Below are 57,671 nucleotides of genomic sequence, written 5' to 3' on the forward strand. Positions count from 1 at the left end.
ACGCAAACACCACCCAGCAGATCAGCGGCGTAATCATGTCGCTGGGTGCAGTAATCGCGTACATAGTAGGCGAGGGGCTTGTGGATTCCGCAGCAGCCGGAGCAAGCAATACGCCGGATGAAGTAACAAAGCAGGAATAACGAAGAAATCCCCGCTTTCTTTTCGGAGGGCGGGATTTTTTTTGTTTACTGGATTAATTTCTGTGTGATTTTGATTTAATTATTTTTGGTTGTTTTATCAAGTTGTTCTGATGCCGCTTTTGGTTTTGCTTGTTTCTCTTCTTTTATTTTTTCTTTTATAAATTCAATTATATTAATCATTGGCAAAAGAAGTTTACCAGATTCGTAAATATTAGCTGATATATTGCAAATAAATGATCGAGCTATAGAATATAAAGCACTACCGCCATTTATATATAGCATAGCTTTGAATTTATCTTCCGATAACTCTGGATTTGCTGAGGAAAAGCATCCTTGTATTAATATATCGATTTTTGTTTTTTTATTATTTTTTTTATCTTTTACATTTACAATAATACCTAAATTAACTATTCCAATCAATGCAAGACTTTCGTTTCGTTCTATTTCGGGAACATCGATGTCTATACCAAATTCTCGTACAGCATCATCATCAAGGCGAATAATATTATTTGAAATTTTAGTTCTTTGAATGCAACTTCCAATAAATTGAATGTCTGCAGTTATTTGATTATTAATTTTCATTAAGCAATCGCGCTCTCTTTTTCTAGAAATTCTTCTGATAGAATATTTCTAACATCTTCTGATGGTATTGTTTTTGTTTTCTGTGGCATTGTAAATCTAAATGGAGAAATACTATTTTGCATATATTGGTTTTGCGGATTAAAGACTATATCAATATCAATACCTAGTTTATTAAATATTTTGATTACTTGCAAAAAAGTGAAGTTATTGTCGCCACTTTCCCATTTGGATATTAAAGACTGTTTAACGCCAAGTTTTTTTGCCAAATCTTCTTGTGATAAATGATTTTTAGTACGCTCTAAAATTATTTTGCCTGCTATTTTTCCCATTAATTTTCCATAAGCGATATCTACTTCTGATAGCTCACTAAAAAAATTATTTTCAACAGGGACTTTAGCTAATTTTTCTTCCAAAGTCATAAATCAAATTCCTCCCTAATCATGACTATTCTGTTTCTGGAGATACGTTTAGGAGAATCATAATCTGAAGAATTTTGTTCTAAAAACGCGGTTAATAATATTACATTTTGTTCACCTAAACAAAATGTAAAGATTACTCGTGGATTGTGCTTACTTTCAGGAAGACGTATAGAATAAATGTCTTGATCAATATACTCAAAAGATTGCCCATTAATGCAAGCAGTTCCTTTTGATTCCAACATGCCTAATCGTCGGGTTAGCCATTTTTGATACCTTTTTAAAGAGGCTTTGTCGTTTTTGAAAAGTCGACAGAATTCATCACTAAAAGACTTGTAAGCATATATGTGGTTATATCCTGGTACTCTATGTATTATATCCATATTTGTGCTTCCTAATCATATAATATAACTTATAGGTTATATTTGCAATGATTTTTTTAAAAATATTTTATTATTAATTTTGAAATTACCTATATAAATTTTATACCTATTATATAATATATTTCGATAAATTCAAATATAAAGCAATAAAATTTTCAAAGAACAAAACCATCCCCCGTTGGCTGATTGGCTGACGGGGGATTTTTTATTTGGATTGATTACTGTTCAACATATACACCCCTACTGATCTTGACCGGTTGGCAGGTGATTTTGTTTCGCTCCTTACTGCAGCCACAGAACACTATGCAAGTCAGATGCAAGTCAGGCGCTTAAAAAAATCCAGTATTTATGCGAGTTTACAGCGTTTCTGATGTAGCTTCCCAAGCTGATGACGGGGGTTCGATTCCCCTCTCCCGCTCCAATCAAAAATCCGCACCAGGTAGCCATTTTTCGGCTGTTTGGTGCGGTTTTATTTTTTTCTCTTTAAAATACGATTTTACCCGTTTAACCCGCCGACCGCTCGGCGGGCTTTTATCTTGCAGATTTAGTGCTTACCGATTCTGTTGCCGGAAACAAACGCTGGTTGTGATTTTCGTTATTCCGGATCGAAGCGGAAATAGGGATTTTCAAAATTACCCATTATCCGCATACTTTGCAGAGCCTGCTATGTCCGGCACGGTTTGCCTGCTTTATGGTTCCGTTATGTATTGCTTTTGATTTTCTTAGCGTTCTACAGTTCTTTGAGGAATGATATATATTTGTATGATCTACCCAATAAACCGTTTGGGACTGAGCAGGCGCGCTTGCTTTTTGCGCAACCGTTTTATTTTTAACAGCGGGCCTTTTGACAGTTTTTGTAGCGTTTTTTTTACCGGTAGACTTTTTGGTGACCTTTTTGACGGAAGCTTTTTTCGTTGTTTTAACTGGTTTCTTTATGGCTTTTTTAACGGTTGCCGAGGATGTGGTTTTTGGATGATAAGTAGCGCGTTTTGCCGCATAGCCCGTATTGGGCACGAAAGAAAAGCACATGATGAGACATAGAAGCAGACTAACCAATCTTGTTTTCATTTTCTTTTCCTCCAAGTAATTGATATATCGGAACAATATACTACAATGTATTTGAGGAATTCTCTGACAGAATTTCTCTTATTGCCGCCTTTCCCTATCGCAAGTAGGGAAGGGCGACTTTTCTATTTCAAATCGGTTATGACTTGCTTTGCAATGCCGATAATCTCAGCATATCCGTTCTCAAAATCAGAGCATTTTACGACGATCGGCTGAAAATCAGGATTCTCCGGCATGAGTACGACGGTATCTCCAATTTTTTAAAACGCTTAAGCGTTGCTCCATCGCCATTAATCCGGCAAGCGACAATTTGCCCATTTTCAGCGCATGGCTGTTGATGAATCAGCGCAAGCGACCCGTCCGGGATACCTGCGTTTATCATGCTTTTTCCATGGACGCGCAAAGCAAAATATTCTTCTGGGTTTTTAACCAAGGGAGGCATATAACCTCAATATTTTCTGTAGCTAGAACAGGGGTCCCGGCAGGAATAGTGCCTACGATTGGACCATTCCAGTAATGGGGAGGATGTTATGATCATTTTCTTTATCCCAACCCATCAGGTCGGACGGAGAACATCCGAGAGCGCTGGCCATTTTTTCAATTTTATCGGACGGAATATTGCTGATAACTCCGCTTTCGTATCGCTGTATGGTTTGCCGGTTTACGCCAACTTGCTTTCCCAGGTCATCGAGAGTCAATCCTTTTTCTTTTCTTTTTCTACGGATATTGTCCCCTATCGTTCTTATCACCTGCTCTTGTTTTCTATAATAGCAAAAATCACTTATTTTGCAATATGTTTTTCAGATTAAAAAGTTACTTGACAAGGGAAGTTACGCGCACTATTGTTTGTTACGCGATAAGTTACAAAATTGGAGGCGAGAGATTGATAGCGGTTAATGAGAGTTAAACTCGGTGGGAAGGGCATCATTTCCTTATACTGGCGAAATCGCCTGCGGCGGACCTTTCCGGTATCCCCATTCATAGGTTATCAGAATCACGAAATCGGCGATTCGGCCGTGCGCTGGATAATCGTGGGCTTCGTACAAAAGCCCCGACTGCTCCGGTTCGATTTCCGGTGCAACGGCGGTGGGAAGGAAATAACCGTTGGCGTGCATCCACGTCGCAGCTTGCTTCAAAAAGCGATTATAGGCCATACGGTCATTCGGAAGTACGTTTTCAAAATCGATGTTCAGGCCTTTATACCCTTTTTGCCGCATGATATCGATGATATTGTCCAAAAGCTGTCCGGTTTTTTCAGGGTTGTTCAATAGAATCGACGCCAGATTCTCGCCTCTTGAGGTTGCGGTAAAGTTTGTGACGGCCATCATCGGAACGCCCATCTGCGATACCGCAGCTTGAAGGGCCGGGCCGTTGTCAATGACCTGCAGGCTTGCGTCCTCCTTTATTAAATGGGTAAACGGGCTAAGGTAAGTCAGATAACCGCCGTCCTTACGGACATCGGAACGGCAGCCCGCCCGAGCATGTAGATGTGCCCGTTCACGCGGATGACCGGCCTCGTCTTACTCGGAATGACGAGCAGCATGCCGGGGGCTATCCTGTTCGGGTCGTCGATTCGGTTTACCTGTATCAGGTTCTGCAGGGGGATATTATAACGCTGCCCAATCAGCCACAGCGTTTCCCCCGGCTGCACGATGTAAACGACACCTTCCAACGGGATGACCAGCGTTTCGCCCACGACCAGCACATCCGGATTATAAATCCCGTTGGCGGATATGATGGACTCCCATCGGGACGTTGTAGCTATTCGCAATCTGCCATAATAGCATAAAAAAACCAGAATATTCCTTGCAATTTATGCCCGCAGCCCCAATATGCCTACGGAAATAAAATTCCTGTGGTCTTCTTTCTTTAGGGCAGCAGGAATCAGGCGATTTAGAAGCGTACGCCAAGGGTGGTTCATGATTCTGATTTTCCGGGAAAGCATCCGCATACAGTTTGCTCTTCTTAATTTAATTTACGGGCGGCATATAATGGTATACTCAGTATATTTGTCTGTTTCCGTAAATGCAGTTGTCAAGCTGCTCATCCGTACAGCGGCGTGCAGCCTCGCGGTCGCGGGCAATAACGCATTCCGCAAGGGCACGCGTGCTGTCGGAAAGCGAATCCGCACCATAGCGGCGGCAGTACCGCAGCCAGAGCTGGGAAACAACGGGCTTAAAGGATATATAAATCAGCGGCAGGATACTGTTGCTGCCTACCACGGCCAGCTCGTGGTGGAAAGCAAAGGCCGCCTCAATCGTCTGGTTGATTGAACCGGTGGCTTCCACATTCGCGGCAAGGCGTTCAAGGCAATCCATATCCTCTGCGCTGGCGTTTTCGATTGCGGCATCCGTCGCCAGATGTTCCAGCGCGCGGCGAACCTCCAGTATGGAACGAATCTCGGCCCGGCCGAGCGTTTCGCTGTGGTATTCCATAATGGCGTTCAGCGTGCTGATATTGCCGTTCCTGCCGTAATCCGCCACGAACACGCCCTGGCGCGGGCGTATTTCAAGAAATCCCTGATGTTCAAGCTCCGTAAGGCCGCTGTTTACCACCGCGCGGCTGACCTGCATCTGCAGCGCGAGCTCCCGCTCCGGCGGCAGCCGCGTGCCGACCGAAACCTGCCCGGACAAAATGCTTTCTCGGATTTGGCGGATAAACAATTCCTTAAGGCTTGGCGCACTAAGTTTTTGAAATTCCATGGAAAAGCCTCCTTTGTGGGCAGTGGTATGACCAAGACCAAGGCGATTTTACCATACAATACAACTGGATTCAAGGAATTATAATTGTATAAAATGTTGAAATTATAACAAAATTATTGTGATTTTTTTATATTTATTATACTATCTACATATGCATAAATGGTTAGATGATTATCTGGTAAAGCCACAGCTTAGCTTTACGTCAGATCGTATTCATTCAAAAGGAGCGTGAAAGAATGAACGGATTTAAAGTTCTGCAGGTCAGGCAGAGTGTTTTTGCGGACAATGATCGTCGGGCCGAGGAGCTGAGGCAGGAGTTAAAAAAACAAAAGGTCTTTCTACTGAACCTGATGTCAAGCCCCGGCGCGGGAAAAACCACCCTTCTGTCCCGAACCATTGAAGCATTGGACGGAAAGCTGAAGGTGGGTGTGATGGAAGCGGATATTGATTCGGATGTGGACGCCAAAACCATCGAAAGCTTCGGCGCGAAAGTGATTCAGCTGCATACGGGCGGTATGTGCCACCTTGACGCAGACATGACCCGGCAGGGGCTTGAAGCACTTGGGACCGACGACGTGGAACTTGCGATTTTGGAAAATGTGGGGAATCTCGTCTGTCCGGCGGAGTTCGATACCGGCGCGGTGAAAAACGCAATGATCCTCTCCGTGCCGGAAGGGGACGACAAACCGCTGAAATACCCCTTGATTTTTTCTGTGTGCGATGTCGTAATCATCAATAAAACAGACGTCCTTCCATACTTTGATTTTGATATGGAAAAATGCAGCGCGAATATCCGGATGCGCAACCCGAAGGCAAAAATCATCCCGGTATGCGCGCGTACGGGAGAGGGAATAGACAAGTGGATCGACTGGCTGTGCAATGAGGTAACGGCATGGAGGAGCCCGTAAACGATACCGGTAACATTCTGAATGGAGGGAAGCAACAATGGCAGAATTAAGACCGAAGATTGTAAAGCTTGCGAAAATGGTGGGCGGCATTGCAGGGGCGATGAATAAGATAGACGAAAACACCCCCGAATATTATTCACTCAATGCTGTGGTAACGGATGACATGGCTGATGTGGCGCTGGCAATCGGGCTGCGTAAGCCGCGTACGTTCGAGTATGTCGTTGAAAAATGCGGCAAGTCCCGCGAAGAGACACAGAAGCTGCTGGATAAACTGGCGGAAACCGGTGTTTGTAAGGTTTGGACGGAGAAGGACGGCAAGGACCGTTACTTTGTGAATATTTTCGCGCCCGGCATGCTTGAGATGATGGTAAATAACCGCGAGCAGCTCGCAGCTCATCCGGAAATCGGCAAGGCGTTTGAGGAATACACCCGCAGGCGGCTCGCGCCGATGGCACCGCTCTTTCCGGAAGGACTTGCCATGATGCGCGTAATCCCCGTTGAAAGCGCAATCAAGGACATTCCCGATACGGAGCCGTGGGAACACCTTTCCTATTACCTTGACAAATATGATACATATAGTGTTTCGGACTGCTCTTGCCGGCAGTCCCGCCGGGTGCTGAACGAAGGTTGCGGTCATCTCGAAAAAGAAATCTGCATCCAGATGGGGACCGGCGCGGAGTATTATATTCGTACCGGGCGCGGGCGGCAGGTCAGCCGTAAAGAAGTCGAAGAAATCCTCAAATTTGCCGAGGACAACGGTTTGATGCACGAGATGCCTCATACGGACGGACTCGGCGAATCTGCGGCAATCTGCAACTGCTGCGGCTGCGCCTGCTTTTCCATGCGCTTAGCAACGCTCTTTAATACGCCGGATGGGATCCGCTCCAACTTCACCGCCGTATCCGACCCGGAAAAGTGCGTTGCCTGCGGCCAGTGCGTGGAAAACTGTCCCACCAATGCGCTCCGGCTAGGGCAGCGTTTATGTGCGAAAAATCCCGCGCCTGAACATAAGGTTCATACGGCGCGGAACCATGTCTGGCGCGAAACGAACTGGAACAAGGACTACCGCGAAAACCGCAAGGATGTTGCGGAGGAGGGAACAGCTCCCTGTAAAACAGCCTGCCCTGCCCATATTGCCGTTCAGGGATATATTAAGCTGGCGGCGCAGGGCCGTTATAGAGAAGCCCTGGAACTGATCAAGAAAGAAAATCCTTTCCCGGCTGTTTGCGGCCGTATCTGCCCGCACGCTTGTGAAAGCGAATGCACCCGTGGCAACATAGATGAGCCGATCGCCATCGATGAAATCAAGAAGTTCATTGCGGATAAGGAGCTTGAGAGCTCCTCGCGTTACATACCGCCCATGCGCTATCATCTGGGCAATAAAGTTGCAATTGTAGGCGCCGGCCCGGCGGGCCTTTCCTGCGCCTATTACCTTGCAATTGACGGTTACCGCGTTACCGTCTTTGAAAAGCAGGAAAAACTGGGCGGTATGCTCGCACTAGGAATCCCCTCTTTCCGTCTGGAAAAAGATGTGCTGAACGCGGAGATCAGCGTTTTGCGTGACATGGGTGTAGAGTTTAAAACGGGCGTCGAGGTCGGCCGCGACATCACGCTTGACGAGCTTCGACGCGAAGGCTACGAAGCGTTTTACCTCGCCATCGGCGCGCAGGGAGGAAGAAAGCTCGGTGTTGAGGGCGAAGACGCACAGGGCGTGATTTCCGGCGTCGATTTCCTGCGCGAAGTCAACCTTGGGCACGAAGCAAAGCTTTCGGGCAAGGTTGTGGTCATCGGCGGCGGCAACGTGGCGGTTGACGTGGCGCGCACCGCTGTGCGCGAAGGGGCGGACTCCGTGTCCATGTACTGCTTGGAAAGCCGCGAGGAAATGCCCGCGCTTGACGACGAAAAAGAGGAAGCGGAACGTGACGGCGTTGTGTTTCACAATAGCTGGGGGCCGAAACGTATCCTTACAAAAGACGGGAAAGTAACCGGTGTGGAATTCAAGCGCTGTGTTTCTGTTTTTGACAAAGATCACCGTTTTGCCCCGCAGTACGACGAAAAAGACACAATTACTGTCGAGGCGGATACGGTGCTACTTTCCATCGGCCAGTCCATTCAGTGGGGCGGCCTGTTGGAAGGCAGCAAGGTGAAGCTTGGAAGGGGAAACACCGCGCAGGCGGACGGCCTTACCTTCCAGACGGACGAACCGGATATTTTTGTGGGCGGAGATTGCTACACGGGGCCGAAATTCGCGATTCACGCGATTGCGGCCGGAAAAGAGGGCGCGATTTCCATTCACCGCTTTGTGCAGCCCGGGCAGACGCTGACGCTTGGGCGTGACAGGAAAGAGTACCATGCCTTTGATAAATCGAATATTGACCTGTCGAATATCAGCTATGACATGACGCCGCGCCAGCGTGCCGGACATTCCCCTGTAAAAAAAGATAAATTTGCAGATGACAGGCTGACCTTTACAGAGGAACAGCTGAAAAAGGAAACGGAGCGCTGCCTTGGCTGCGGCGCGGTGCAGGTGGATAGCTATATGTGCGTTGGATGCGGCATGTGCACGACAAAATGCAAATTCGACGCCATCCACCTTGAAAAAACCCGCCATACCGTGCCCGGCTTTTACGAAAAGCTGCCCGTTAAAATTGCGGGCAACGCCATTCGCCGCAGCGGAAAAATCGTTGCCACAGCGGTAAAGGAAAGGCTCGGAAAGGACTGATTTCATGCATGAACTCGGGATCATCAGTGCGCTTGTCCATACTGTGGAGGGAATTGTGCGGGAAGAAGGGCTGACCGAAGTCGAAAAGATCGTGATCGAGGTCGGAGAGCTTTCCGGTATTGTCCCTAGCTATTTGGAGCAGTGCTATCCCGCCGCCGTTTACAAAACCTTTATGGAGAATACGAAACTGGAGCTTGTTGTTGTGCCGGGCATTGTTAAATGCCGCGGGTGCGGACGGATTTTCAACGCCGCGGCGAATGATCTGCAATGCCCCGGATGCGGCGGCCAGGATCTGGAGATTCTTGAGGGCAATGACATGATCGTCAGAGAAATCGTCTGCCGCTAAAAACAGATGGTATATTTTATTTTATAAAGGAGGAGTTTGCTATGTTTGTGTTTTATGAAGGTGTTCCGACCATATTGGTGCTTTTAGTCTGGCTTTGTGTTTTCGTAAGCCTCTTTGCGCTCAATGAGGTGACCCGCCGATACAAATGGGTCGGTTTCAGTTTCTTTGTGATACTGCCAATTGTGCTTACGGTAATGTGGCTGACAGTTTTCCGCGACAGCGCATATATGGACTGGTTCCATCTGGCGAAAGTCTATTCCGCAACGGCCGGCAGCATCGGTTTCTGGTGTATCCGCCATGTGAAAGGGCTTTCTCAAAACAAGGCTGCCCTTTGCTTCCCTCCGCTCATTCTCGCGATCAATATCTGCGAAGCGGTAACGCGCGACTTTCAGGTCGGCCGTTACACTACCCCTGTTGTTGAATATGCCAACAATCAGATTCAGTATTACATCGGCGGTTCATGGAACTATATGAACGGAATCGCCGGAATTCTGAATATCATTACCATTACCGGCTGGTTTGGAATCTGCATCCGTCAGGAGACTGAAAAAGATAAGAGCCGCGATATGCTTTGGCCCGATATGCTCTGGTTCTGGATTATCGCCTATGACGTATGGAACTTTGCCTATACGTACAACTGCCTGCCGACACATGCATGGTACTGCGGCTTTGCGTTGCTTCTTGCGCCGACGCTTTGCGCATTCACAGTCGGAAAAGGCGCATGGCTCCAACATCGCGCGCAGACGCTGGCCCTTTGGTGTATGTTTGCCCAGACCTTCCCTTCTTTCCAGGACGCCAGCAAGTGGATGGTGCAGTCTACTGCAAGCCATGACATCGCGCAGGCCGCTATGCAAGAGGGGCTCCTTGCGGCGGACGGCTACACAATGCAGGCGGCGCCCGGCATCTACACGGTTGCTTCAGCTTCGCCGGACACGACGGCACTCTTTATCTGGAGCCTGATGGCGTTGCTCATCAATGTGGCGGTCTTTGTTTACATGATAGCCCATGTAATCAAGACAAAACGCAATCCGTATACCTCGGAGCTTTACACAGACCTTACGGCATACAGCAATATTAAAGACCTTGCCGCTTAAATGCTAACCGTAAAAAGCGCGGGAAGTCCGGATTTCCGGGCTTCCCGCGCTGCAATGAAAACCGGGAGAATTTTGGATTGACATTGCTGCCTCTTGATGATAGAGTTAATTTCAATGGAATTTTGTTGTGGAAATCATTTGGAGGGTAAAGGTTATATGCTTAAAAAGCTGACAGAAAGGATATACTTTCTTCCGGGGGAAAAAAGGACGGACAGGCCTTATTTGTATTATATAAACGGGGATACGATGAGTCTGGCGGTTGATGCGGGAAATTCAAAATGGCATGTGGAAAAATTCTATCATGAATTAAAGGAGCATGGTTTTCGGAAACCGGCGTATACCGTTCTTACACATTGGCATTGGGACCATACGTTTGGAATGCATGCAGTCACCGGGAAAACAATCGCATCTGTTTTAACAAACCAAAAGCTCAGGGAAGTCCAAAATTGGGAATGGACGGAACAGAAAATGCGGGAGCGGGAAGAACGCGGCGAAGACATTGCTTTTTGTAATCAATGTATTTTGTGCGAATATGAAAATCTGGGGGACATCACCGTTATTCCGGCGGACATTGAATTAAAAGAAAAAGTGGAGATTAACCTCGGGGGGATACATTGCGTGCTGGAACCGCATGATTCCACACATTCCAGGGATTCGCTCTTTCTTTATATCCCGGAAGAAAAAGTTCTTGTTGTCGGCGATTCGGACTGTGAGGATTATTATGGCGACGGCAAGTATGACCGGGATCGATTACTGGATTTGATCGCCTATATTAAATCATTCGATTTTACAACCTATTTAATCGGACATGATGTGCCCCGGAGCCGGAAAGAAGCGATGGACTTTTTGCATTCACAGCTTGAAATGGTGTCGGTATAGAACGGGCGCATCCGGAAAGACCAGCATATGCGCGAAAAGAAGATGATAGTTGACAATTTCCTATTCTATGCTATTATAAATAATGACAAAAGAATAGATGGAAAAACATTGACAGAGACAGTAGGCTTTCATTAAAAATCACAGCGAACCGGGGGGAGTGCAAGCCCGGCATGAGTAGATGAATTCGGAAAATCCCTCTGGAGTTGCAAGCTGAAAGGCACAGCCGAGTAAGTGAAGCCGGCTTTCCGCCGTTATCGGGAAAACATATGGTGGTATGTAAATAGGTGGTATAACAAAGTTTCGTCTTTGTCCTGTGAATACGGGGCAAAGACTTTTTTCTTTTTTAGGCAGCAAAGAATGCCAAACCAATACGAAGGATCGGAGATTGCAGTATGTACAAAAAAGTATCAACAGACTTGAATTTTGTTGAACGCGAAAAAGCGGTAGAAGCCTTTTGGGAAGAGCATCATATTTTTGAAAAAAGCCTTTCCCTGCGGAAGGACGGTAAGTCCTATATCTTTTTCGAAGGCCCGCCGACGGCCAATGGAAAGCCGCATATCGGCCATGTTTTAACCCGCGTGATTAAGGACCTTATCCCGCGCTACCGCACCATGAAGGGGTATGAAGTGCCGCGCAAGGCTGGCTGGGATACCCATGGCCTTCCGGTGGAGCTGGAGGTTGAAAAGCTTCTGCATATAAACGGCAAGGAACAGATTGAGCAGTACGGGCTGGAGCCGTTTATCAAACAGTGCAAAGAGAGCGTGTGGAAATATAAGGGTATGTGGGAGGATTTTTCCCGCACCGTTGGTTATTGGGTCGATATGGACCATCCGTATGTTACGTACGATAATGATTATATTGAGTCGGAGTGGTGGGCGCTTAAGCAGATTTGGGAAAAGGGCCTGCTCTATAAAGGCTTTAAAATCGTGCCGTACTGCCCGCGCTGCGGAACGCCCCTTTCCAGCCATGAGGTAGCGCAGGGCTATAAAAACGTAAAGGAAAAATCTGCGATTGCAAAATTTAAGGTGAAAGACGAGGATGCGTATATCCTTGCCTGGACGACCACGCCGTGGACGCTGCCTTCTAATGTGGCGCTCTGCGTCAATCCCGATGAGGCGTATGTGAAGGTAAGCTGCAACGGGGAAACCTATTATTTGGCGAAGGAGCTCGCACCCACCGTCCTTGGCGAAGAATTTACCGTATTGGAAACCTATACGGGAAAAGAACTGGAGTACAAGGAATACGAGCCGCTTTATCGCTTTGTGAATCCGGATAAAAAGTGCTGGTATGTCACCTGTGACCGTTACGTAACCTTGACGGACGGTACCGGCGTGGTTCATATTGCGCCCGCCTTTGGTGAGGACGACGCAAACGTCGGCAGAATTTATGATCTACCGTTTGTGCAGCTTGTGGACGGCAGGGGGCAGATGACGGAAGAAACCCTTTGGCCCGGCGTTTTCTGCAAGGACGCTGACCCGAAAGTTTTAAAGGATCTGAAAGAGCGGGGCCTTTTATTCTCCGCTCCAGCTTTTGAGCATAGCTACCCGTTCTGTTGGCGATGCGACACGCCCCTCATTTACTATGCCAGAGAATCATGGTTTATTAAAATGACAGCGGTCAAAGAGGATTTGATCCGCAATAACCATACGGTAAACTGGATTCCGGAAAGCATCGGCAAGGGTCGTTTTGGCGATTGGCTGGAGAATGTGCAGGATTGGGGCATCAGCCGCAACCGCTACTGGGGTACGCCGCTGAATATCTGGGAATGCTCCTGCGGGCACCGTCATGCTGTCGGCAGCATTGAGGAACTGAAGGAAATGTCCACGAACTGCCCGGAAGACATTGAGCTCCACCGTCCGTATATTGACGCGGTTACCATTACCTGCCCGAAATGCGGCAAGCCGATGAAACGTGTTCCGGAGGTAATCGACTGTTGGTTTGATTCCGGCTCCATGCCGTTTGCGCAGCATCACTATCCGTTTGAAAATAAGGAATTGTTCCACCAGCAGTTTCCCGCGGATTTCATCTCCGAAGCGGTGGACCAGACAAGAGGCTGGTTCTATTCCCTTATGGCGATTTCCACGCTTCTGTTTAATAAGGCTCCGTTTAAAAATGTCATCGTGCTGGGGCATGTGCAGGATGAGAACGGGCAGAAAATGTCCAAGTCCAAAGGGAACGCGGTTGATCCGTTCGACGCGCTGAAAACCTATGGCGCGGATTCGATTCGGTGGTATTTTTACAGTAATTCCGCTCCATGGCTTCCGAACCGGTTCTACGCGAAGGCGGTGACGGAGGGACAGCGCAAATTCCTGTCCACCCTGTGGAACACCTATGCGTTCTGGGTTTTGTATGCCGATATCGACAAGTTCGACGCAACCAAGTACAAGCTGAACCTGGAGAAGCTGACCGTAATGGATAAATGGCTTCTCTCGAAGCTCAATACGCTGGTTCTGGATGTCGACCGCTACCTTGGGAATTATCAGATTCCGGAAACGGCTAGAGCTTTGCAGAGCTTTGTGGAAGAAATGAGCAACTGGTATGTACGCAGAAACAGGGAACGCTTTTGGGTGCAGGAAATGACGGAAGATAAAATCAACGCCTATCTTACCCTGTACAAGGCGCTGGTTACGGTTGCCAAAGTCGCGGCGCCAATGATTCCATTTATGTGCGAGGATATTTATCAGAATTTGGTGCGCACGGTGGATCCCGATGCACCGGAGAGCGTCCACCTCTGCGATTATCCGGTTGCCGACGAAAGCCTTATCGATAAAAAGCTAGAAGAGGACATGGAAGAGGCCGTGCAGGTGGTAACCCTTGGCCGTACGGCCAGAAACGCGGCCAGTCTCAAGAACCGCCAGCCGCTTGCAAACCTGTATATCTGCGCAGCGCATGATGTTGGCCCGCTTTACCATGAAATTATCCGGGAAGAGCTGAATATTAAGAAAGTGCATTTTGAAGAAGACGCTTCCCGTTTTACCGCATACCTTTTTAAACCCCAACTTCGGACTTTGGGACAGAAATACGGGAAAAAGGTTAATGCGATCCGCACCGCCCTGCTGGAGCTGGACGGCAGCAAAGCGAAGAAAGAGCTTGACGCCAACGGCTATTTGGCCCTGCAGATTGAAGGGGAAGAAATCCGCCTGAGTCCGGATGACTTACTCATTGAAACGGCCAAGAAGGAAGGCTTTGAATCCGCGTCCGACAATGGAATCACCGTTGTGCTGGATACGGTGCTGACGGATGAATTGGTGGAAGAAGGCTTTGTGCGCGAAATCATCAGCAAAATTCAGTCCATGCGCAAGGAAGCGAAATTCAATCTGACCGACCATATCATCGTCTATGCAACCGGAAGCCAAAAAGTGGCGGATGTTATGGCGAAAAACCGGGAAGCGATTCAGCACGATGTCTTGGCGGATGAAATCCGCCTGAATGAAATGGACGGTTTCCGCATGGAGTGGAATATCAACGGCGAGGAAGCTGTTTTCGGGGTAAAAAATAAAAATGAAGTGCTTTGATTTTGAAAGCTGCGGTTTTCTTTTCGGCCCCATTCCACCTCTTGCTTTTTGAAGATTTAACCCGCACAATATAGTGATTTATTTCATGCTGTCAGCCTGCTGGTAGGAACCGCCCTTTCCGGATTTTACCCGGAGGGGCGGTCAGCTTTTTATGGAGAGAATTGTGTGTAGGCTATAGATTTATTTCAATAACAAAGCCCCCGTCAGGATGGTATCTGACGGGGGCTTGTGTTTTCCCACTTGGAAAAAATATCAAATTCTTCCCTTGCTGGCACACTATTATTATAGATATTTTTCTTGTTATTATACGTATCTTTTTTTTGCGGACAGCAGAGAATTTTAGGAAAATAGGATCCGTTCATTTTTTATGGTTCTTTTTTCTTTATTTTGCGGCTTTATGCGCAAAATAATAAAATCGAATTGCTCCCGCAAGGCCGATTACGGTAATTCCTGCGAGTATGTAATAGGCTGTGCCAAAATTGAATTTTCCTGTGATTGTTCCGGTAATCACAGGGAAGGCAGTCATCCCAATCGCATAAACCGCCTGATAAAAACCCATTGCTGTCGAGCTCTTTCCTTTCGGGATTTCCTTCATGGCTTCACTTGTACAGAAGGAGAATAGAATTCCGGTGGAAAGCCCGGATAAAATCTGCACCGCATAAATCCATTCCACCGTCGGAAGATTCGGGGTGAGGACGCAATACGCCGCAAGGCAAAGCATAATGGCAGGTATCCAGATACGGGCTCCCGTTTTCTGCGCTGCTTTTGAAGCGGTGAAATACGAGCTGATTACAGCGGTCAGAATATAAATTATGCAGCAGATGCCGATCTGAACGCTGTTAGCTCCCCGGGACTGCGCAATTTTGGTGGTAAAGGACATGGAAGTGGAAAGCTGTACGCCTTGCTGAATGAGGGCAAGCAAGGAAAATAGAATCAGCCGCTTGTTGAAGTAGACCTCTACCAGTTCCTTTACGGGAAGCGCTTCTTCGTCCGTGTCCGCTTCCTGAATAAAGAAAGACAGGAAAAATGCGGGGATTGCAAGGAGGAAGCTTAAAGTGCAGAGCAGGTGCATTCCGTATTTTTCATGAAGCAGAGTACCGGTCAGAAAGCCAATAAGAATCCCAAAATTGTTTGCACCAACCGCTAATCCGGAGGCCTTTTGAAGCTCCTCCTTATCATAATATGTAAAAAACAGGAGCATGAATGAAATCCATGTGGCGGATGCGCAGCCCGAAAGGATGCTGCCAATCAGGTAGCCCCATTCATTCGGAAGGAGAATCCGGAACAAAGAGGCGGTGCCGGCCAGCAAAACGCCGAGCAAAATAAAGGGCTTATGCCTGGCTTTCCGGTCAGCCATCAATCCGGCTGGCATTCGCAAAGCGAGCTGGGAAAATCCGTAAGCACCTACAATTAAGCCGATCAGCGACGGGGCAGCCCCAATGGATGACAGGTATGTTGCCTGATAGGGAATATAAACATATTGCGAAAACCAGAATACAGCGATCACGGTCAGTAATAGCAATTTTTGCCGCTTATTTGATTGAAGCATGAGAACATCCCTTCCATACGGTTCATTTAAAGAGAGAAATGAGGAAAAGGGAGACTATTCCATTGGCGAATAGTCTCCCTTTCCTTTATAATTAGGGGATTGGAAAAAGAATAGGCTTATTGGTTCGTTATTGCATGGGAAATCAGATGGTTCCGTCCCATGTGCTTACATTTGTGGATTTGCTCTCTTCTTCGTCAAACCAGCGGGTAGTAACAACCTTGCTTTCCGTAAAGAAGCGGAAGCCGTCTTTTCCAAGGCAGTGCAAGTCGCCGAAGAAAGACTTCTTATGGCCTGCAAACGGGAAGTACCCTACCGGTACCGGGATACCAACGTTTACGCCGACCATGCCGCCGTCCGTATGGCGTGCGAATTCTCTGGCATAGTGGCCGTTTTGTGTGAAGATAACGGAACCGTTTGCGAACGGATTGGCGTTCATGATCTTAAGGCCTTCTTCAAAGGTCTTTACCCTTTTTACGCAGAGAACCGGCCCGAAGATTTCGCGGTCGCCGATTGTCATGCCGGGCTTTACGTTATCGAAAATGGTCGGCCCAAGGTAGAAGCCGTTTTCATAGCCTTCAACTGTCACATTTCTGCCGTCAAGAACCAAGTCTGCGCCTTCGTCAATACCCTTCTGAATCCATTTCAGGATGGACTGGCGGTGCGCTTCGTTGACCACAGGACCGAGTTTCGTGGATTTATCATAGGCCGGACCGACTTTAATTTGCTTGGCTTGTTTTACAATTTCGGCAACCAGTTTGTCAGCAATGCCTTCCTGTACAACAATAACAGGGAGAGCCATGCAGCGTTCGCCGGCGCAGCCGTAAGAAGCATTGATAATGCCGGCCGCCGTTCTCTCAATCGGAGCGTCGTTCAGAACAAGTGCGTGGTTTTTCGCTTCGCACAGGGCCTGTACACGTTTGCCGGCAGCAGCAGCGGTTGAATAAATGTGGAGACCGACTTCTGTGGAGCCAACGAAAGTGACGGCTTTAATATCCGGGTGCGTCAGAAGGATTTCCGCTTCATGGCGGGAGCAGGTAACAATGTTAATAACGCCGTCCGGCAAGCCGGCTTCTTTGTACAGTTCGGCAAAACGGAGCGCGGACTGCGGGGTAAAGGTAGCCGCTTTCAGAACGATGGTGTTTCCGCAGGCGATGCAGATCGGGGTCATCCAGCCCATCGGAATCATGGACGGGAAGTTAAACGGAATGATTCCGGCGCATACGCCGAGAGGCTCGCGGTACAATACGGTGTCGTATCCCTTGGAAGTGTCCATCAGGCTTTCGCCCATCATCAGGGAAGTTGCTGAAATAGCCTGTTCCGTGCCTTCTTTTGCCTTCAGAACGTCGCCCTGTGCTTCCGCCCAGTTCTTTCCGTTTTCCTTTGCCACCAGATAGGTAAGCTCATCCATGTGCTCTACAATCAGCTCGCGCATTTTAAATAAGATTTGTACGCGTTTTGCAACCGGGGTTGACGACCAGCCCGGGAATGCCGCTTTTGCGCTTGCAACAGCCTGTTCTACTTCATCCGGTGTGCAGCAGGGAACCTGGGCAATCACTTCGCCTGTGCTCGGGTCATAAGCATCGCTGTATTTGGAAGTTTTGGACTCCACAAATTCACCGTTAATATAAGGCTTTAGTTTTTTAACTTCGCTCATTACATAGCTCCTCCTTCAGAATGATCAAGTTTTGAGTATGTTGACAACTTTTAGGTTCATTATATCCTGCCTCGAACCAAAAGTCAAGAATTATTCAAAACTTATTCACTTTTTTTGAGAGCCTTGTTGAAAAAGCAGAAATATGACAATTGATTATGATATCAGAAAATCGAAAGCTACTTTGCAATGAGGATTCTTCCCCCGTGGTCCTCAATATAGTCGCAGATATCTTCCGGCGGATATTCGTCGGTGATCAGCGTATTTATTTTGCTGAGATTACAGTACGTAATCAGGGACACCACCCCGCACTTGCTGCGGTCCGCCAACAGGAATACCTGCTGGCTGCGCTGCACGGCCATGCGCTTGATATCCGATTCCAGAGGTGAGGAATTCGTGCAGCCGCTGGCGATGGAAAATCCGGTGGCCGCCATGAACGCCTTGCTGATATTGTAGTTTTGCAGAACCTGGGCGGCGCTGGATCCGGTAAAGGACAGCGTTTTCCGGTTCAGCGTGCCGGAAAGTGAGATAATGTTCAGATTGTTGTAGGGGATTGCGTGAATGATGATTTCGACATTATTCGTCAGAATGGTAACTTCCTTCTTGGTTCCGATATGTTCGATGATCGGGAGGGTTGTTGTGCCGGAGTCAATAAAGATGATGTCCTTGTCTTCCACCAGTTCTGCCGCGGCCGCCGCAATGCGCTCTTTTACTTGCTGATTGGATATGTTCCTTTCTTCGAAAGGCGTCAGCTCTTTTTCCGGAAGCACCGTAACGCCTCCGTAAATCTTCTTGATGTCGCCGTTTGCGAGGATTTCGCTCAGATCTCTCCGAATTGTGCTCTTCGAAATCTTGAAATTATTGCAGATTTGATCTAGTGTAACGGTTTTGTTTTCGTAAATGTACTCCTTGATTTCTTCTATCCTTTTTGATCTCATAATATAGCTCCTTATGAAATGATGAAAAACAAAAGGCATTACAGCGATAATTCGGGTATTACACGCACAGATTTCATTCCTGTGAAATGAATATATCGTTGTTTGTATTATAGTAAAGTTATTCAAAATTTGCAACAGTTTTTCAATTTAATATTCTGACGATATTCCGCTATCGAATAATAGAAAATTTATAAATCCTGTGCCCGAAGATAAAATTTGAATATTTTGATAAAGTGTAATTAGAAACAAGCACTAAATATTAGACTATTGTCAGTTTTTGGAGCGAAATTATTCTTTGATGTGCTTTTTGCACAAAAAAATAAAATATTTTAAAAATAACTATTGAAAAATTTAAAAGCATATGATAACATATAGTCAAAAATTGACCAAAACGTTACAGAGAGAAGGACGAACATGTCTATCTGCTATATGAAAGAGCTTTTAAAAGAAGCTGAGAAACAGGGCAGGGCGGTCGGGGCCTTCAGCGTGGGAAACATGGAAATGATCCTCGGCGCGGTAAAAGCTGCGGAAGAGCTTAACACGCCGATCATTCTGCAGATTGCCGAAGTGCGGTTGCCGCACTCCCCGCTGCACCTGATGGGGCCGATGATGGTGAAAGCGGCAAAGGAAGCAAAAGTGGATGTTGCGGTTCACCTTGACCATGGGTTGAAAATAAGTACTGTAAAGCAGGCGCTTGATCTTGGCTTTACTTCCGTCATGTTTGACGGTTCACGGTATGACCTTGCGGAAAATATCCGGCTTACGGCGGAAGTTGCGGCAATGGCTTCCCGCAGCGGGGCGACAACGGAAGCGGAACTCGGAGTGGTGGGCGGCAGCGAAGACGGCAGCGAGAATCATGAAATTGTCTGTACGGATCCGTTGGTTGCGAAACGCTTTGTAGGCGAAACCGGTGTGGACGCGCTTGCGGTTGCAATCGGCAACGCGCATGGGCATTACGTGGCGGCACCGAAGCTGCGGTTTGATATCCTGAAACAGATAGCGGATGCGGTCGGGATCCCGCTGGTGCTGCATGGCGGCACCGGTATTAGCCCTGAGGATTTCCGCAGATGCATTACCTTGGGAATACGGAAAATCAATATTGCGACAGCAAACTTTGACGCACTTACGGAAGAGGCCGGATTTTATTTTCAGGAACCGGGTTCACACAATTACTTTAAATTAAACGAAGCAATGGTGCGCGGCGTTTATAAAAATGTAAAACGGCACATTCAAATCTTTAATAATCAGATGCCGCTTGATCAAATAGAAAATGCTTGAAAGGAACGGAGTTAAAGATGAAATACATAGAATTTGACGCGAACCGCAAGTTTGACATGACTCTTTTAGGAAGAATTACGATTGATTTTAACCCGGTGGATTACTACATGACGCTGGCGGAAAGCACAACCTTTAAAAAATATCTTGGCGGATCGCCCGCGAATATTGCGGTGGGACTTTCCCGCCTGGGTAAAAAATGCGGTTTCTTCGCTCGCGTTTCCGATGACCGGTTCGGCGATTTTGTAACCGAGTATTTCGAAAAAGAGGGAATTGACACCTCAAGAATCCGCCGTTGCGAACACGGGGAGAAGCTGGGGCTTACCTTTACGGAAATCCTGAGCGAAACCAGCAGCAATATATTAATGTATCGCAACCAGATCGCGGACTTGCAGCTTCGCGTAGACGATATTGATGAGGAATACATAAAACAGAGCAAAGCCCTTTTAATTTCCGGAACGGCATTAGCGGCAAGCCCGTCCCGCGAAGCGGCACTAAAAGCGCTGTTCCTTGCAAAGAAAACCAATACCCCAATCATTTTCGATATTGACTACCGTCCTTACAACTGGGTATCGAAAGAGGATATGGGCATATACTATGCATTTGTTGCTAAGCATGCGGATGTGATTCTGGGTTCCCGGGAAGAATATGATTTGACTGAGCAGTTGATTGAACCCGGCCGTACCGATCCTCAGACAGCGGATTACTGGCATAAGCAAGGCGCCAAGATCGTTGTGATCAAGCACGGAAAAGAAGGCTCCACCGCCTATACCTGCGATGGCCAGAACTTTACGATCAAACCATTCCCCATTAAGATGCTGAAGGGCTTTGGCGGCGGCGACGGCTATGCTTCCGCTTTTCTGTACGGGCTGCTGGAAGGTTGGGAGGTTATCGACAGCCTCGAATTCGGCAGCGCTTCGGCTTCTCTGCTGGTGGCAAGCCATTCCTGCGCCGACGATATGCCCAGCGTGGATAAAGTAAAGAATTATATTGCGGACTGCAAACAAAAATACGGCGAAATGATAGCACGAGCTTAACGGAATTCAGGAAGGAGCGTTATTATGGGCACGATCAGAATGACAATGGCACAAGCGCTTGTGCGTTTTCTGGACAACCAATACATCTGTGTAGACGGGAAGGAAATAAAATTTGTCGAGGGCGTTGCGACGATTTTCGGCCACGGCAATGTTTGCGGGCTTGGTCAGGCGCTTGACCAGAACCGCGGAGCCCTGAAATATTTCCAGGGCAAGAACGAACAGGGCATGGCCCACTTAGCTACTGCATTCGCAAGGCAGAACAATCGGAGAAAAATCATTGCATGCTCTTCCTCCATCGGTCCCGGTGCGGCCAATATGGTGACGGCCGCCGGCTGTGCGACCGTAAACAATATCCCGCTTCTTCTGCTTCCTGGCGACACGTTTGCTACCCGGCAGCCGGATCCGGTATTGCAGCAGGTGGAGCAGCCGAGCAGCCTGACGGTAACGACCAACGACGCGTTTAAGGCCGTCTGCAAATATTGGGACAGAGTGCAAAGGCCGGAGCAGCTGATGACGGCAATGATCAACGCGATGCGCGTTCTGACGGATCCGGCGGAAACCGGTGCGGTCTGCATTGCCCTGCCCCAGGATGTTCAGGGTGAAAGCTACGACTATCCCGATTATTTCTTTAAGAAAAGAGTACACCGCATAACCCGCTCCATTCCATCAAGCGAGGAATTACAGGATGTTGTGGAAGCAGTTGTAACCAGCAAAAAGCCTCTGGTTATCTGCGGTGGCGGCGTAAAATATTCGGAAGCCGGAAAAGCACTTCTTGATTTCTGTGAAAACTTCAACATTCCGTTTGGCGAGACGCAAGCCGGCAAGAGCGCCTGCCCGTCCGGTTCGGAATATAACCTTGGCGGAATCGGCGTGACCGGCAATCTGGCGGCTAATCAGATCGCGGACAAAGCAGATTTGGTTATCGCGGTCGGTTCCCGTCTTTCCGACTTTACAACCTCTTCCAAATGGCTTTTCAAGAATCCGGATGTCAAGTTCGTTACCATCAACGCTTCCAGATTCCACGCATACAAGATGGACGCGATCAAAGCGGTCGGCGACGCGAAGGCTACGCTGGAAGTGCTTACCGAGTTGCTGCGGGAAAGAAATTACCGTTCGGCTTATAAAAATGAAATTCGGGACGCAAAAGCGGCATGGGATAAAGAAATGGAACGTCTGGCTGCGTGCTCCTATGGCGAAAACTTTAAGCCGGAGATTGAAGCCCGCAATCCTGGCAGCATCGAGGAATTTGCAGAGATGACGGGAAGCAGCCTGACACAGACGGCGGCCATCTGTGAAATCCGAAGGACGATCGCCGATGACGCAATCGTGATTGGCGCTTCCGGAAGCCTTCCGGGCGACCTGCAGAGAATGTGGACAACGGATGTGCGCGATTCCTATCATATGGAATACGGCTATTCCTGCATGGGCTATGAAATATCCGGTGCGCTCGGTGTGAAAATTGCGGAGCCGGAGCGCGAGGTTTACGCGATGTGCGGCGACGGAAGCTTCCTAATGCTGCATTCCGAATTCTTCACATCCATTCAGGAGCACCAGAAGATCAATGTCCTTCTGTTTGACAATGCCTCCTTTGGATGCATCAATAACCTTGAAATGGGCAACGGCATTGGGAATCTGGGAACCGAGTTCCGTTACCGCGAAGCTTCGGGTGATTTGACAGGCAGCTTTGTGCCGATTGATTTTGCAAAGATTGCTGAGGGCTACGGCGCGAAAAGCTATACGGTACGCAATCTGGCGGAACTGAAAGCGGCGCTGGAAGACAGCAAAAAGCAGAACGTTTCCACCCTCATTGATATTAAAATTCTGCCGAAAACGATGACACACGATTATCTGTCATGGTGGCATGTCGGAATTGCAAGCACTTCGGAGAAACCTTCCGTTTGCACTGCCTGCGAAAAGAAGAATCAACACCTCGCGCAAGCACGGAAGTATTGATAAACAGGAGGATTTAAAATGTTCGACAAAGAAAAGGTATTTTTAGGGATTGCCCCAATTGCATGGACGAACGACGATATGCCTGATTTAGGGAAGGAAAATTCTTTTGAACAGTGCATCAGCGAAGCCGCTTTGGCCGGCTTTCAGGGAACGGAAGTCGGAAACAAATATCCGCGCGACCCCGATACGCTGAAGGGCTATCTGGAAGTCAGGGGCCTTCGCATTGCGAGCGCATGGTTTAGCTCCTTCCTTACGACAAAGCCGTACGAGGAAACGGAAAAGGAATTCCTTAAGCATCGTGATTTCCTGCACGCAATGGGTGCAAAGGTCATTGTTGTTTCCGAACAGGGGCACAGCATTCAGGGCCAGATGGACACCCCGGTTTTCGACGGCAAATATGTCATGAACGACGAGGAGTGGAAGCTTTTGACCACCGGGCTTGATAAGCTTGGAAAGCTGGCCGCCGAAAAGGATATGAAAGTGGTTTATCACCATCACATGGGTACCGTTGTCCAGACAACAGCGGAAATCGACCGCCTGATGGAAAATACGGATCCGAATCTTGTATACCTTCTGTTTGATTCCGGCCATCTCGTTTATTCCGGTGAAGACGAGCTTGCCATTTTAAAGAAATATATCCATCGCATTAAGCATGTTCATTTGAAGGACATCCGTCCGGAAATTGTGAAACGCGTCAAGGAAGAGAAACTTAGCTTCCTGAAAGCGGTTCGGTTGGGTGCCTTCACAGTACCGGGCGATGGCTGCATTAATTTCAAACCGATATTCGACGTTTTGGAAGAGAACCATTACGAGGGCTGGCTTCTTGTGGAAGCCGAGCAGGATCCTGCAGTAGCAAACCCGTTTGTTTACGCAAAGATGGCGCGTGAATACATCCGGAAGACCGCCGGAATCTGATCTGTATTGTTAATTGGTGTGTTTCAATATAGTATCCGGATTTGAAGGGATCAAAGCGGAGAAAGAGAGATCGAAATATGGATAAAGTAAGGATAGGATCAATCGGATTGGGCCGCTTGGGCGCCCAGCACGCGGAAAACATTGCAACAAAAATTCCAAACGCAGAGCTGGTTGCTCTGTGCGACATGGATACCGTGAAGCTGAAGGAAACAGCGGAACGTTTGCATGTTTCCAAGACGTTTACAGACTTTGATGAAATGATTGCCTGTGACGATATTGACGCAGTCGTCATTGTGTCGCCCTCCGGCCTGCATACGGAGCAAATCGAAAAGGCACTGGCAAAAGGAAAGCATGTTTTTTCGGAAAAGCCCCTTGGCACCACGGTGGAACAATGCATACAGGCGGAAAAAGCAGTTGAGAAATACTCCGGCAAAGTGTTTATGCTTGGCTTTATGCGCCGGTTCGACGATTCCTACCGCTACGCGAAAGCAAAGGTAGACGCGGGTGAGATCGGAAATCCGATTTTATTCCGCGCTTACAGCCAGGATCCGGAGAAATTTATCGAAAGCTCCATTGCTTTTGCGGCGCATAGCGGTGGTGCATTTCTGGATATGGCCGTGCATGACATTGACCTTGCCCGCTGGTTTGTAAAGAGCGAGCCGGAAAGTGTTTATGCAATCGGCGGGTGCTATGCCCATCCGGAATTTGGGAAGTATAACGACGGGGACAATGTTTCCTGCCTGATGAAATTCCAAAACGGAGCAATGGGATTCCTGCTCGCGGGTCGTACCGCTCCGCACGGTTATAATATTGAAACCGAAATCATCGGCACAAAGGGAACCTTACGGATCGGTTCCGTGCCCCAGAAAAATCTGGTCGAGATCATGGATTCCTATGGTGTGCGCAAGGAATGCAGCGAAAATTTCCTTGAGCGTTTCCAACAGTCCTATGTGGAGGAAATGAAGGAATTCGTCGATTGTATTTTAAAGAACCGCAAACCCGACGTAACGGTGTATGACGGCAGACGTGTTTTGGAAATCGCGAATGCATGCAAGAAGTCCTTTGAAACAGGAGAACTGGTGAAAATCTGATTTGGTTTAAATGAATGGTACAAAGTTTCCTTTCGTCGCTTATTCAGACCGTAAATAATCACAAAGTTTCGGCCGGACGGCCGATTCCAACGGGTAGGAGCTTATTTCATGTAAATTGGACACAAGGGTCCTATTACATATTTAAAAAGTATTGAAAGGAGATCACTATGAAAACCAAGAGAATTTTAGCAGCACTAATGGGAGGAATCATGGTCCTAAGCATGGCCGCCTGCAGCGGCTCAAGCGGTTCCAGCACCGCGGCAAGCACAGCGGGCGAGAGTACTGCGGCCAAAGAAACCGCTAGTGCGGGTAAAGACAATTCAAACATCACAATAGGCGTCATTTTAAAGACATTGTCCAGTGAATACTGGGGCTATGTTGCCGCTGGTGTAAAGCAGGCGGAAAAAGACCTGGGTGTTAAAGTCGAATTGCAGGGACCGCCTTCCGAGACTTCTTACAATGAGCAGAGCAACATGATTGAAACCACAATTTCCGCGGGCAAAGTGAACGCGCTTGTTATCGCGCCGCTTCAGCCGGACATGGTGGTAACAAAGTTGCAGGATGCGACAATGCCGATCCTTTTTGTTGACACAGACGCAAACTATGACAAAAAAGTTGCCTTTATTGGAACCAGCAATGAAGCTGCTGCAAAAACAGGCGGCGAATATATTGCAAAGTTAATCGGCAAAGGCAAGAAAGCGGTTCTGATTGGCGGTGTACAGGGCGACACAACCTGCGAAGCCCGTATGAAGGGCTACAGGGAAGGCCTTGAAGCCAACGGCGTTGAGATTCTCGGCATACAGTATGCAAATGCAACGGCGGACAAGGCTGTGCAGGTTATGGAAAACTTCATGCAGACATACCCGCAGATTGATGCCGTCCTCTGCAACAACGACGATATGGCAATGGGCGCACAAAGAGCTGCCGCGCAGGCGGGTCGTGCGGATAAAATGAAGTTCATGGGCTTCGACGGCAATGCAACCAGCGTCCAGAGCATCATCGACGGTAAGGAAACCGCATCGGTTGCTCAGTCCCCGTATGACATGGGTTATCAAGCAGTTGTCAACGCAGTGAAGGCAGCGAAGGGCGAAACAGTTGAAAAGAACATCATTATCGAAACAAAGCTGATCGATTCCTCCAATGCGAAGGAGTACCTGGACAAACTGAACAAAATGTTAGGCAAATAAATATCTCCTCATTGCCTTGGGAAAGTTCCCTGCTGCAAAGCAGGGAACGGATTCCCGGGGAAAAGCAATAGTGATTTCATAATGTGGTAGTGGGATTCGGAAATTTCGATTTCATAGGGAATTATGGATACAATTTATTATCCTTCACAAAAAATTGTTCCATTTTAAGCAACTATACAGAAAGCAAGATCAATATTACTTTGAAAATACTGGATAAGCAGTGCTATCCAAATAATATGGGGAGGACCCTTAGAGACAGGTGAAGCTATGAGTGAATATGTAGTTGAACTGAAAAATGTTACGAAACGCTTCCCCGGTGTAGTAGCGTTAAGGGACATGTCAATTCAGATTAAACCCGGCGAAATTCATGGCCTTATCGGAGAAAACGGTGCGGGCAAGTCCACACTTATCAAAGTGCTGACGGGCGTGCATCCTGCCGATGAAGGAGATATCTACGTCGACGGCGAAAAGAAAATTTTTAAAAACCCAAACGATGCGAAAGCAAATGGAATTGCGTGCGTTTATCAGGAACTGAGTATTGTTAAGCTGCTTTCCATTACTGATAATATATTTATGGGTAATACGGTCAATAAAAAAGGAAGCCCTTTCCTTGATTACGATTATATGCATAAAAAAGCAGCGGAACTGATGGAATCTCTGGGCCAGAAAGTGGATCCCAGAAAGCTGTGCGGTACCCTTGGCGTTGGCGTGCAGCAGATGGTGGAAATCGCAAGGGCAATATCCATTGATACCAAATTGATCATTATGGATGAACCCACGTCCAGTCTAGGAGAAACCGAAGTTAAGCAATTGATGAAGACCGTAAGGATCCTGAAATCCAAAGGGGTTGCCATCCTGTTTGTCTCCCATAAGCTGGAGGAATTGTTTGAGCTGTGCGACCGTGTAACGGTTATGCGCGACGGCGAGCATGTTTTTACGGACGATATCGGTAACATAGACAACGACAGGCTTATTACAGCAATGGTGGGCCGTTCAATGGATAAGCAGTTCCCGAAAATAGAGACCAAACGCGGGTCGGAAGCGCTGCGGGTAGAGCATTTAAGCTCGGCAGGTGTGCTTCATGACGTCAGCTTTACGGCTTACCACGGCGAAATCCTTGGCTTTGCTGGTCTGGTCGGCGCAGGGCGCACGGAAACATTCCGGGCGATTTTCGGGGCGGATCCGATGGACGGTGGGGATATCTACATAGACGGGGAAAAGGTGAAGCTGAAATCCCCGAAGGACGCAATCGCCCATAATATTGCCTTCTTAACGGAAGACAGAGGCAGCCAGGGTCTTGTGCTGGCGATGGACATCCGCACGAACCTGATCCTTGCCAACATGAAGCGGTTCCAGAAGGGGCCGTGGCTTAATAAAAAGATGATCGATCAAGTCGGAGAGGACAATATCAATTCCCTGAAAATTAAGACAACGGGACTTGACGAATCGGTTGCCCAGCTTTCCGGCGGCAACAAACAAAAAGTGGTTATCGGAAAGTGGATCAACACGAGCGCAGATATCTTTATTTTTGACGAGCCTACAAGAGGTATCGACGTCGGCGCGAAAGTGGAAGTTTACAATGTTATGAACAGTCTTGTTAAGGCGGGAAAATGCGTGATTATGATTTCCTCGGAGCTTCCGGAAATTCTCGGGATGAGCGACAGGGTAATCGTTATGCGTTCCGGTCGGATTATGGCGGAAATGGACAACAAGAGCGGTCACTTTAACCAAGAAGACATTATGAAAGCTGCCTGGGGAGGTACATTGGAATGACTAAAGGAAAATTGACTATAAAAGACATTATGGGAAAGTTGGGTTCGCTTCTCGCACTCTTTATTCTGGGAGTGATTTTATCCATCGCAACCCCAAACTTCTTAACCGTCAGCAACCTTTTGAACATATTAAGACAGACAGCGGTAAACAGCCTGATCGCTTCCGGTATGCTGCTTACGTTGATCACAGCCGGTATTGACCTTTCTGTAGGCGCCAACTGTGTGCTTTGTACCTGTGTTATGGGTACGCTGGTCAATAACTTCGGCATGACCAATCCGGTGCTTCTGATTATCATTGGGCTTGCAACCGGCTTGGTAATAGGCCTGTGCAACGGCCTTCTGCTTACAAAGCTGCATTTGCCGCATCCATTCGTTTCTACTTTGGGTATGAAAAACGTACTCTGCGGCCTTGCCCTGCTGGTTGTATCCAGCAAAACGGTTGCGGGTTTCCCGGACGGTGTTACCGCCCTTGGCGCAACAAACCTTTTTAAGGTTCCGGGCAAATTTTCCGGCTTCCCGCTTTCCTTTGTTGTTGTAATCCTGCTATTTATCGGATTCCATTTCTTCCTGAACAAGACGGCGCTCGGCAGACAGATTTTCTGCGTGGGCGGCAACCCGGAGGCAACCCGTCTTTCCGGTATTAATTCGGACAACGTTCTGATCTTTGTTTACGCACTTTGCGGCCTGATGAGCGCAATTGCAGGTATCGTGCTGGTTGGCCGTACCGGCGTTGCAAACCCTGCTTCCGCAATTGAGCCGTATGATACCGACGCGATCGCGGCGTGCATTATCGGCGGCGCTTCGTTCATGGGCGGCAAGGGCACCATCTGGGGCACACTAATCGGCGCGGTTCTGATTTCTACAATCCGCAACGGCTTGACCTTACTTGAAGCATCCAGCGATATCCAGTACATCGTAATCGGTCTGGTTATTATTACAGCCGTATTTATCGACGTAACCCGTGGAAGAATGGAAGCAAAGGCAAGACGTTTGGCTGCAAAATAAATTCACAAGGAGAGATACTTATGTTAAACATCGGCATCATCGGCGCCGGAAGAATCGGTAAGGTTCACGGGCAAAGCATTAAATTCCATGTTAAGAACGCTCAGGTGGCCGCGATCGCGGATTCCTTCTGGACGGAAGAGTCAAGGCAATGGGCGAAAGAGATGGGCTTCACCACATACGACGATTACCATAAAATTTTAGAGGACGCTTCCATTGACGCCGTTATGATCTGTTCCTCCACGCAGACACATGCGCCGATTTCCATTGAAGCAATCCGGGCGGGAAAACATGTTTTCTGTGAAAAGCCGGTTTCGAAGGATCTGGGGGAAATCAAGGCGGTTATGCAGGAACTCGAGAAAACCAATTTGAAATACCAGGTCGGTTTCAACCGCAGGTTTGACCATAACTTCCGTGCGGTGAGAGAAGCCGTAACTTCCGGCAAAATCGGAGATCCCCAGATTGTAAAGATTACCTCCCGCGACCCGGACGCGCCTCCGATCGAATATGTAAAGGTATCCGGAGGTATCTTCCTTGACATGACCATCCATGACTTTGATATGGTCCGCTACCTGACCGGCAGCGATGTCGAAGAAATCTACGTTAACGGCGCGGTTCTGGTTGACCCGAGAATCGGGGAAGCCGGCGACATTGATACCGCGATCATTACCATGAAGCTGAAAAACGGCGCGCTTGCCGTAATTGACAATTCCCGCAAGGCGGTTTACGGATATGACCAGCGCGCGGAGGTCTTCGGCTCCAATGGCCAGGTTGCCGTATCAAATGATACGCAGTCCAGCGCGGTAATCAGCACAACCGATGGAATTATTGGGGAGAAGCCGCTGTATTTCTTCCTGGAACGCTATATGGAATCCTTCGCCCGCGAAGTATCGGAATTTACAGAGGCGATTCTTAACGATACTCCGGTGCCTGTAACGGTTGTTGACGGACTTCAGGCGGTTCTGATTGGCATGGCAGCGGGGAAATCCTTTAAAGAGCATCGTCCGGTAAAAGTATCGGAAATTCAATTTTAAGTAAAACAAATTACAGGCTATAAGAAATCTCCCTTTCATAAGGGCGGTTCTTTTAGCCTGTAAATGATTGTGAGGGTATTTTTTTATGAGTGATCTTTTTGGTTATCCTATGTTTAACGACGAAGGCGTGAAAGTGCTCACGCGTACAAACGGGGCTCATGCGGACATGATGATGAATATTACCGTGTTTCGCATGGAAGAGGGGAAAACGCTTACTTTTTCCTTCCCCACGGAAGAAATGGCGCTGCTGCTCATTCAGGGCGGAATAAAAATCAGTTGGCAGGGCAAAGACGTGACCGCCGAGCGGTCGGATTTTTTTCGGCAGGGAACAACCTGTATTCATGTTTGCAAAAATGTTCCGGTTACCGTTACTGCAATGAAGGAAAGCGAAATACTGGTACAATCCACGGAAAATGACCGTACCTTCGACAGCGCTCTTTATACGCCGGAAAACTGCGTGGAAGAAACCTTCGGGCAAAGCCAGTTTGAAGGGAAAGCACAACGTACGGTCCGCACCTTCTTTGATTATCATACGGCCCCGTATTCCAATATGGTAATGGGCGAAATTTTGGTCCCGCAGGGCGGCTGGTCAAGCTATCTGCCGCATCATCATCCCCAGCCGGAGGTCTATTATTACCGCTTCGAAAAGCCGCAGGGCTTTGGCGCCTGCTTTATCGGCGATGACGTGTATAAAATCAAAGACGGAAGCTTCTGCGCGATTCCTGGCGGCAAAACGCATCCGCAGGTAAACGCGCCCGGTTATCCGATGTACTACGTATGGATGATTCGCCATTTTGACGGGGATCCCTGGACGGACCGTATTTTCGACCCGGCGCATGCCTGGCTTTTGGGTGAAGGCTGATAGAATGCGGCATGGAAAGGGTATCTGTGCTCTTTTTAAAAAAATCTGATCCGTTACATAAAAGCAATTTTAAAAAGCATACTAAATAAGTAGAAAAACACTTGAAATGAAGCATTCGGTGTGGTATGATATTAGCGTTGAGAGATTGTTATGGTTTTAACAAATAGGTAACAAAAATTTCTAGGAGGAATCAAAATGGCACGTTTCACTTTACCAAGAGACATTTATTTTGGCCCGAATGCCCTTAGTGAACTGAAAAACTTAAAGGGCTATAAGAAAGCCTTTATTGTAACTGGCGGACAGTCGATGAGAAAAACCGGATTTCTGCAGAAGCTGGAAGATGTGTTAAAGGACGCGGGCTTACAGACTCGTATATATGACGGCGTTGAGCCGGATCCGTCGATTGAAAGGGTATACGACGGCGCCAAGGCCATGCGCGAATTTGAGCCGGATGTGATCGTTGCAATCGGCGGCGGTTCACCGATGGACGCTGCGAAAGCAATGTGGGTTTTCTATGAGTATCCGGAAAAAACCTTCGAGGACATCAAGAATCCTTTCACAATGCCGAAGCTGAGAAAGAAAGCCATTTTTGTTGCTGTTCCTTCCACTAGTGGCACAGCTTCCGAAGTTACGGCGTTTTCCGTTATCACGGATTATTCCACCGATATTAAGTACCCGCTTGCTGACTTCGAAATTACGCCGGATATTGCCGTTTTGGATTCCGATATCCCGATGACAATGCCGAAAACGCTGACCGCCCACACAGGGATGGACGCGCTGACCCATGCGATTGAAGCGTATGTTGCCTCCGCGCGTTCCGACTTTTCCGACGCGCTGGCGCTGAAGGCAATTTCAAGCATTTTTGACAATATTCTTGATTCCTACAATGGCGACGCGGAAGCACGCGGGAAAATGCATATTGCACAGTGCCTTGCCGGTATGGCGTTCTCAAATGCCCTGCTCGGTATTGCGCACAGCCTTGCGCATAAGACCGGCGCGGTATTCCACATTCCGCACGGCTGCTGCAACGCAATTCTGCTGCCGAATGTAATCCAGTACAACTCCAGAGTCTGCATGGAAAGATATGCGCAGATTGCCAGAGAAATCGGCCTTCCGGGCGCAACGGACAAGCAGCTTACCAACGCGCTGGTGGAAGCGATCCGCGAGCTGAACAAGAAGCTGAATATCGCTCAGACCTACAAGGACAACGGCGTAAAAGAAGAAGACTTTAAGGCGCACTGCCAGTCCATTGCGGAAAACGCTGTGGGCGATCCCTGCACGGCTTCCAACCCGAGAGAAACAAACGCCGAAAATATGCTTAAGGTACTTACCTGCGCATATTATGGGGAAGACGTTAACTTCTAAATTTTCTGTTTTTTTCGAATTCCATTTCTTAGAGGAAGCGCCCGGCATAAGCCGGGCGCTTTTTGCATATAGGGCCGTCCCGTACGATTTGTATGGGATGGCCTGTTTTTTGTAATTCCAAAACTTCCGGCTGCTGCGCTCTCTTCCGTGTCGCCCCCTTCCGCACCGAAATGCTTTCGGTTTTTACCTTGCTTTCCGTGCGTGCAGGGGGGGGATTATTTATAATCACGGAAATGAAAGTAAAGAAAATTACAGCATTCCATGGTATTAAAAAATTGCGGAACAAAAATATTTATAAAAAAATTAAAAAAATTCACTTCTTTTAAATTTGTGACTGGGGCGTGACCGAAACATAATATAATCTTTTCAAAGAAGTTTACAAAATTATACAATTTTTTTAGTAATTTATGGAATACTATGTTTTCATACCGAAGGAAAAGGAGCGGTGGCTAAATGAACGCAATGAAAAAAATTCAGCTACGCACAACCTCGCTGGTTCTGGCATTAGCAATACTTGTGGGCTGCTTTTACTGTAAGGGAGGGTTGAATGCATTTGGTTCCGCTTTGGATTCCAAGCACGATTCCGGTCATCCGGCTCCAATTGTTTACGACACGGGCAAACCCGAACAGGTTACAATGCATAAAACCGTGGACAGCGCAGCGGATCGCGTTTTCGATATCCATCTGGGAGTGGAAGCAAGGAAACAGATTGTATCGGAAAAGATTCCCTGCGATATTGTATTAGTGCTTGACCGCTCCGGCAGTATGGAAGATCCGATGGATGCCGGAAAATTGAAGCCTGTAAGCGGCGTCCCGACAGATCACAGCAAAATGTATTACGTGAATGTGTCGCAAGAGCGTCATCTTGCGAAGTATGAAAATGGAGCATGGTACTATTATTCTCCGGAATATAATAATTCTTTCCGTTGGGTAAAGCTTAATAAGCCCAACCGCTATCAATTTTATGAAGGAGATTCGAAAATTGCTTCTTTGAAGTCGGCCGCGAAAACATTCGTCAGCCAGGTTGCCGCTTCTTCACCGGACAGCCGCATCGGAGTGGTTGCTTTTGGAAGCAACGCCGTTTTCGCTTCCAATCGGGGCAGCCGTTATCTGCTTAGAACGGGAGAGGAAAAGTCGCTGAAAGCGATTAATGACGGAATTGATAAAATTGAGATTGGCGGTGCGACCGCATCGGATTATGCCTTTTCTTATGCCCAGGATTTGTTGAAAAATGAAGCATGGTGGGAAGATGTTCCAACAGAGGATAACCGCAGAAAGATTGTGGTGTTTTTTACGGACGGCGAGCCGAATCATTCGAACGGTTTCGATCAGGATGTAGCGGATAAAACCATTTACGCGGCGGATCAGCTGAAAAGCGACTTCGATGCGATTATCTACTCGATCGGCGTATTTGGTGATCTTTCCGGTTCCCGTTTGAAGAAGGTAACGGGCTTTATGGAGGACGTTGCCTCTGAGGATAAAAATACGGGAGAAAAGCTGTATTACCCGGTTGTGGGCATGGAGACCATCGGGGATGCGTTTAACAAAGTCCAGGAAACGGTTGGCGGGCTTGCCGGCGTACAGGTTCGGGATTATATTGACAACCGTTTTTCGCTGGTTTTAAGTACCCTTCCAAAAGGCGCGACGGTTCATAAGGATGAGCATGGACAGTATATTTGCTGGTCCGGTTTGACAATTGACAATGACCACCTGTTTTCGAAAACCTTCCAGGTGCGTGCAAAGAATTCGACCGGTGGAAAGGACTATATCCCCACCAATCAGGCAGAATTCTCAGGGGTGTATTCCGACGGGGAGCTGTTGTATCAATTCCCGGAACCAAAGGTTCGTATTGATAAAGTACCGGCAACGGCCGGCCTGACCGCTACGAAAACCTCGAAGCTGAAGGATTGGGACGCGCGAAAATATCAAATCGACTTGACCGCGACGGCACAATCAGAAACAGAGGAGATCGAGAGCGACCCTTGTGACATTGTTATGGTTCTAGACTGCTCCGGAAGCATGGCATGGCATATGTATTCTCCGGAAAACGACCCGGATACTTCCAAGTCCTATTTCATTTACCGAAGCGGTGCAAATGCTACGGAATGTCATTATCAGCTTGTGCAATACTGCAAAAAAGGCTGGTACCAATATCAAGATTATTGGCGGTATCATGACCGGGATGGCTGGTATTATGATGACTATTCCGGCAACGTAAGGGTAACGCCGGCCGTCGACGGCGACGGGGCGCTCAATCAATATCAGTTCTTTACACAGGAATCGCAGACAAGAATAGAAGCCTTGAAATCCGCGGCAAATACTTTTGTCAGCAATGTCCTGAAGAAGTCGCCGGGCAGCCGTATTGCGGTGGTTTCCTATTCAAATGAGAAGGATACCAAGAACCTTACCGATGGTTTGGTTTTGGTTTCCGATACGGATTCGGATAAAATCGGAGCCGCGATAAACGGGCTGAGCGCCGGGGGCTCCACTTATTCCAACAAGGGCCTTGAGGAAGCAAGGAATATTTTTGATACCGACGAGGTTGCGTCAGACAATAAACGGATGGTTATTCTGTTTACCGACGGCGAGCCGGGTTACAGCGGGTTTGATTCTTATGACGGTTACAAAACGGCTGCCGCAACCATCGACCAGGCGGAAATCCTGAAAGGAAATAAAGGCGAGGAAATAATCAGCCACACGTATTTCAATGATTTTCAGAGTGATAAAGCGGCCAGCGGGCTCGGCTGTGGGGCAACGGTTTACACGATCGGCGTGTTTTCCGGAGTTACCGGGGGGAGAAAGGCTTTGGACGATGAATGTATGAGCCGGATCGCCTCTTATAAAGAAGGCTCCAAAACAGAAAAGCTCTATTATTCAGCAAGCAATACCGCCGCTTTGGAGAATATTTTCACCGTTATATCGCAGGAAATCGGAAATATCTCCAATGCTACGATTACCGATGTGCTTGACCCGCGGTTTGATTTATGCGACGAAGTAGGAAACGTGCTTTCCAGAAGCGGAAAGCATGCGGTATACGGCGCACAGGCTTCGTATGATGCAGACCAGGGTTGTTGGCAGATTACGTGGAGCGGCACTTCGATCGGAGTCGGCACATGGGAGAATAACAAATTAACCGCTCCCGGCTGGCAGCAGTCTATTCAGATTCAGGCAAAAAATGAGTTTATAGGCGGAAATGATATTCCGACCAATATCCCCTCCATGTCGAAAATAACAATCGATGGCGATTCAAAGCTCTTCGGAAAGAAATCGCCGACAGTCAATGTGAAGCCGGTTTTCTATGCGGGCAATGATCACACAATTATTTTCCGCGGGGAAAATGTACCGGATGTCCAAATCGATCCTTATAAAGTGCCCGGGCAGGATCTGTTCTGCGGCCAAGAGGAAACAGGGGCTTTCCGTTATCAATGGTATAAAGTGGCATGGGAGAATAATTCGTGGGTTCAGAAGGATGCCCTCGGCGTTTCTTCTGATTCACCCGCTTTCCCGTCTGGAATCACACCCGACGACAGCGCGGACTATATGCTTGCCGTGACCTTCTATCCTTCCAGTAACGGCGCGGATTCCAAGGAAAACTGTACGGATGTGGGCCATCCCAGCGGTCGGGTTGCGCAAAACACCCTGAATACGACGGTTTTGACCGATAAAACGGCACCCAACGGAATCTATGCTGTTCAGGTAGTGAAAGGGCAGCTTCAAATCAGCAAAACGGTCAATGACAAATATCCTGCTCCGGACAGCGTCAAAGCAAAGCAGAGCTTTGTATTCCGGGTTGAACGCCGGAACCATCTGGATGACCCGAAGCCGGCGGAGACCTTCTACGAAGTGATAACTCTGTCCGGTAATGACCTTTCTGCAAGCAAGACCATCACCGGATTGAAAAAGGGTTTCTATAAGGTAACGGAAGAAACCGGGGACGCATGGCGCTATACCCTGAGTTCTGTTGTGAACAACGATCCGGAGAGCAGGCAAAACAAAGATATGCTGTATATCGGCAGAGAGGAAGCTCCCCAGTCGTCGGCACAAAAGGCTTATTTCGGCGCCGCTCCCAATTCCTATGGGGTACCGGAAAAACAGGCGGAAATCGAGTTCTTCAATCATCTTAAAAACGGCAAATGGCTCGGTGATACAACCGTAAAGGTGAATACGGTTCATCCCGCCGGATAAATCTCCGCAGGGGTAAATCAAGGAAACGATTACGGAGGATAACGTGAAAAAAGCATCAAAGATATTCGATAAAATTTTCTCTGCCATTGCCCTGCTGATCGTGCTGGCTGCGGCTGTCATCGTCGCGGGCCCCAGAATCATCGGTTGGCAGCCGTTTGAAGTGCTCAGCGGGAGCATGGAGCCAACGTATCCCGTCGGCAGCGTCATTTATGTGAGCAAGGCCGACCCGCAAAGTGTGAAGGTAAACGATCCAATTACCTTTTATCTGAGCGACGGTACGACGGTTGTTACGCACCGTGTAATAAAAATTGACGCAGAAAACCAGTTGTTTTACACGAAGGGCGATGCCAATAAAGATGCGGACGCAGGGCCCACGCCCTACTCACGTCTGATTGGAAAACCGCGGTTTTTCATTCCGGGCATGGGATTTTTTACCTCTTATGTAAATACCCCAAGGGGCCGGATTATAACGGCAACGGCTTTGGTGTGCTTGGTCATCATCGCTTTCCTTCCCGGTCTGCTTATGAAGATCGGCCGTAAAGAAAGCAATACCAAAGCTGACAATCGGTCCAAGGAGGGATAATGATGAAATTTCGTATTAAAAAATTCACTTCGAAGATTTCTTCCCTTTCCATTGCGCTGGTTCTCGTTTGCACGATCGCCGCAGGCGGTACAACAGCCTATATGCTGGCGAAAACAGGTTCAAAGACCAATACGTTTATTAAAGGGGACGCGAATATCGAAGTCAGCGAACCGGGGGATGGGAACTATACCCTTGACTGGAACAACCGGATCGCCAAGGAAGTTTATGTTACAAATGACAACAAAACAACGACGAATGCGATTCCGGTTTACGTCCGCGTAAGGCTGGTGCCGATTGTCAGGGATGCGGATGGAAACGGAACCGGTGATTCGGTACAAGTGGAATATCCGGATCTGAACACGGCCAATTGGGAACAGCATGGCGATTATTATTACTATAAAGGTGTCCTGCAACCCGGAGAAACCACAAAGGCTTTGATCAAAACAGCATGGATTAAGGACGGAATCCCCTCCGGTAAAACGGTGGAGATTCAAGTAATCGCTGATTCGATTCAAACGGTTGGCGGCGTTTCGAAAGAAGCGTGGGGGTTGCTTTACGGCAACGGCACTTGGCACTCTTAATTTTGTTAGTCTGCTGAGCATTCAGCTTAATAAATATCCATTATAATTTTTAGGAGGATAATGAAAATGCAGAAGAAACTTGTAATCGGTTTAACATCCCTTGCTCTTACGGCGGCGGTTGCTGTAGGAGGAACCATGGCTTTGATGACAGCGAAAACAAATGAGGCGAACAACGTTTTCACCGTCGGCGGCGGGGCAAACGGCCTTACAGGCGAATTAAAGGAGCCTCTTTTCGACCACGTTAATTTCTCGGTAAACCCGGAAAAGATTCCCGACGGTCATGTGATGGGCTCCACCATGGCGACCAATTTTACAGCGGGCACGGTCATTGACAAAGATCCGGCTGTTTTGAACACAACCACCCCGGATACAACGCCGAATAAGCCCGATGATCAGAAATCTTCCACGGCATGGGTAGCAATTAAGCTCGAATATACCGGCGAAGCGAACTCCTATGCGGCAATCGACAAATTTGCAGAGATTGCATTCAATACGCAGGACTGGGTAGCAAAGGATTCCACCAATACCGTTTTCTTTTACAAGGTTCCTCTTGCTGCGGGTCAGAAAACAACTCCGCTGTTTAGCAATGTTACGATTGATAGAGACGCGATCGGCCAGAGCAACCAGGCTGCGGATCTTACCAAGCTTATGAAGAGCTTTAACATCAAGGCCACCGGTTATATGGTTCAGCGCGCAAATGTAGCGGATCTGGAAGCTGCCAAAACAGCATTCCATGATGCATACGGCATCTAAACACGGCGGATTTTGAACGGCGCGGGCGTCTGCCCCGCGCTCCCTGGGAGGGACGAGAATGAACAAAAAAATAGCCATTATGATGACCTCGGTCATAGTCGCGGGGGCAATGGCCGTCGGATCGACGCTCGCTTATTTTACCGACAAGGGTACGGCAACGAATATTGTAACGATGGGCGATGTACGTATCAAACTGACGGAAACGAAAAATGGAGATCCGGTGGAGTCGGGGTTAACATTTAATAATGTTATGCCCAAGGACGTTATTGCAAAGGATCCAACGATTAGCAATATCGGGGACCACGACGCGTATATCCGCTGCAAAATCAACATTAACCAAGGATCGGATAATGTGGCTGCGTTAACGGATGAACAAAAGCAGCAGGTGCTGGACGGCCTTAATATCGATAAGCAGTACCTCGACGGTGACCCTTCTAAGCCCGCATGGGTACTGAATCCAGCCGATGGCTATTACTATTATCAAAAAGTGTTGCCGAAAAAGACAGAACAGGGATCCGTTTCCGTGAATTTCTTCACACAGTTTACGGTACCGGAAAAATGGGGCAATGAAATGGCCGGTAAAACATTTACCATCGGCATTACCGCAGAAGCCATTCAGGCGGATAATTTCGCTCCGCATAAAACAGGCTCTGTGATAGACGGTTGGAAATATACCGATAGCACCGATGTTCCGGTTATGTCTGCGCCGGCCTCAAATCTTGTGTAACCCATAAAATGCAACGTGGAAAAGCGGAGAAACCGGCTGCCATGTTAAAGAGGGAATGCTGCAATGAATAGCAATATAATAAGAAAATGGAATCGGATTGCACTCATCTCAATAGCAGTTGCGGCCCTAACGGTCTGCAGCTCACTTACTGCTTTTGCCGCGGCTGCAACTTCGCCGATAAAGGTGATTTACAGCGGAAACAGTACGGCATCCCAGAGTGTTTCCGTAAATCCTACGGTTTTAAACACATTTACCGATCTGATGCCCGGTCAGACAACGGATCGGCAGGATATTCTCATTCAAAACAACAGCAGCCAGAAGATTCAGGTGTATTTTCACGCGGATCCTACAGCGAATATTTCCAATCAGGAGATCTCCAAGAAGCTTCTGGATACATTAATCTTGAAGATCACGTTTAAGCTGGATGATAACACAGCGGAGCAAACGCTGTATGAGGGTCCTGCCTCCGGAAAAACGGGTACGAAGGATATTGTCACCAACCCGATTGCACTAGGATATGTTTACGGAAATTCAACCTCCGGCGTTATTTCCGCAACATTAACGGTTCCCCAGACCATGGGGAATCAATTCCAAAAAGCCTTAGCGAAAATTGCATGGAACATTCAATTTGATGTTCCGTCGCCCAGCAGCAACACTCCAGGCGGTGGCGGCGGTGGTGGACACGGCGGTTACGGTGGCGGTGGAACGGAACCGGTCGCGGTGCCGGAAAATGAGAGCATTGACCCGGATTCTATTCCCCATACGGGTCCGGAATCCTCTTCCCCGTCATCGTCGGCGGTGGAGATAATCGGCAATGACGATATCCCGCTTTCCCACCCGCCAAAGACAGGAGAAAACGCTTTTTATCTTTGGCTGGTTGTGATTGCTGCACTAACTGCCGCGATGGTTTTTCTTATTACAAGAAGAAAGATAAAATCGCAGACCAAATAAAATGTGAAAAAGCCTCTGTTATGGATTCAATCCGTAACAGAGGTTTTTCTTGTATAACGAAAACTCCCAGATATGCCGGGAGTTCAAAAAAGCTTTCGCGGCGACCCAAAATGCGAGCTAAATCTTTTCCGCAATCCTCTTGTTTCGGTTTCAAAGCAAAAATAAGCATCTTCCACGAAACGAGAAGGGCTTTGGCAGGCAGCGGCGCAGCCCCCTCCCGTATGAATCCCCTTCCGCACCGAGGTGCTTTCGATTTTTACCTTGCTTTGTGTACGGGAGAAGGAGGTAGTAGGAGAGCAAGAATTGTTGCAAGTGTAAGCCCCCTAAGCGTCTTGAGACGCCGCCAGTAAAACAGGGCTTTGCTTGCATAGGAACCCCGGCTGTGTGGGGGTAACTCATCATTAATTTTAGCACTCTCAATCTTAGAGTGCTAAAATTAATAATTCTGTAATAAATCGTATAATAATTTTTCATAAACATAAGATATAGTATGAACTGTAAAAGGGAGCAAGGCTCCCGGACAGTAATTCAGTTTTTAGGAGGTTTTGATTATGTTTGATTTAATGCCGTTTGGACGTAGGGAAAACAGCTTATTCAATTACATTGATAATATGGAGAAAAACTTCTTTGGCGATTTCGCGCGGAGTTTTTCGACCTTCCGTACCGATGTAATTGATGAGGGCGACCGCTATGTGCTCAAAGCAGAGCTGCCGGGATTCAATAAAGAAGATATCAAGATTGATATTGAAGGCAGTTATTTGACAGTAAGCGCACAGCACAGCGACGATACCGAGGAGAAGAGAGAGAATTACGTACGCAGGGAACGCAGATACGGCTCATTCGCCCGCAGCTTTGATATTTCCGATATCAAGAGCAATGAGATTACAGCGGAATACACAAATGGGATCCTTTCACTCAATCTTCCGAAAAAGGAAGGAACTGTGCCGGAGAGCCGCAGAATCGAAATCAAGTAATCCATTCATCAATGAAAAGGACCGCTTGAATGAAAATTCAAGCGGTCCTTTTCATTATACCGCGAAAACTCCCGGCTGCGCGGGAAGCGTTCTTTTAAACGGTTAAAATATTAAGCGCGCGGTTTTTATTTGTTATACGCACTTCGCGCAACGAACCCCCGAATTCGCCGTCGAGCGTCCATGGAATATCGGTTTCGGATACAATATGCAGTTTATCCGTTTTAAAGGTGTAAATAAAATTGCTGTCTGCTTCCTGATGAAGAAGGGAATTGATAATCATTTGGCGCTCAATCAGGTTTTTTGCGCTTTTCACCAGCGTAACTTCAAACAGACCGTCATCCATGAAAATATCCTTTTTATTGTTTATCTGGAACCCGCCCACCGAAGAAGAATTCGTAATCATACCGAATGTAAAATCGTCTTCAATTGAGCCCCCGGAGTGTTCGACGAGGATATGATACGATTTTATATTGGGGAGCTGTTTGATCCCTTCTAAAATATAGGCGATCCGACCCAATATATTTTTGGCCTGCTGCGGCGTTTGATAGGAAACTTCTGTAAAAGCGCCGAAAGCCGCGACATAGGTGAAATACTTCTCGTTAAACAAACCAATGTCACAGGCAAAGACAGAACCGTTCATAATTTCCTCCGCGGCTTCAAGGGGATTTCTTGAAAGACCGAGGCTTGCGGCAAAGTCATTTACCGTTCCGCCTGGAATATATCCGAAAAGCGGGCGGGATTTCAATTTCATATATTCGTTCACGGCTTGGTTCAGAGTGCCGTCCCCGCCGCAGCATACGATCAGATCATATTGTTCGTCGTCCTCCTTCAAATTATTTTCGGACGGGTGCGTTGTGCGGGTGGTGACAGAAAAACATTTTTTTGTAAATAAATCAATGATGTCCAGCAGGTAATTTCGGATTTCCGATTTTCCGGCATGCGGGTTAATAAGAAAGAGTATCTTTTTCTTCATTTCAATCACCTGTTCTCTCTGTTGCCCATTATTTTAGCATGGTTCTACTTAAAATTCAAATTCGGAACATGGGTATCCGAAGCCTTCTTTCATTTGATTTACCTCCTATGTGTTGATATAATAGAATTTATAGTTGGATGTAACGGGAATGGTGAAAATATGAATCAAATCAAAATCCTTCATTGCGCGGATTTGCATTTGGGCGCGGAGCTTACGTCGATCGGAAACGCCGCAAGGCAGCGCCGTGAAGAAATGTTGCTGACCTTTGACCGCATTGTTTCCCTTTGCAGGGAGGAGAAGGTGGAGCTGCTTTTAATAGCCGGCGACCTGTTTGAAAGCTCGGGGGTGGATATCGGCGTGGTTCATTCCGTCCAAAAGTCCCTTTCCGAAATTCCGGATACCATCGTTGCCATTGCCCCCGGGAACCATGATTATCTTTCGGCGGATTCCCCTTATTTTGAAGAGGACTGGCCGGAGAATGTACATATTTATCAGGCGGGCCTCACTTCCTTTGACTTGCCGGAAAAGGGCGTGCGCGTGTGGGGAACCGCATTTACGGGAACGTATGTAACGGAAACGCTTCTGCCGGAAAGAAGCATTTCCGAGGACGACACCATTCAAATCTGCGTGATGCATGGGGATTTGGTTGCGGAAAATCAGACAAGCAACTACAACCCGGTTTCACCCGTACAAATCCGTTTCAGCGGCTTTGACTATCTTGCTCTCGGTCATATTCATAAGCGCACCGAAATCCTGAAAAGCGGGGCAACCGCATACGCTTACTGTGGCTGTCCGGAGGGAAGAGGCTTTGATGAGCTGGGCGAAAAGGGCGTTTATATTGGTACGGTCTATAAGGGCGGGGTGGATCTTTCGTTTCTTCCCGTCTGCAGGCGGATGAACCTTGAGGAGCCGGTGGACATTAGCGGGGCGGTTAGCAATAATGAAGCAGCGGAGATCGTTCTGCGCACCCTGCGGCAGCGGTATGGAGCGCGCTGCGCGGAAAATCTGTATAAGGTGATTCTGAAAGGGGCGTTGGATGCTTCCTATACGCCGGACTGCGCGGCAATTGCCATGCGCCTTGAGAAAGAGTTCTACTATATCAAATTAAAAGACAAAACGCATGTACAGGCGGACTTGAGCGAATTAGCAAAAGAAAATTCGCTCAAGGGAATTTTTGTACGGAAAATGCTGGAGAAGATAGACGAATGCAAGTCGGAGGAACAGGCGTCCCGTTGCAAACGGGCGCTTTATATCGGCTTAAAAGCGTTCGACAGCGAGGTGACGCTGCATGAAAATTAAGCGAATCCATATTGACCATTTTGGAAAGCTGAAAGATTTTGAGCTTGCGTTTACGGACGGCTTTCAGGTTATTTACGGAAAGAACGAAGACGGCAAAAGCACCATTATGGCGTTTATTAAAATGATGTTTTACGGTTCGGCGGGGAAAAGCTCCGACCTGACCAAAAACAAACGGAAAAAATATATGCCGTGGGACGGCTCGAAAATGTCCGGTTCCATTGAATTCGAATGCGGCGGGACAGTTTACCGGCTGGAGCGCCTTTTCGGCGCGTCGAACGCGACGGATAAAATCAGCCTTTGGAATCAGACGACCGGGGAAAAGGAGAAAATCGCGAGCGGTACCAACCTTGGGCAGAGGTTTTTGGGAATGGGGGATACTGCGTTTGAAAAAAGCGTGTTTATCGGGCAGGCGGGCAGCATGGCCGGAGCGGATAAGGACGATGAGATCACCCAGAAGCTTTTGAACCTTGTTTCAACGGGGGATGAAAGCGTTTCGCAGAAAAAGGTGGACACCCGCCTGCAAAGTGCAAAGGAACAGTTAAAATCCAAAAGCGGGAAAATCGGGATTCTGGATAAACAGTATCAGCTTCTGGATTCCCTTTCGGACGAACGCGCACAGGCTTTGCGGCGAGAGGAAGAAAAAAAGCAGATGGAAGCCCGGCGCATACAGATGGCGGAAGAGAAGGATGTGCTGGAAAAGGAATATCAGCAGTATCAATCCCAATACAGCCTTCAGGAAAAGTTGCGGCAGCTTGAAGGCTTTGAAAAATTGGTCCAGAAAAAGCAGAAAATTGAGAAAGAGCTTCTGGATTGCGACAACAGGGAAACACAATTGGCAAAGTGGGACCCCGCTTTTGTTCCGGAGGTTTTTGTAAGCGAGGGCGAGGAACAGATTGCCCGGATTCAATCTTTGAAAGAGGTTGCCAGCGAAAGGGATCGAAATGTCCAGGCTCTGGAAGAGGAGGAGGTCGCCGTTCCAGCGAAAGCTGAAATTCCGCCGGAACAGATCAGCAGTATCATCAAAATGGGCAGGGAACAGGCTTCGGTACAAAAGTCCCTGAGCGCCTTGAAGGAAACCATACAGAAGCTTTCGCAGGCAGAGAAGCTGCGCTCCGAATATGAGCAGGAAGTGGAACGGCTCCGGATTCAGAAGGAGGAGAATTCCAGACAGGAAGCTTCGCTGAGAAACGCCGCTGCGCAGCATGAACAAATCCGGGATACTGTAAACCGGCTGAAAGAGGAAGCGAAAAAGAGCCGGCAAAAGCTGGATTCCCTGAAACAGGAACAGGAAAGCATAAATACGCAATATCAGGTTGCTCTGCACAATTTAAAATCCGTGCAGCAGCTTTCCAGCCAAAAAATCGAAGCGGCGGAAGAAAGGCTGAAGCAGGCTCAAACGCCCAAACAGGTTCTTGTGAAGCAGGATGTCGGACGAAAAGGAAATGTGCCCCTGTTTGCCGCGGTGGCGCTTCTCCTTCTTTTATCCATATTGTTGGGCGTATTTCTTCATCCGGCCTGTTTTGCAGGCGCTGGAATCGCGGCAGTTTTGCTTGTCCCTGCGCTTGGCAGAAAACAGGAAAAAGAAGTTGCCACTACGGTGATTGATGAAGAAGAAGCGGCGCGTGCGAAAGCCGGGCTTGAGCAGGTGCGCCGTTCGGCGGATTTGGAGGTGGAAGCAGCCGAACGCTCGGTGAGCGATGCGGAAAGCAGGCAGAAGGAATTACAGGAAAAGTTCGCGCGGATGCAGGAGAAAGCAGAAGAAGTGCAACAAAGGCTTCAAAGCGCGCTGGAGGACTTGTCCTTTGCGGAGCAAAAAAGAACGGAGCTTGAAATCAAGCTGCGTTTTGCCGGTGAAAAGTTGACGGAGCTTACAAACAGCGTTAAGGAAAAACAAGCTGCGCTTGCCGGAAAAGAGGAAGCCCCGTCTGCTGATCTTCAAAGCCTTCAGGAGCAGTTTGAAACCCAATCTGCCTATGACCAAGCGCTTGACAAGCAGATACAGTCCCAGCTAAAGAGAATAGGCTGCGAGACCCTGGAGGAATTGCAGAACAGGCAGATCGAGCAGAAAAGCCGGCTGGCGAAAACGCTGGCAAAACAGGAAAACCTGGCAGGGGCCAAAGCGGATGCAGCACAGGCGAGGGAGGACTTGAACCAAGGCATCCAAAGACTGATTTCCTATATTCGGAAATATATTCCCGTATCCACTTTCGAAGAAGCGGTTCATGCCTTTCAACGGTTAAAAAAGGAATTGCAGGCCATTCATACCGCACGTGTAAAAATCAACAGTCAGCTGGAGTATTTGAAAGAGGAGATGCAGGGCCGCACGCTGGAACAAATACAGCGGGAAGCGGAAGAAATCCGCAACGAAATTCTTCGCCTGAATGGCGGAATCCTGCCGGAAAAACTGGAAGACGACGAGGCGGAAAATCTCAAACAAAAAAGCATGGAAAGCCTGGAACAGTACCAGAAAGCTTCGGAAGAGATTGTCCGGTTGAGTTCGGAGATAAAAAACCGCTATGCCGGGCAGAAAAGCGTCAGTGAGCTGGAAAATGGAATGGAACGGTTAAAACACGAGATTGACGAGAACGAAGATACCTTTGCGTGCCTTGACATGGCGCAAAAAACCATAATGGAAGCGTTTAATGAAATCCGGCAAAGCTTCGGGCCAATTTTAAATAAGAAAACCGCTGAAATTTTCCAAAAACTTACCGGCGGAAAATATAACAAGGTAATGATTTCCAGAAATTTCGATATTAATGTACAGGATGTGGATAGCGCGGTTTCGCATGAATGGCAGTACCTGAGCAGCGGTACGGTGGATCAGGCTTATTTGGCGCTGCGGCTGGCTGTGGCGGAGCTGTTGTCGCAGAATGGGGAAAAGCTGCCTTTGTTTCTGGACGATGTTTTTCTGCAGTACGATGACGGTCGGGCGGAAGAGGGGCTGCGTTTCCTTTCCGAGTATTCGAAGAAAAACGGCGCATCCCAGATCGTTTTATTTACCTGTCGTCAAAGTATTCGCTCTTTTACAATCGACAATAATTTAGGGACGGCGATAAAGTCCTTTTAAGTTTTGTTAAGCAAATTTATATTCAATTATTTCTTTTTATGGGAAAATATGGTACTATAAGTTTGTATACAATTTGATGAAACCCGCATGAAGGCTTTCGCTATGTCTTGGGGGGATATATGTTGAAGAGTAGAATTAATACATCCATAACCGCAATTCTTGTTATGGCCGCAGCTATTTTGGTTATAATTCTGTCTTTCAGCCACTATACCCTTTTAGTAAAAAATACGTTTACTGAAGATAATCAGAAGAATTTAGCGTCGGAAGCGGGCCAGGATGCTCTGATTGTAAGAAATGAGTTGCAATTTGCGGAAGCCTCTGTCAGAGGGCTTTCCAAAGTGATGGAAGCACAGTACCATTCCCTCGGTAAGGAAGAAATCCAAAGCTTTTTAAAAAAGATGGATTCATCCGACCCCATAATTTCTCTATCGTATGTGCAGGCGGATGGCACCTGCTATTTTCAAGATGGGCGGATCCTTCCAATTGCCGACCGTGCGTATTTTAAAAAGGTAATGGGCGGTTCCATTGTGATAGCTCCCGTTGAAGATTCCAGACTGGACGGGAAGAATATGATCGTTGCAGCCGCACCGGTTCGGCTTTCAGGCAAAACAGTAGGTGCAGTTCAAGCAATTATCCCGGCGAATAAAATCGACGCGCTTCTCAACGTAAACGGCAATGAGGATTTTAGTGAAACAAACATCGTTCTTGGGAATGGGACGATTATCTCCACAACCAATCCCGAAAAACGGAATAGCAATATCTTTTCCAATACGAATTTAACCTTTGAAGATTCCAACGGTTTGAATCTTATCAAATCCAACATGCGCGGTGGAAAATCCGGGAATTCCCACTATTATACCAATAAAAATGAATATTTCGTTTTTTATATGCCGTTGGGAATCGAGGACTGGTATATTTTTAAAACGGTTTCCGTAAGTGAGATAGCCTTCAAAACCAATAAAATCATGCATTATACCATTCCTCTTATGGCCCATCTTATAGTCGCTATGCTTTTATTCATCTTATATATGGTACTTTCTGATCGAAAGAACCGAAAGATGATCCGCAATAAGAATGATGAGTTGCGCTCCACAAAGGTTGAGCTGGAAACCTTTATTGCCAACCTGCCCGGCGGCGCGTTCCGATACAATGACAGCGAGGATATGGAGTTCCAGTTTGTAAGCGACGGGCTGTTGAAAATGTTTGGTTACTCGCGGGAACAGTTTTTAGAAAAGTATCACAATTCCTTCTGCAATATGATCTATGGGGAAGACCGCGTTCAGACGTTGAACAACCTTCGCCAGCAATTTACGCAAAGCAAATTTGCAGAAGTAAAATACCGGATTGTCACTTCAGAGGGAGAAATACGCTGGTTTTTAAACCGTGTTCAGATTGTTACCTGCGAGGACGGGCAAAGGCAGTTTTATGCCGTTGTGATCGACATTACGGAATCCAAGCAGGCCCATAAAAAGGCCAATGACGCCATGAAGCAGCTTCTGACCCTGGCAAACAGTATTCCGGGCGGCGTTGCCCAGTATGCGTACGAGGACGGAAAACTAAAGCTTGTTTATGCCAGCGAGGGATTCTACAGGCTTTGCGGATATACGGAGGAAGAATACAAATCCAAGGAGCATGAAGGCATCGAGAACGTTCATCCGGATGACGCCCGTTTTTTGTCCAGTATGATATCCAGGCAGATTGCGGAAAAAAGGCCGATTATGGCGGAGTTCCGGATGGTGCAGCGCGACGGAAAAGTGATTTGGGTGTCTTTAAGCGGAACCCGCACGGTGAATCAAAACCAGCAGGTTTTCTATCAATGTGTCTTTTCGGATATTACAACGCTGAAAATGACGCAGGAAGAACTGGAAGTGGAGCAGGAACGGTACCAAATAGCGGAAAACCTTTCCGATGATATTATGTTTGAGTATGATATTCCGGCCGACTGTATGGAGTTTTCTCCGCTCTTTACCGCTTTAACCGGAAGGCACCCGAACATTTCCGGGTTTTTAGAAAATATTTTACAGAATGAAAGTATATGCGATAAGGATTTGCCCGAATTTAAGGCTTATTTAAACAAATTGCGGATGGGCAATGCGGATTCGGAAACCGAGGTCCGCTTTATAACAAAGTCCAATGAGTTTATTTGGCACCGCATAAAAGCGAAAATTATCTATGATTCGTACGGCAGGCCGAGCAAAGCAGTTGGGAAGGCGTACAATATTGATAAGCAAAAAAAGGAGATGCAGCGGCTGCTGGATAAATCCCAACGCGACCCACTGACCAATCTTTTCAACAAAACCGCGACACAGTCCCAAATTGAAGACCATCTGGCGGAGTCGGCGCCTGTTGAAAGGCATGCGCTGATGATGCTTGATATTGATAACTTCAAAGCGATTAACGACCAGTTCGGCCATATGACCGGCGACGAAGTCATTATGGAAATATCCCACAGGCTCCAGAAGCTTTTCCGAACGTCGGATGTTGTCGGACGTATCGGCGGGGATGAATTTGTTGTGTTCTTGCGCGATATTTCCGCCGATGATCTGATCGAACAGAAGGCAAAAGCCATGTGCGAGATTTTCCGCACCACGCATGCAAGCAAGGATTTATCGTATCAAATATCAGGGAGCATCGGAATCGCGCTGTTCCCGGAGGACGGGAAGACCTATCAGGAGTTGTATCCAAAGGCGGATGCCGCCCTGTACAAGGCGAAACGGCGCGGAAAGGATTGCTACGAATTTTATTCGGAAGAGGATGATTTTTGCGATTAGACGGCATGGGAAACCATACCGCCTTTTCTGTTTTCATGCGGACTCCCCGGTACAGCCGGGGTGCCCGTAATGTGTAATTCCGTCCTTTTGTGTGAGGGGAAAAGCGCCCAGCGGCAATAAAAGGAAGTAAACGGTATATACTACTTTCAGATTTTGCATTGAAAGGCGTGTATAAAATGGCGGTAAACCGGCTTATGCGGGCTGCGCTGCGTGCACTTTCTTACACGGACGTCGATTTTGGGGATCAATATAAGATGCAGAAAAAGATTATCCGGATAGCAAACCATCACCGCAAGCCACCCTACAAAATGTGGGACCATGTTGTCGCTTATGAAAATCATGCGATTCCGGTGCGGATCTTTACCCCTTCTGATAGTGAAAGCAAATCCATTATCCTCTTTTTTCACGGGGGCGGGTGGATAACCGGTTTTATTGACAGCTATGACCGGGTCTGCGCCAATTTAGCCGAGATGACCGGCTATACCGTTGTGTCGGTCGATTACCGGTCGGCGCCGGAATATCGTTTCCCAGCGGCGCCGGAGGACTGCTATCGCGTTACGCGCGAAATATTCCTTGAACCGTCCCTGCTTCAAACGGAACCGGATCGGATCACACTTATGGGCGACAGCGCCGGCGGAAATTTGGCTGCTGCGGTGTCCCTAATGGCTCGTGACCGGGGCGAATTCTTTCCTGCGCGTCAGATACTTCTTTATCCCTGTGCCTATCACGACCATACGGAGCAATCCCCCTATGCTTCGGTACGGAGCAGCCATAAAAAATATCTGCTTACCGCAAAACGGATCAACGATTATATGGCGCTGTATATGGCGGATGAAAAGGATTTGCAAAACCCCTATTTTGCCCCGCTGGCATCCAAGGATTTCAGCAATCAGCCGGACACGCTCATTATTACGGCGGAGCACGATCCCCTGCGGGACGAGGCGGAGGATTACGGCAAAAGGCTGAAAGAGGCCGGAAATACGGTGGAGGTGCACCGGATTCCCGATGCGCTTCACGGCTTTTTTGCAATGCCTCCGGTTTTTTCCCAGGTACGGGACTGTTATAAAATTATTTTGAATTTCCTAAAGATTGAAAAATAGGATAAATTCACCAAACTCAGAAAAAAGAATCCGTCAGAATTATGAAATTATTGTAAGATTGTGTAGAAAATAGTATAATAAGGACGGAATAAGCTTGTGAAATTGCCAAGGGGGATTTATAGATGAGCAGCGTAATTTCAATATCCAATCAGAAGGGCGGGGTAGGGAAAACAACCACTACCTGTAGTTTGGCGGCGGGGCTGAAGAAAAGGGGGTTCCGCGTCCTAATGATTGATTTGGATCCGCAGGGAAACCTCGGCTTCAGCGTAGGTGTAGACACCGACATCTGCGCGACCATTTACGATGTTCTGAAAGGCGATGTGAAAACCCAGTTTGCCATACAGAAATCCGATACGGCCGATCTGATCGTCTCCAGTATTCTTCTGAGCGGAATTGAATTGGAATTTACGAATACAGGAAGAGAATATTTGCTGAAAGAGGCCCTTAAGCCGGTTATGGACCTTTACGACTATATTTTGATCGATACGCCCCCAGCGCTCGGCATACTTACGATCAACGCGTTTACTGCCTCCGATACGATTATCGTGCCCGTTCTGTCTGATATTTTCAGCCTGCAGGGGATTGGTAAGCTATATGAAACCGTCGAACGTGTGAAAAAATATTGTAACCCAAATCTGGATATTGCCGGGATTTTGCTTACGAAATTTAACCCCCGTACCCATTTGTGCAAAGAAATTCGCGGTACGGCCGCGATGATCGCGGAGGACTTAAATATCCGCCTTTTTGACACATACATAAGGAGCAGCGTTGCTGCCAGCGAAGCACAGTCGGTTCAGCAGAATATTCTGGATTATTCCCCAAGAAATAATATTGCAAAGGACTACCAGAGCTTTACAGATGAATTTCTGAAAAAGGAGGCCTAATCGTATGGCAAAAACCAAGAAAGATATTGATAAGGATTTAATGTATAAAATGCTGATGCCTTCCGGTTCCAAAACCATTAAGGCCTCATTGCAGGAGGAACAGGAGGTTCAGCAGCCGTCCTCAGAAAAAAGCACGCAGGCGGAAAAATTGTCAAAGGAAGAGGAAGCGCCGAGCCCACACAGAGCCATGATGCGCCGCGAGCTTGGGATTCCGCTAATGGATACCCAGCAGACGGTTCTGGTGAACACGATGGAAGCCGTTGTGCTGGAAAAGCTGGAGGAAGCATTAAAGCGGTTTCAGTGTTGCCGGTGCGACCGGTGTAAAAAGGATATGGTTGCTCTGGCGCTGAACCGGCTTTCACCCCACTATATGGTTCTAATGGAAGGGCAGCCGGCGCCCCGGTTGGATGCGCAGACCAACGCGGCGGTTGTAACCGCGGTCATTAAGGCAATTTTGGCGGTACGTTCCCATCCGAGGCATTAAATACACAGGCACCTTTGCGGGTGCCTTTTTTTGAATTTTCATGAATCCTGCTGGCCAGACATATTTTCCATCCTTTTTATTCATAATAATCCTGTTATGAATAAGGCGTGTGAGAAAGGTTTTGCGGTCAAGATGGAGAATGAAATCTACTACTGGGGAAAACGGCGGAGACGCGCAAAATTGATTTTTAATCCTGCATCGGGTTCGGCAAACGCTTCTCCCGTCCAATTAATGAATATTATCAGCATGTTGCAGGAATGGAAGTTCATTCCCGAGGTGTACCTGACGGAACCCGACAGCGATTATGCCAAAATGGTTCAGGAAACCCTTGTACAGGGCGTGAACCTTTTTGTTGTATGCGGCGGGGACGGAACCATTTCCGCGGTTGCCAGGGAAATTGCCGGCTTGCCTGCAACGCTAGGGATTATTCCAACGGGAACACAGAATAATATTGCGCTCAGTCTGAATATACCGCAGGATATACCGTCCGCTATTTCCATCCTTCGCTTGGGGGAACGGGTGAAAATCGATATGGGAATGGTGGTTTATGGGGATATGAAAATGCCGTTTTTGGAAGTCTGTTCCGTCGGACTGATGTCGTCCCTGTTTTCGGCCGGGGATGACATTCAGCATGGCCATTTCGAGCGGGTGGGGGACTTCCTTGCAACGCTGGTTTCTTCTACCCATTCAAAAATCAAGCTGTCAATGGATGACCGACGTGAAATTGTCCGGATGGGGCATGTTGTGCTGGTAACGAATATGCCGCACGTTGGGCGCAACTACCGGGTAGGGAATAAAGCCGCTTTTAAAGACGGGCTGCTGGATGTCCTTCTCTTTTCCAACCTGAATAAGATAAACCTGCTCGGCTGCGCTTTAAAGGGTTCGGATATAAGCGAAGTGGAAGATCCGAGAATCGAACATTATCATGTTCATAAAGTCGATATTGAAACCATGCCGCCCATGCAGATTATGGCGGACAGCGTTCCGCTGGGGACCGGGGCGGTTCATATCGAAATGAATCGGCGCGCGCTTGCGGTGATGCTTCCGCGTTCCCAAAAAGAAAATAAGCAAGCGAGGAATCAAAAGAAAAATGACTGATATTTTCAACCATCCGAAAGTGAAAAAGTGCGGGAAGCTGATCTGCCGGCTCCGGTGTTTGCACCCTTCCGTCTGGCTCCTTGTGATCCTTACGGCGCTCGCTTTTTATGTAACGGTTGTCCCCCTCAATTTTTGGAAGCATGTCTGGCTTACCATGCGGGAGCACTCCGTACTGCTTGCCATGCTCTTGTTTTTTTGCCTTCTGGCGGTTTCGCTGGTATGGACGGAAGGCCAAAACATAGACGCCTATGTCTTTACGTTTTTTAACGGATATGGAAAACGGCCGCGCTGGCTGGATCGTACCATGATGGCGTTGACGGAACTTGGCAACGGTATTGTAACCGTTGTAATCGCTTTGGTGCTTTACTTTGCGGTGAATCCGCATCTGGCGTATGAGTTTGTATTCGGAACGCTGACGCTTTGGCTGGTTGTGGAAGGAATCAAATCTTTCATAAAAAGGCCCCGCCCGTTTTCCTATCTGGAAAATGTCCGTGTTGTTGGCACACGCGCAAGAGGAAAGTCCTTTCCCAGCGGGCATACCGGTCAGGCGTTCTATATGGCCACCATATTATCGCAGTATTTTAAAGGACATATGTTTGTTGCGGTTGTGCTGTATTTGCTGGCCGCTCTGGTTGGGACAACGCGCATGTATATGGGGATGCATTATCCCCGGGATGTGCTTGCGGGAGCAATTTTAGGAATCTTCTGGGGGTTCATCGGCGTAGTTGTAAATGCAGTGATTTTCAGGGTGATTGGATTTTATTAAATAAAAGCTTTTCGCAGAAAAGAAAAAATGATGAAATTGTAACCCAATTGGTTCGATAGCCAATTGGGACTTTTTTTAAAATAAAATAAATTCAAAAAATTTGCAGCAGAGTTCCATAAACAAAGGAAAAATATGGAGATTGGACATTCTGTCAATGACTTTGGTCATATTTTTCACCAAAATTTTTAAAAGATTTTAAACAAAGTAGTTTGTGTGACAGTTTAAACAATATTCGTAAAATGTTTATTTACTTTTTGGCAAATCCTACCTATAATTCTGTATAGAACATTTCCAAGAATTACCTAAAACATAGGATTGCTGTTGAATTTTAAAAATTAAAAAAGGAAGCGCAGATGAAAACACCTTGCCTTTAAGGAAACGATTTTTAAACGGAAACAGGAATCTCTATTTTTATGTACTTCTAAGAATGTTCAAAAAAAAGAAAAGAGGATTGTGAAATGGTGAAGAGGTCAAAATTCAAAAAGCTTGGCGCACTCATTTTAACGTTCGCGTTAACAATGTCCGTGTTCCTGCCGTCGGCGGCTGCGGCTGCACAGAAGAAGGAGTCGCGCCAAAACGACTACCCGATTGTTCTCTGCCACGGCTGCAACGGCTGGGGAAGAGACGAAGCCTTCGGAAGGCTTGCGTTCAACGCCAAGTATTACTGGGGAGGCAATGTCGATTTTCAGGAAGAATTGAACGACAGGGGCTTTACAACCTACACAGCCGCTGTAGGTCCGCTTTCCAGCAACTGGGACAGAGCGTGTGAGCTTTATGCGCAGATCAAGGGCGGTACGGTCGACTACGGCGAGGCGCACTCGAAACGTTACGGCCACGCCAGATTCGGCAGGACCTATAAAGGCTTTTTGCCGAATTGGGGTCAGGAAGATGAAGACGGAAATATTCAGAAGGTTCATTTGATCGGCCACAGCCAGGGCGGCCAGACGGTAAGGCTTTTGTCGGCGCTTCTTGGCGAAGGTAGTGCGGAAGAGAGAGCTGTTTCCGGTGAGAATGTAAGCCCATTGTTTGCAGGCGGCCACAACTGGATTAGCAGCGTTACCACCATGGCAAGCCCCCATGACGGAACCACTCTTGCCGATGTGAAGGGAACAAACAAGGTTGCCGCTGTTGCTCTTGCCGCAGTTGGATCCGGTCTTGGCAATATTCCAAATGCCAATGAAGTCTACGATATTAAGCTCGACCAGTTCGGGTTGAAGAGAAAATCCGGAGAAAGCCTTAAGAAGTTCCTGAACAGGGTTCTTAATAGCAGTATGTGGACAAACAGCAAAGACAACTGTGCTTATGATTTAGGCACGGACGGTGCAGTAGTGCAGAATAGATGGGTCAAAGCCCAGCCCGATACCTATTATTTCTCATGGGCATGCTTGGGAACAAAGAAAAATCCAATTTCTTTCGAGGGCCACCAGATTGCCGATCCGCTGCTTATGGGTGACAAAAAGCTTTACAACGCGCAATGGGCGGCACAGGCGGCGTTCATGGGTTCGTATCACCGTAAAGATTATTCCCGTGAAATCCCCATTATTGATGAAACATGGTGGCCGAATGACGGTTATGTCAATACCATCTCCCAAAGCGGTCCGCACTATGGTTCCACCGATATCATCGAAGATTTCGACGGTACGCCGAAGATTGGCCAGTGGAACTTCATGGGTATAAAACATATCGACCATGAAGACATCATCGGCAGAAACTGGGATGGAGCTTTGGACTTCTTTATAGAGACAGCAACAATGCTCAGCCAGCTTCCGAAATAATTCTGTTTTTACATAAAAAGCTTCAGTTGGTTTGTTTAAACCAACTGAAGCTTTTTTTAGATAAATTAAACGGGTTATTTTATTTCCAGGATGGCCCCTTTATTCGCGGAAGAAACCATCGAAGCGTATCTTGCCAGAGCGCCCTCCGTAATTTTGGGCTTTCTGGGCTTCCAATTTTCGCGGCGTTTCTTCAGTTCTTCGTCGCTGACGGCAAGGTGAATGGTATTTGCCATGATATCAATTTGGATGCGATCGCCTTCCTCTACAAGGGCGATATTCCCGCCGACCGCTGCCTCGGGGGAGACATGGCCGATTGCTGCGCCGCGGGTTGCGCCGCTGAAACGTCCATCCGTAATGAGCGCGACGCTGCTTCCAAGTCCGGCTCCCATGATTGCGGAGGTGGGATTCAGCATTTCCCGCATACCGGGGCCGCCTTTTGGTCCTTCGTAGCGGATAACAACAACATCGCCGGGTACGATTTTCCCGGAAGTAATCGCGTCAATGGCTTCTTCTTCGCTGTCGAAAACCCTTGCCGGACCTTCGTGCTTCAGCATCTCTGGTGCCACCGCAGAGCGTTTGACAACGCAGGAATCGGGAGCCAGATTTCCCCTTAATACGGCAATGCCGCCTGTTTTGCTGTAAGGATTTTCAACCGGGCGGATTATCTCCGGGTTGCGATTCATACAGTTTGCAATATTTTCTCCCACCGTTTTGCCGGTGCAGGTGATCAGGTCGGTTTGGAGCAGCCCGAGCTTGTTAATTTCATGCATTACGGCGTAAACGCCGCCCGCCTCGTTTAGGTCTTCCATATAGGTGTGGCCCGCAGGGGCAAGATGGCAGAGGTTCGGCGTTTTGTCGCTGATTTCGTTCGCAATATCCAGGTTTAGAGAGATGCCGCATTCATGCGCGATTGCGGGAAGGTGGAGTATGCTGTTTGTGCTGCACCCAAGAGCCATATCAATCGTCAGCGCATTGCGGAACGCGCCCTCGGTCATAATGTCGCGCGGGCGGATATTCCTTTTCAGCAGCTCCATAATCTTCATGCCCGCGTGCTTTGCAAGCTGAAGGCGCTGCGAATAAACTGCCGGAATGGTTCCATTCCCCTTTAAGCCCATGCCCAGGACTTCTGTCAGGCAATTCATACTGTTGGCAGTATACATACCGGAGCAGGAGCCGCAGGTGGGGCAGACCCTGTTTTCATATTCCAGCAGTTTTTCCTTGGTGATTTTTCCTGCGCGATATGCTCCGGAAGCTTCGGAAACGCTGGAAAAGCTGGTCTTTTGCCCGTCAACGCGGCCCGCGAGCATCGGCCCGCCGCTGACAAGAATGGTGGGGATATTCAGGCGCGCCGCGGCCATGAGAAGGCCGGGTACGTTTTTATCGCAGTTCGGAACCATTACGAGGGCGTCAAAGGCGTGCGCAATCGCCATTGCTTCGGTGGAATCCGCGATCAGCTCCCTTGTGATGAGGGAATATTTCATCCCGCGGTGCCCCATTGCAAGGCCGTCGCACACCGCAATGGCCGGAAATACAATCGGGGTTCCGCCCGCCATGGAAACGCCTGCTTTTACTGCTTCAACGATTTTATCCAAATTCATATGTCCGGGGACAATCTCATTTTGTGAACCGACAATGCCGATCAGAGGCCGTTCAAGCTCCTCGTCGGTTAATCCAAGCGCGTGGAACAGGGCGCGCTGCGGTACGCTTTTGGTTACTGCATCACTATTCATTTTGAGCACCTCTCTCTATGTAGTTGTTTAATTAATTATATATTGTATGATGTCTTATGTCAATTGAAAATAAAGCTTCCCGGGAAGTTTCCTAGCGGGCGGAAATGACAGCAGAAAACAAAACGCCCATACCGCTATCAGCAGTATGGGCGCGCTTTTTGCATGGGATTTGTTATTCGTTTTCTATTCCGAAGCCGCGCATTGCGTGGATAATATGAAGCTCCATGGCTGTTTTCGCACCGAGGGCATCCCGCTTTGCAAGGAACTCCATAATCATTCGATGGTCATGCAGGGTATTTTGAACGATGTCCTCATTTGCATAAGATAAAATGACCCCCTTGCCGATTGCCTGATACAGGATCGGCATCAGCCGGTTCATAAATTCGTTGTGGGTCGCTTTTGCAATGGATTTGTGGAATGCCTGATCCACTTCGGTCCGATCCATTTTTTTCAGAATCTGTTCCTCTTCCAGCTTTCCGTAGTATAAAATACGTTCCAGCTCTTTATCGGTCGCACGTTTTGCGGCATAATAAGCCGACTGTGGCTCAAAAATCAAACGCATTTCATATAAATCCTTCACGTCCATA

Annotated in this window: 48 protein-coding genes (1 of these 48 running past the window's edge); 33 read left to right on the plus strand and 15 right to left on the minus strand. The window is 47.8% G+C overall.

Going from position 1 to position 57,671, the window contains the following annotated elements:
- Window positions 1-215: 215 nt before the first annotated feature.
- The 9 genes from CAGA_RS00005 to CAGA_RS00040 all read right to left on the minus strand — a co-directional run bounded on the left by CAGA_RS00005 (window position 216) and on the right by CAGA_RS00040 (window position 5,288).
- Window positions 216-722: a hypothetical protein gene (locus tag CAGA_RS00005; protein WP_135656421.1), complete on the minus strand. Its 507-nt coding sequence runs from the start codon at window positions 720-722 to the stop codon at window positions 216-218.
- Window positions 722-1,141 (minus strand): helix-turn-helix domain-containing protein, encoded by a 420-nt coding sequence (locus CAGA_RS00010; RefSeq protein ID WP_135656423.1) that lies wholly within the window; start codon window positions 1,139-1,141, stop codon window positions 722-724. The genes CAGA_RS00005 and CAGA_RS00010 overlap by 1 nt, the downstream gene beginning before the upstream one ends.
- A complete protein-coding gene (locus tag CAGA_RS00015) occupies window positions 1,138-1,521 on the minus strand; it encodes a hypothetical protein (protein WP_135656425.1) in 384 nt (127 codons plus the stop codon). The genes CAGA_RS00010 and CAGA_RS00015 overlap by 4 nt, the downstream gene beginning before the upstream one ends.
- A gap of 639 nt (window positions 1,522-2,160) precedes the next feature.
- Window positions 2,161-2,589 (minus strand): hypothetical protein, encoded by a 429-nt coding sequence (locus CAGA_RS00020; RefSeq protein WP_135656427.1) that lies wholly within the window; start codon window positions 2,587-2,589, stop codon window positions 2,161-2,163.
- Window positions 2,590-2,785: 196 nt separating this feature from the next.
- On the minus strand, window positions 2,786-3,028 hold the full coding sequence (locus CAGA_RS12975; RefSeq protein WP_135656430.1) for a LexA family protein: 243 nt from the start codon (window positions 3,026-3,028) through the stop codon (window positions 2,786-2,788).
- 52 nt (window positions 3,029-3,080) lie between these two features.
- The gene (locus tag CAGA_RS00030; RefSeq protein ID WP_277668812.1) at window positions 3,081-3,335 is read right to left on the minus strand and encodes a helix-turn-helix domain-containing protein; all 255 of its coding nucleotides are present in this window, start codon (window positions 3,333-3,335) and stop codon (window positions 3,081-3,083) included.
- A gap of 183 nt (window positions 3,336-3,518) precedes the next feature.
- On the minus strand, window positions 3,519-3,914 hold the full coding sequence (locus CAGA_RS12770; RefSeq protein ID WP_243112883.1) for a glycosyl hydrolase family 18 protein: 396 nt from the start codon (window positions 3,912-3,914) through the stop codon (window positions 3,519-3,521).
- A gap of 104 nt (window positions 3,915-4,018) precedes the next feature.
- The gene (locus tag CAGA_RS12775) at window positions 4,019-4,357 is read right to left on the minus strand and encodes a LysM peptidoglycan-binding domain-containing protein (protein ID WP_243112884.1); all 339 of its coding nucleotides are present in this window, start codon (window positions 4,355-4,357) and stop codon (window positions 4,019-4,021) included.
- A gap of 229 nt (window positions 4,358-4,586) precedes the next feature.
- A complete protein-coding gene (locus CAGA_RS00040) occupies window positions 4,587-5,288 on the minus strand; it encodes a FadR/GntR family transcriptional regulator (protein WP_135656434.1) in 702 nt (233 codons plus the stop codon).
- Window positions 5,289-5,524: 236 nt separating this feature from the next.
- On the opposite strand from CAGA_RS00040, the gene hypB reads away from it, so the two are divergent.
- The 6 genes from hypB (at window position 5,525) to ileS (ending at window position 14,752) form a co-directional block, all read left to right on the plus strand.
- Complete coding sequence (gene hypB / locus CAGA_RS00045; protein ID WP_135656436.1) at window positions 5,525-6,196, plus strand: hydrogenase nickel incorporation protein HypB; 672 nt, start codon at window positions 5,525-5,527, stop codon at window positions 6,194-6,196.
- Between the two features lie 37 nt (window positions 6,197-6,233).
- A complete protein-coding gene (locus CAGA_RS00050; protein ID WP_135656437.1) occupies window positions 6,234-8,918 on the plus strand; it encodes an FAD-dependent oxidoreductase in 2,685 nt (894 codons plus the stop codon).
- Between the two features lie 4 nt (window positions 8,919-8,922).
- Entirely contained in the window at window positions 8,923-9,264 is a 342-nt protein-coding gene (locus CAGA_RS00055) for a hydrogenase maturation nickel metallochaperone HypA/HybF (RefSeq protein ID WP_135656439.1), read from the plus strand.
- Between the two features lie 41 nt (window positions 9,265-9,305).
- Entirely contained in the window at window positions 9,306-10,358 is a 1,053-nt protein-coding gene (locus CAGA_RS00060) for a DUF5692 family protein (protein ID WP_135656441.1), read from the plus strand.
- Window positions 10,359-10,514: 156 nt separating this feature from the next.
- Window positions 10,515-11,237 (plus strand): MBL fold metallo-hydrolase, encoded by a 723-nt coding sequence (locus tag CAGA_RS00065; RefSeq protein ID WP_135656443.1) that lies wholly within the window; start codon window positions 10,515-10,517, stop codon window positions 11,235-11,237.
- A 392-nt stretch (window positions 11,238-11,629) separates the two neighbouring features.
- Window positions 11,630-14,752, plus strand: coding sequence for an isoleucine--tRNA ligase (gene ileS / locus CAGA_RS00070; protein ID WP_135656445.1), 3,123 nt, complete (start codon window positions 11,630-11,632; stop codon window positions 14,750-14,752).
- A gap of 382 nt (window positions 14,753-15,134) precedes the next feature.
- On the opposite strand, the gene CAGA_RS00075 is transcribed toward ileS, so the two are convergent.
- From CAGA_RS00075 to CAGA_RS00085, 3 genes are all read right to left on the minus strand, one after another.
- Window positions 15,135-16,301 (minus strand): MFS transporter, encoded by a 1,167-nt coding sequence (locus CAGA_RS00075; protein ID WP_135656447.1) that lies wholly within the window; start codon window positions 16,299-16,301, stop codon window positions 15,135-15,137.
- A gap of 142 nt (window positions 16,302-16,443) precedes the next feature.
- Window positions 16,444-17,955, minus strand: coding sequence for a CoA-acylating methylmalonate-semialdehyde dehydrogenase (locus tag CAGA_RS00080; protein WP_135656449.1), 1,512 nt, complete (start codon window positions 17,953-17,955; stop codon window positions 16,444-16,446).
- Window positions 17,956-18,131: 176 nt separating this feature from the next.
- Window positions 18,132-18,929 carry a DeoR/GlpR family DNA-binding transcription regulator gene (locus tag CAGA_RS00085; protein ID WP_277668808.1) on the minus strand — a complete coding sequence of 266 codons (798 nt, stop codon included), beginning with the start codon at window positions 18,927-18,929 and terminating at the stop codon, window positions 18,132-18,134.
- Window positions 18,930-19,304: 375 nt separating this feature from the next.
- On the opposite strand from CAGA_RS00085, the gene CAGA_RS00090 reads away from it, so the two are divergent.
- The 18 genes from CAGA_RS00090 (at window position 19,305) to CAGA_RS00175 (ending at window position 41,137) form a co-directional block, all read left to right on the plus strand.
- On the plus strand, window positions 19,305-20,168 hold the full coding sequence (locus CAGA_RS00090) for a class II fructose-bisphosphate aldolase (protein WP_135656454.1): 864 nt from the start codon (window positions 19,305-19,307) through the stop codon (window positions 20,166-20,168).
- A 17-nt stretch (window positions 20,169-20,185) separates the two neighbouring features.
- Entirely contained in the window at window positions 20,186-21,202 is a 1,017-nt protein-coding gene (iolC, locus tag CAGA_RS00095; RefSeq protein ID WP_135656456.1) for a 5-dehydro-2-deoxygluconokinase, read from the plus strand.
- A gap of 24 nt (window positions 21,203-21,226) precedes the next feature.
- A complete protein-coding gene (gene iolD / locus CAGA_RS00100; RefSeq protein WP_135656458.1) occupies window positions 21,227-23,155 on the plus strand; it encodes a 3D-(3,5/4)-trihydroxycyclohexane-1,2-dione acylhydrolase (decyclizing) in 1,929 nt (642 codons plus the stop codon).
- Window positions 23,156-23,173: 18 nt separating this feature from the next.
- Entirely contained in the window at window positions 23,174-24,070 is an 897-nt protein-coding gene (gene iolE / locus CAGA_RS00105) for a myo-inosose-2 dehydratase (RefSeq protein ID WP_135656460.1), read from the plus strand.
- A 77-nt stretch (window positions 24,071-24,147) separates the two neighbouring features.
- Window positions 24,148-25,161: an inositol 2-dehydrogenase gene (iolG, locus tag CAGA_RS00110; RefSeq protein WP_135656462.1), complete on the plus strand. Its 1,014-nt coding sequence runs from the start codon at window positions 24,148-24,150 to the stop codon at window positions 25,159-25,161.
- A gap of 167 nt (window positions 25,162-25,328) precedes the next feature.
- Window positions 25,329-26,348 carry a sugar ABC transporter substrate-binding protein gene (locus CAGA_RS00115; protein ID WP_135656464.1) on the plus strand — a complete coding sequence of 340 codons (1,020 nt, stop codon included), beginning with the start codon at window positions 25,329-25,331 and terminating at the stop codon, window positions 26,346-26,348.
- A 267-nt stretch (window positions 26,349-26,615) separates the two neighbouring features.
- Window positions 26,616-28,121 carry a sugar ABC transporter ATP-binding protein gene (locus tag CAGA_RS00120; RefSeq protein ID WP_135656466.1) on the plus strand — a complete coding sequence of 502 codons (1,506 nt, stop codon included), beginning with the start codon at window positions 26,616-26,618 and terminating at the stop codon, window positions 28,119-28,121.
- Window positions 28,118-29,125: an ABC transporter permease gene (locus tag CAGA_RS00125; RefSeq protein ID WP_135656468.1), complete on the plus strand. Its 1,008-nt coding sequence runs from the start codon at window positions 28,118-28,120 to the stop codon at window positions 29,123-29,125. Before CAGA_RS00120 ends, CAGA_RS00125 begins: the two co-directional genes overlap by 4 nt.
- A 20-nt stretch (window positions 29,126-29,145) precedes the next feature.
- Window positions 29,146-30,156, plus strand: coding sequence for an inositol 2-dehydrogenase (gene iolG, locus CAGA_RS00130; RefSeq protein WP_135656470.1), 1,011 nt, complete (start codon window positions 29,146-29,148; stop codon window positions 30,154-30,156).
- A gap of 85 nt (window positions 30,157-30,241) precedes the next feature.
- Entirely contained in the window at window positions 30,242-31,018 is a 777-nt protein-coding gene (locus CAGA_RS00135; RefSeq protein WP_135656472.1) for a 5-deoxy-glucuronate isomerase, read from the plus strand.
- Window positions 31,019-31,213: 195 nt separating this feature from the next.
- The gene (locus CAGA_RS00140; protein WP_135656475.1) at window positions 31,214-32,383 is read left to right on the plus strand and encodes an iron-containing alcohol dehydrogenase; all 1,170 of its coding nucleotides are present in this window, start codon (window positions 31,214-31,216) and stop codon (window positions 32,381-32,383) included.
- 453 nt (window positions 32,384-32,836) lie between these two features.
- Window positions 32,837-36,568, plus strand: coding sequence for a vWA domain-containing protein (locus tag CAGA_RS00145; RefSeq protein ID WP_135656477.1), 3,732 nt, complete (start codon window positions 32,837-32,839; stop codon window positions 36,566-36,568).
- Window positions 36,569-36,611: 43 nt separating this feature from the next.
- Window positions 36,612-37,151, plus strand: coding sequence for a signal peptidase I (locus tag CAGA_RS00150; protein ID WP_167875109.1), 540 nt, complete (start codon window positions 36,612-36,614; stop codon window positions 37,149-37,151).
- On the plus strand, window positions 37,151-37,732 hold the full coding sequence (locus CAGA_RS00155) for a hypothetical protein (RefSeq protein WP_167875110.1): 582 nt from the start codon (window positions 37,151-37,153) through the stop codon (window positions 37,730-37,732). The genes CAGA_RS00150 and CAGA_RS00155 overlap by 1 nt, the downstream gene beginning before the upstream one ends.
- A 66-nt stretch (window positions 37,733-37,798) precedes the next feature.
- Window positions 37,799-38,485, plus strand: a complete 687-nt coding sequence (locus CAGA_RS00160; protein ID WP_135656483.1) for a hypothetical protein — start codon at window positions 37,799-37,801, stop codon at window positions 38,483-38,485.
- A 58-nt stretch (window positions 38,486-38,543) separates the two neighbouring features.
- Window positions 38,544-39,212: a SipW-dependent-type signal peptide-containing protein gene (locus tag CAGA_RS00165; protein WP_135656485.1), complete on the plus strand. Its 669-nt coding sequence runs from the start codon at window positions 38,544-38,546 to the stop codon at window positions 39,210-39,212.
- Window positions 39,213-39,275: 63 nt separating this feature from the next.
- Window positions 39,276-40,163, plus strand: coding sequence for an LPXTG cell wall anchor domain-containing protein (locus tag CAGA_RS00170; RefSeq protein ID WP_135656487.1), 888 nt, complete (start codon window positions 39,276-39,278; stop codon window positions 40,161-40,163).
- A gap of 551 nt (window positions 40,164-40,714) precedes the next feature.
- Window positions 40,715-41,137, plus strand: coding sequence for an Hsp20/alpha crystallin family protein (locus CAGA_RS00175; RefSeq protein ID WP_135656489.1), 423 nt, complete (start codon window positions 40,715-40,717; stop codon window positions 41,135-41,137).
- Between the two features lie 94 nt (window positions 41,138-41,231).
- On the opposite strand, the gene CAGA_RS00180 is transcribed toward CAGA_RS00175, so the two are convergent.
- A complete protein-coding gene (locus CAGA_RS00180; RefSeq protein ID WP_135656491.1) occupies window positions 41,232-42,110 on the minus strand; it encodes a diacylglycerol/lipid kinase family protein in 879 nt (292 codons plus the stop codon).
- Between the two features lie 159 nt (window positions 42,111-42,269).
- On the opposite strand from CAGA_RS00180, the gene CAGA_RS00185 reads away from it, so the two are divergent.
- The 9 genes from CAGA_RS00185 (at window position 42,270) to CAGA_RS00225 (ending at window position 55,354) form a co-directional block, all read left to right on the plus strand.
- The gene (locus CAGA_RS00185) at window positions 42,270-43,409 is read left to right on the plus strand and encodes a metallophosphoesterase family protein (protein ID WP_167875111.1); all 1,140 of its coding nucleotides are present in this window, start codon (window positions 42,270-42,272) and stop codon (window positions 43,407-43,409) included.
- Window positions 43,399-46,476 (plus strand): AAA family ATPase, encoded by a 3,078-nt coding sequence (locus CAGA_RS00190; RefSeq protein WP_135656495.1) that lies wholly within the window; start codon window positions 43,399-43,401, stop codon window positions 46,474-46,476. The genes CAGA_RS00185 and CAGA_RS00190 overlap by 11 nt, the downstream gene beginning before the upstream one ends.
- Window positions 46,477-46,595: 119 nt before the next feature.
- Window positions 46,596-49,247 carry a sensor domain-containing diguanylate cyclase gene (locus CAGA_RS00195; RefSeq protein ID WP_135656497.1) on the plus strand — a complete coding sequence of 884 codons (2,652 nt, stop codon included), beginning with the start codon at window positions 46,596-46,598 and terminating at the stop codon, window positions 49,245-49,247.
- A gap of 176 nt (window positions 49,248-49,423) precedes the next feature.
- Window positions 49,424-50,347, plus strand: coding sequence for an alpha/beta hydrolase (locus tag CAGA_RS00200; RefSeq protein WP_135656499.1), 924 nt, complete (start codon window positions 49,424-49,426; stop codon window positions 50,345-50,347).
- Between the two features lie 122 nt (window positions 50,348-50,469).
- The gene (locus tag CAGA_RS00205) at window positions 50,470-51,231 is read left to right on the plus strand and encodes a ParA family protein (protein WP_135656501.1); all 762 of its coding nucleotides are present in this window, start codon (window positions 50,470-50,472) and stop codon (window positions 51,229-51,231) included.
- Between the two features lie 4 nt (window positions 51,232-51,235).
- The gene (locus CAGA_RS00210; protein ID WP_135656503.1) at window positions 51,236-51,715 is read left to right on the plus strand and encodes a late competence development ComFB family protein; all 480 of its coding nucleotides are present in this window, start codon (window positions 51,236-51,238) and stop codon (window positions 51,713-51,715) included.
- Window positions 51,716-51,895: 180 nt separating this feature from the next.
- Window positions 51,896-52,813 (plus strand): diacylglycerol/lipid kinase family protein, encoded by a 918-nt coding sequence (locus tag CAGA_RS00215; protein WP_167875112.1) that lies wholly within the window; start codon window positions 51,896-51,898, stop codon window positions 52,811-52,813.
- Window positions 52,806-53,579 (plus strand): phosphatase PAP2 family protein, encoded by a 774-nt coding sequence (locus tag CAGA_RS00220; RefSeq protein WP_135656507.1) that lies wholly within the window; start codon window positions 52,806-52,808, stop codon window positions 53,577-53,579. Before CAGA_RS00215 ends, CAGA_RS00220 begins: the two co-directional genes overlap by 8 nt.
- A gap of 458 nt (window positions 53,580-54,037) precedes the next feature.
- Complete coding sequence (locus tag CAGA_RS00225) at window positions 54,038-55,354, plus strand: esterase/lipase family protein (RefSeq protein WP_243112885.1); 1,317 nt, start codon at window positions 54,038-54,040, stop codon at window positions 55,352-55,354.
- A gap of 74 nt (window positions 55,355-55,428) precedes the next feature.
- Here the strand turns inward: CAGA_RS00225 and ilvD are convergent, their stop codons facing one another.
- Both ilvD and CAGA_RS00235 read right to left on the minus strand, forming a co-directional pair.
- Complete coding sequence (ilvD, locus tag CAGA_RS00230; RefSeq protein WP_135656509.1) at window positions 55,429-57,084, minus strand: dihydroxy-acid dehydratase; 1,656 nt, start codon at window positions 57,082-57,084, stop codon at window positions 55,429-55,431.
- A 172-nt stretch (window positions 57,085-57,256) separates the two neighbouring features.
- On the minus strand, window positions 57,257-57,671 hold the 3' portion of the coding sequence (locus tag CAGA_RS00235; protein ID WP_135656511.1) for a FadR/GntR family transcriptional regulator. The gene runs 272 nt beyond the window's last position; only the last 415 of its 687 coding nucleotides appear in the window; its start codon lies beyond the right edge, outside the window; its stop codon occupies window positions 57,257-57,259.

Origin of the sequence: Caproiciproducens galactitolivorans (genome assembly GCF_004768785.1) — a bacterium.
GTDB classification, from domain to species: Bacteria; Bacillota; Clostridia; order Oscillospirales; family Acutalibacteraceae; genus Caproiciproducens; species Caproiciproducens galactitolivorans.

Bases quoted from the DNA above. Each gene is read 5' to 3' on its own strand.
- CAGA_RS00005 (WP_135656421.1), bottom strand. From the start codon at position 722: ATGAAAATTAATAATCAAATAACTGCAGACATTCAATTTATTGGAAGT.
- CAGA_RS00010 (WP_135656423.1), bottom strand. From the start codon at position 1,141: ATGACTTTGGAAGAAAAATTAGCTAAAGTCCCTGTTGAAAATAATTTT.
- CAGA_RS00015 (WP_135656425.1), bottom strand. From the start codon at position 1,521: ATGGATATAATACATAGAGTACCAGGATATAACCACATATATGCTTAC.
- CAGA_RS00020 (WP_135656427.1), bottom strand. From the start codon at position 2,589: ATGAAAACAAGATTGGTTAGTCTGCTTCTATGTCTCATCATGTGCTTT.
- CAGA_RS12975 (WP_135656430.1), bottom strand. From the start codon at position 3,028: ATGCCTCCCTTGGTTAAAAACCCAGAAGAATATTTTGCTTTGCGCGTC.
- CAGA_RS12770 (WP_243112883.1), bottom strand. From the start codon at position 3,914: ATGATGGCCGTCACAAACTTTACCGCAACCTCAAGAGGCGAGAATCTG.
- CAGA_RS00040 (WP_135656434.1), bottom strand. From the start codon at position 5,288: ATGGAATTTCAAAAACTTAGTGCGCCAAGCCTTAAGGAATTGTTTATC.
- hypB (WP_135656436.1), top strand. From the start codon at position 5,525: ATGAACGGATTTAAAGTTCTGCAGGTCAGGCAGAGTGTTTTTGCGGAC.
- CAGA_RS00050 (WP_135656437.1), top strand. From the start codon at position 6,234: ATGGCAGAATTAAGACCGAAGATTGTAAAGCTTGCGAAAATGGTGGGC.
- CAGA_RS00055 (WP_135656439.1), top strand. From the start codon at position 8,923: ATGCATGAACTCGGGATCATCAGTGCGCTTGTCCATACTGTGGAGGGA.
- CAGA_RS00060 (WP_135656441.1), top strand. From the start codon at position 9,306: ATGTTTGTGTTTTATGAAGGTGTTCCGACCATATTGGTGCTTTTAGTC.
- CAGA_RS00065 (WP_135656443.1), top strand. From the start codon at position 10,515: ATGCTTAAAAAGCTGACAGAAAGGATATACTTTCTTCCGGGGGAAAAA.
- ileS (WP_135656445.1), top strand. From the start codon at position 11,630: ATGTACAAAAAAGTATCAACAGACTTGAATTTTGTTGAACGCGAAAAA.
- CAGA_RS00075 (WP_135656447.1), bottom strand. From the start codon at position 16,301: ATGCTTCAATCAAATAAGCGGCAAAAATTGCTATTACTGACCGTGATC.
- CAGA_RS00080 (WP_135656449.1), bottom strand. From the start codon at position 17,955: ATGAGCGAAGTTAAAAAACTAAAGCCTTATATTAACGGTGAATTTGTG.
- CAGA_RS00085 (WP_277668808.1), bottom strand. From the start codon at position 18,929: ATGCCTTTTGTTTTTCATCATTTCATAAGGAGCTATATTATGAGATCA.
- CAGA_RS00090 (WP_135656454.1), top strand. From the start codon at position 19,305: ATGTCTATCTGCTATATGAAAGAGCTTTTAAAAGAAGCTGAGAAACAG.
- iolC (WP_135656456.1), top strand. From the start codon at position 20,186: ATGAAATACATAGAATTTGACGCGAACCGCAAGTTTGACATGACTCTT.
- iolD (WP_135656458.1), top strand. From the start codon at position 21,227: ATGGGCACGATCAGAATGACAATGGCACAAGCGCTTGTGCGTTTTCTG.
- iolE (WP_135656460.1), top strand. From the start codon at position 23,174: ATGTTCGACAAAGAAAAGGTATTTTTAGGGATTGCCCCAATTGCATGG.
- iolG (WP_135656462.1), top strand. From the start codon at position 24,148: ATGGATAAAGTAAGGATAGGATCAATCGGATTGGGCCGCTTGGGCGCC.
- CAGA_RS00115 (WP_135656464.1), top strand. From the start codon at position 25,329: ATGAAAACCAAGAGAATTTTAGCAGCACTAATGGGAGGAATCATGGTC.
- CAGA_RS00120 (WP_135656466.1), top strand. From the start codon at position 26,616: ATGAGTGAATATGTAGTTGAACTGAAAAATGTTACGAAACGCTTCCCC.
- CAGA_RS00125 (WP_135656468.1), top strand. From the start codon at position 28,118: ATGACTAAAGGAAAATTGACTATAAAAGACATTATGGGAAAGTTGGGT.
- iolG (WP_135656470.1), top strand. From the start codon at position 29,146: ATGTTAAACATCGGCATCATCGGCGCCGGAAGAATCGGTAAGGTTCAC.
- CAGA_RS00135 (WP_135656472.1), top strand. From the start codon at position 30,242: ATGAGTGATCTTTTTGGTTATCCTATGTTTAACGACGAAGGCGTGAAA.
- CAGA_RS00140 (WP_135656475.1), top strand. From the start codon at position 31,214: ATGGCACGTTTCACTTTACCAAGAGACATTTATTTTGGCCCGAATGCC.
- CAGA_RS00145 (WP_135656477.1), top strand. From the start codon at position 32,837: ATGAACGCAATGAAAAAAATTCAGCTACGCACAACCTCGCTGGTTCTG.
- CAGA_RS00155 (WP_167875110.1), top strand. From the start codon at position 37,151: ATGATGAAATTTCGTATTAAAAAATTCACTTCGAAGATTTCTTCCCTT.
- CAGA_RS00160 (WP_135656483.1), top strand. From the start codon at position 37,799: ATGCAGAAGAAACTTGTAATCGGTTTAACATCCCTTGCTCTTACGGCG.
- CAGA_RS00165 (WP_135656485.1), top strand. From the start codon at position 38,544: ATGAACAAAAAAATAGCCATTATGATGACCTCGGTCATAGTCGCGGGG.
- CAGA_RS00170 (WP_135656487.1), top strand. From the start codon at position 39,276: ATGAATAGCAATATAATAAGAAAATGGAATCGGATTGCACTCATCTCA.
- CAGA_RS00175 (WP_135656489.1), top strand. From the start codon at position 40,715: ATGTTTGATTTAATGCCGTTTGGACGTAGGGAAAACAGCTTATTCAAT.
- CAGA_RS00180 (WP_135656491.1), bottom strand. From the start codon at position 42,110: ATGAAGAAAAAGATACTCTTTCTTATTAACCCGCATGCCGGAAAATCG.
- CAGA_RS00185 (WP_167875111.1), top strand. From the start codon at position 42,270: ATGAATCAAATCAAAATCCTTCATTGCGCGGATTTGCATTTGGGCGCG.
- CAGA_RS00190 (WP_135656495.1), top strand. From the start codon at position 43,399: ATGAAAATTAAGCGAATCCATATTGACCATTTTGGAAAGCTGAAAGAT.
- CAGA_RS00195 (WP_135656497.1), top strand. From the start codon at position 46,596: ATGTTGAAGAGTAGAATTAATACATCCATAACCGCAATTCTTGTTATG.
- CAGA_RS00200 (WP_135656499.1), top strand. From the start codon at position 49,424: ATGGCGGTAAACCGGCTTATGCGGGCTGCGCTGCGTGCACTTTCTTAC.
- CAGA_RS00205 (WP_135656501.1), top strand. From the start codon at position 50,470: ATGAGCAGCGTAATTTCAATATCCAATCAGAAGGGCGGGGTAGGGAAA.
- CAGA_RS00210 (WP_135656503.1), top strand. From the start codon at position 51,236: ATGGCAAAAACCAAGAAAGATATTGATAAGGATTTAATGTATAAAATG.
- CAGA_RS00220 (WP_135656507.1), top strand. From the start codon at position 52,806: ATGACTGATATTTTCAACCATCCGAAAGTGAAAAAGTGCGGGAAGCTG.
- CAGA_RS00225 (WP_243112885.1), top strand. From the start codon at position 54,038: ATGGTGAAGAGGTCAAAATTCAAAAAGCTTGGCGCACTCATTTTAACG.
- ilvD (WP_135656509.1), bottom strand. From the start codon at position 57,084: ATGAATAGTGATGCAGTAACCAAAAGCGTACCGCAGCGCGCCCTGTTC.